Annotated in this window: 54 protein-coding genes, 2 tRNA genes and 1 pseudogene (1 of these 57 running past the window's edge); 21 read left to right on the top strand and 36 right to left on the bottom strand. The window is 70.5% G+C overall.

Features of this window, described 5'->3' with window-relative positions; all coding sequences use genetic code 11:
• The 4 genes from bcp to O3W51_RS29610 all read left to right on the top strand — a co-directional run.
• Positions 1 to 191, top strand: partial view of a thioredoxin-dependent thiol peroxidase gene (gene bcp / locus O3W51_RS29625; protein ID WP_138356613.1) — the 3' end only. The gene continues 277 nt to the left of window position 1, outside the view; only the last 191 of its 468 coding nucleotides appear in the window; the start codon falls outside the window, past its left edge; it ends in the stop codon at positions 189 to 191.
• A gap of 348 nt (positions 192 to 539) precedes the next feature.
• A complete protein-coding gene (locus tag O3W51_RS29620; RefSeq protein WP_138356612.1) occupies positions 540 to 1,166 on the top strand; it encodes an HNH endonuclease signature motif containing protein in 627 nt (208 codons plus the stop codon).
• The gene (locus O3W51_RS29615) at positions 1,163 to 2,017 is read left to right on the top strand and encodes an HNH endonuclease signature motif containing protein (RefSeq protein ID WP_138356611.1); all 855 of its coding nucleotides are present in this window, start codon (positions 1,163 to 1,165) and stop codon (positions 2,015 to 2,017) included. Before O3W51_RS29620 ends, O3W51_RS29615 begins: the two co-directional genes overlap by 4 nt.
• 26 nt (positions 2,018 to 2,043) lie before the next feature.
• Positions 2,044 to 2,117 (top strand) — tRNA-Leu (locus O3W51_RS29610).
• Between the two features lie 49 nt (positions 2,118 to 2,166).
• Here O3W51_RS29610 and rdgB read toward each other — a convergent pair.
• The 4 genes from rdgB to O3W51_RS29590 all read right to left on the bottom strand — a co-directional run bounded on the left by rdgB (position 2,167) and on the right by O3W51_RS29590 (position 4,451).
• Positions 2,167 to 2,769 (bottom strand): RdgB/HAM1 family non-canonical purine NTP pyrophosphatase, encoded by a 603-nt coding sequence (gene rdgB / locus O3W51_RS29605; RefSeq protein ID WP_138356610.1) that lies wholly within the window; start codon positions 2,767 to 2,769, stop codon positions 2,167 to 2,169.
• Positions 2,770 to 2,808: 39 nt separating this feature from the next.
• On the bottom strand, positions 2,809 to 3,198 hold the full coding sequence (locus O3W51_RS29600; protein WP_138356609.1) for a hypothetical protein: 390 nt from the start codon (positions 3,196 to 3,198) through the stop codon (positions 2,809 to 2,811).
• Between the two features lie 137 nt (positions 3,199 to 3,335).
• On the bottom strand, positions 3,336 to 4,058 hold the full coding sequence (rph, locus tag O3W51_RS29595) for a ribonuclease PH (protein ID WP_138356608.1): 723 nt from the start codon (positions 4,056 to 4,058) through the stop codon (positions 3,336 to 3,338).
• Between the two features lie 153 nt (positions 4,059 to 4,211).
• Entirely contained in the window at positions 4,212 to 4,451 is a 240-nt protein-coding gene (locus O3W51_RS29590; protein WP_138356607.1) for a glucose PTS transporter subunit EIIB, read from the bottom strand.
• A 237-nt stretch (positions 4,452 to 4,688) separates the two neighbouring features.
• Here O3W51_RS29590 and O3W51_RS29585 point away from each other — a divergent pair, with 237 nt between their 5' ends.
• The 4 genes from O3W51_RS29585 to O3W51_RS29570 all read left to right on the top strand — a co-directional run bounded on the left by O3W51_RS29585 (position 4,689) and on the right by O3W51_RS29570 (position 8,225).
• Positions 4,689 to 5,990 carry a PTS transporter subunit EIIC gene (locus O3W51_RS29585; RefSeq protein WP_138356606.1) on the top strand — a complete coding sequence of 434 codons (1,302 nt, stop codon included), beginning with the start codon at positions 4,689 to 4,691 and terminating at the stop codon, positions 5,988 to 5,990.
• 219 nt (positions 5,991 to 6,209) lie between these two features.
• Positions 6,210 to 7,460, top strand: coding sequence for a PTS transporter subunit EIIC (locus O3W51_RS29580; RefSeq protein ID WP_138356605.1), 1,251 nt, complete (start codon positions 6,210 to 6,212; stop codon positions 7,458 to 7,460).
• Positions 7,461 to 7,566: 106 nt separating this feature from the next.
• Entirely contained in the window at positions 7,567 to 7,833 is a 267-nt protein-coding gene (locus tag O3W51_RS29575) for a hypothetical protein (protein ID WP_138356604.1), read from the top strand.
• Positions 7,830 to 8,225, top strand: a complete 396-nt coding sequence (locus O3W51_RS29570) for a type II toxin-antitoxin system VapC family toxin (RefSeq protein WP_138356603.1) — start codon at positions 7,830 to 7,832, stop codon at positions 8,223 to 8,225. Before O3W51_RS29575 ends, O3W51_RS29570 begins: the two co-directional genes overlap by 4 nt.
• A gap of 6 nt (positions 8,226 to 8,231) precedes the next feature.
• On the opposite strand, the gene O3W51_RS29565 is transcribed toward O3W51_RS29570, so the two are convergent.
• Entirely contained in the window at positions 8,232 to 8,984 is a 753-nt protein-coding gene (locus O3W51_RS29565; protein ID WP_138356602.1) for an MBL fold metallo-hydrolase, read from the bottom strand.
• 225 nt (positions 8,985 to 9,209) lie between these two features.
• Between O3W51_RS29565 and O3W51_RS29560 the strand changes: the two genes are divergently transcribed.
• The gene (locus O3W51_RS29560) at positions 9,210 to 9,674 is read left to right on the top strand and encodes a type II toxin-antitoxin system PemK/MazF family toxin (protein WP_164295466.1); all 465 of its coding nucleotides are present in this window, start codon (positions 9,210 to 9,212) and stop codon (positions 9,672 to 9,674) included.
• A gap of 55 nt (positions 9,675 to 9,729) precedes the next feature.
• Here the strand turns inward: O3W51_RS29560 and O3W51_RS29555 are convergent, their stop codons facing one another.
• The 7 genes from O3W51_RS29555 to clpS all read right to left on the bottom strand — a co-directional run bounded on the left by O3W51_RS29555 (position 9,730) and on the right by clpS (position 14,407).
• On the bottom strand, positions 9,730 to 10,680 hold the full coding sequence (locus tag O3W51_RS29555; RefSeq protein WP_198357313.1) for a PLP-dependent cysteine synthase family protein: 951 nt from the start codon (positions 10,678 to 10,680) through the stop codon (positions 9,730 to 9,732).
• Entirely contained in the window at positions 10,680 to 10,985 is a 306-nt protein-coding gene (locus tag O3W51_RS29550) for a MoaD/ThiS family protein (RefSeq protein WP_138356599.1), read from the bottom strand. Before O3W51_RS29550 ends, O3W51_RS29555 begins: the two co-directional genes overlap by 1 nt.
• Positions 10,986 to 11,066: 81 nt before the next feature.
• Positions 11,067 to 11,171 (bottom strand): putative leader peptide, encoded by a 105-nt coding sequence (locus O3W51_RS48540; protein ID WP_331284098.1) that lies wholly within the window; start codon positions 11,169 to 11,171, stop codon positions 11,067 to 11,069.
• A gap of 58 nt (positions 11,172 to 11,229) precedes the next feature.
• Entirely contained in the window at positions 11,230 to 11,640 is a 411-nt protein-coding gene (locus tag O3W51_RS29545) for a Mov34/MPN/PAD-1 family protein (protein WP_138356598.1), read from the bottom strand.
• A 152-nt stretch (positions 11,641 to 11,792) separates the two neighbouring features.
• Positions 11,793 to 13,253 (bottom strand): amino acid permease, encoded by a 1,461-nt coding sequence (locus O3W51_RS29540; protein WP_138356597.1) that lies wholly within the window; start codon positions 13,251 to 13,253, stop codon positions 11,793 to 11,795.
• A 264-nt stretch (positions 13,254 to 13,517) separates the two neighbouring features.
• Positions 13,518 to 14,051, bottom strand: a complete 534-nt coding sequence (locus O3W51_RS29535; protein ID WP_198358589.1) for a DUF2017 domain-containing protein — start codon at positions 14,049 to 14,051, stop codon at positions 13,518 to 13,520.
• Entirely contained in the window at positions 14,051 to 14,407 is a 357-nt protein-coding gene (clpS, locus tag O3W51_RS29530) for an ATP-dependent Clp protease adapter ClpS (RefSeq protein WP_138356595.1), read from the bottom strand. Before clpS ends, O3W51_RS29535 begins: the two co-directional genes overlap by 1 nt.
• 102 nt (positions 14,408 to 14,509) lie before the next feature.
• On the opposite strand from clpS, the gene O3W51_RS29525 reads away from it, so the two are divergent.
• Together O3W51_RS29525 and O3W51_RS29520 are read left to right on the top strand one after the other, a co-directional pair.
• A complete protein-coding gene (locus O3W51_RS29525) occupies positions 14,510 to 15,838 on the top strand; it encodes a nicotinate phosphoribosyltransferase (protein ID WP_138356594.1) in 1,329 nt (442 codons plus the stop codon).
• A gap of 118 nt (positions 15,839 to 15,956) precedes the next feature.
• Complete coding sequence (locus O3W51_RS29520; protein WP_198358587.1) at positions 15,957 to 16,547, top strand: isochorismatase family protein; 591 nt, start codon at positions 15,957 to 15,959, stop codon at positions 16,545 to 16,547.
• Positions 16,548 to 16,628: 81 nt separating this feature from the next.
• Here O3W51_RS29520 and O3W51_RS29515 read toward each other — a convergent pair whose 3' ends face one another.
• Both O3W51_RS29515 and O3W51_RS29510 read right to left on the bottom strand, forming a co-directional pair.
• Positions 16,629 to 16,937 (bottom strand): hypothetical protein, encoded by a 309-nt coding sequence (locus tag O3W51_RS29515; protein ID WP_138356592.1) that lies wholly within the window; start codon positions 16,935 to 16,937, stop codon positions 16,629 to 16,631.
• 68 nt (positions 16,938 to 17,005) lie between these two features.
• Positions 17,006 to 19,378 (bottom strand): immune inhibitor A domain-containing protein, encoded by a 2,373-nt coding sequence (locus O3W51_RS29510; RefSeq protein WP_381585167.1) that lies wholly within the window; start codon positions 19,376 to 19,378, stop codon positions 17,006 to 17,008.
• Positions 19,379 to 19,718: 340 nt separating this feature from the next.
• On the opposite strand from O3W51_RS29510, the gene O3W51_RS29505 reads away from it, so the two are divergent.
• Positions 19,719 to 20,009 (top strand): hypothetical protein, encoded by a 291-nt coding sequence (locus O3W51_RS29505; protein WP_138356591.1) that lies wholly within the window; start codon positions 19,719 to 19,721, stop codon positions 20,007 to 20,009.
• Between the two features lie 104 nt (positions 20,010 to 20,113).
• Here O3W51_RS29505 and O3W51_RS29500 read toward each other — a convergent pair whose 3' ends face one another.
• Both O3W51_RS29500 and O3W51_RS29495 read right to left on the bottom strand, forming a co-directional pair.
• Entirely contained in the window at positions 20,114 to 20,863 is a 750-nt protein-coding gene (locus O3W51_RS29500; RefSeq protein WP_269287749.1) for an RDD family protein, read from the bottom strand.
• Between the two features lie 85 nt (positions 20,864 to 20,948).
• The gene (locus O3W51_RS29495; RefSeq protein ID WP_269287748.1) at positions 20,949 to 22,343 is read right to left on the bottom strand and encodes an RDD family protein; all 1,395 of its coding nucleotides are present in this window, start codon (positions 22,341 to 22,343) and stop codon (positions 20,949 to 20,951) included.
• Positions 22,344 to 22,611: 268 nt separating this feature from the next.
• Here O3W51_RS29495 and O3W51_RS29490 point away from each other — a divergent pair, with 268 nt between their 5' ends.
• Positions 22,612 to 23,085 (top strand): SsgA family sporulation/cell division regulator, encoded by a 474-nt coding sequence (locus O3W51_RS29490; RefSeq protein ID WP_187145292.1) that lies wholly within the window; start codon positions 22,612 to 22,614, stop codon positions 23,083 to 23,085.
• Between the two features lie 22 nt (positions 23,086 to 23,107).
• Here the strand turns inward: O3W51_RS29490 and O3W51_RS29485 are convergent, their stop codons facing one another.
• Both O3W51_RS29485 and hppD read right to left on the bottom strand, forming a co-directional pair.
• Positions 23,108 to 24,475, bottom strand: coding sequence for an FAD-binding oxidoreductase (locus O3W51_RS29485; protein ID WP_138356588.1), 1,368 nt, complete (start codon positions 24,473 to 24,475; stop codon positions 23,108 to 23,110).
• 77 nt (positions 24,476 to 24,552) lie between these two features.
• The gene (gene hppD, locus O3W51_RS29480) at positions 24,553 to 25,698 is read right to left on the bottom strand and encodes a 4-hydroxyphenylpyruvate dioxygenase (RefSeq protein WP_138356587.1); all 1,146 of its coding nucleotides are present in this window, start codon (positions 25,696 to 25,698) and stop codon (positions 24,553 to 24,555) included.
• Between the two features lie 123 nt (positions 25,699 to 25,821).
• On the opposite strand from hppD, the gene O3W51_RS29475 reads away from it, so the two are divergent.
• The 5 genes from O3W51_RS29475 (at position 25,822) to O3W51_RS29455 (ending at position 30,145) form a co-directional block, all read left to right on the top strand.
• Positions 25,822 to 26,295 (top strand): Lrp/AsnC family transcriptional regulator, encoded by a 474-nt coding sequence (locus O3W51_RS29475; protein ID WP_138356586.1) that lies wholly within the window; start codon positions 25,822 to 25,824, stop codon positions 26,293 to 26,295.
• 65 nt (positions 26,296 to 26,360) lie between these two features.
• Positions 26,361 to 27,008, top strand: a complete 648-nt coding sequence (locus O3W51_RS29470) for an ABC transporter permease (protein WP_138356585.1) — start codon at positions 26,361 to 26,363, stop codon at positions 27,006 to 27,008.
• Complete coding sequence (locus tag O3W51_RS29465) at positions 27,001 to 28,287, top strand: betaine/proline/choline family ABC transporter ATP-binding protein (protein ID WP_164299252.1); 1,287 nt, start codon at positions 27,001 to 27,003, stop codon at positions 28,285 to 28,287. The genes O3W51_RS29470 and O3W51_RS29465 overlap by 8 nt, the downstream gene beginning before the upstream one ends.
• Positions 28,284 to 29,168, top strand: coding sequence for an ABC transporter permease (locus tag O3W51_RS29460; RefSeq protein ID WP_138356583.1), 885 nt, complete (start codon positions 28,284 to 28,286; stop codon positions 29,166 to 29,168). The genes O3W51_RS29465 and O3W51_RS29460 overlap by 4 nt, the downstream gene beginning before the upstream one ends.
• Positions 29,165 to 30,145 (top strand): glycine betaine ABC transporter substrate-binding protein, encoded by a 981-nt coding sequence (locus O3W51_RS29455; RefSeq protein WP_269287747.1) that lies wholly within the window; start codon positions 29,165 to 29,167, stop codon positions 30,143 to 30,145. Before O3W51_RS29460 ends, O3W51_RS29455 begins: the two co-directional genes overlap by 4 nt.
• 36 nt (positions 30,146 to 30,181) lie before the next feature.
• On the opposite strand, the gene O3W51_RS29450 is transcribed toward O3W51_RS29455, so the two are convergent.
• The 4 genes from O3W51_RS29450 to O3W51_RS29435 all read right to left on the bottom strand — a co-directional run bounded on the left by O3W51_RS29450 (position 30,182) and on the right by O3W51_RS29435 (position 35,888).
• On the bottom strand, positions 30,182 to 30,970 hold the full coding sequence (locus tag O3W51_RS29450) for a S16 family serine protease (protein ID WP_138356581.1): 789 nt from the start codon (positions 30,968 to 30,970) through the stop codon (positions 30,182 to 30,184).
• A 78-nt stretch (positions 30,971 to 31,048) separates the two neighbouring features.
• A complete protein-coding gene (locus O3W51_RS29445) occupies positions 31,049 to 31,741 on the bottom strand; it encodes an IclR family transcriptional regulator (RefSeq protein WP_138356580.1) in 693 nt (230 codons plus the stop codon).
• A gap of 312 nt (positions 31,742 to 32,053) precedes the next feature.
• The gene (locus tag O3W51_RS29440) at positions 32,054 to 34,009 is read right to left on the bottom strand and encodes a hypothetical protein (RefSeq protein ID WP_198358583.1); all 1,956 of its coding nucleotides are present in this window, start codon (positions 34,007 to 34,009) and stop codon (positions 32,054 to 32,056) included.
• Between the two features lie 244 nt (positions 34,010 to 34,253).
• Positions 34,254 to 35,888 carry a hypothetical protein gene (locus tag O3W51_RS29435; RefSeq protein ID WP_269287744.1) on the bottom strand — a complete coding sequence of 545 codons (1,635 nt, stop codon included), beginning with the start codon at positions 35,886 to 35,888 and terminating at the stop codon, positions 34,254 to 34,256.
• Between the two features lie 448 nt (positions 35,889 to 36,336).
• Between O3W51_RS29435 and O3W51_RS29430 the strand changes: the two genes are divergently transcribed.
• On the top strand, positions 36,337 to 36,867 hold the full coding sequence (locus O3W51_RS29430) for a hypothetical protein (RefSeq protein ID WP_138356577.1): 531 nt from the start codon (positions 36,337 to 36,339) through the stop codon (positions 36,865 to 36,867).
• A gap of 65 nt (positions 36,868 to 36,932) precedes the next feature.
• Here the strand turns inward: O3W51_RS29430 and O3W51_RS29425 are convergent, their stop codons facing one another.
• The 4 genes and pseudogenes from O3W51_RS29425 to O3W51_RS29410 form a co-directional block, all read right to left on the bottom strand.
• Positions 36,933 to 38,723, bottom strand: coding sequence for a DEAD/DEAH box helicase (locus O3W51_RS29425; RefSeq protein WP_198358592.1), 1,791 nt, complete (start codon positions 38,721 to 38,723; stop codon positions 36,933 to 36,935).
• A gap of 146 nt (positions 38,724 to 38,869) precedes the next feature.
• Positions 38,870 to 39,241 (bottom strand): type II toxin-antitoxin system death-on-curing family toxin, encoded by a 372-nt coding sequence (locus O3W51_RS29420; RefSeq protein WP_138356576.1) that lies wholly within the window; start codon positions 39,239 to 39,241, stop codon positions 38,870 to 38,872.
• On the bottom strand, positions 39,238 to 39,435 hold the full coding sequence (locus O3W51_RS29415) for a hypothetical protein (RefSeq protein ID WP_138356575.1): 198 nt from the start codon (positions 39,433 to 39,435) through the stop codon (positions 39,238 to 39,240). The genes O3W51_RS29420 and O3W51_RS29415 overlap by 4 nt, the downstream gene beginning before the upstream one ends.
• A gap of 33 nt (positions 39,436 to 39,468) precedes the next feature.
• Positions 39,469 to 40,134, bottom strand: a pseudogene (locus O3W51_RS29410) (MFS transporter); the annotation flags it as partial.
• A 168-nt stretch (positions 40,135 to 40,302) separates the two neighbouring features.
• On the opposite strand from O3W51_RS29410, the gene O3W51_RS29405 reads away from it, so the two are divergent.
• Positions 40,303 to 40,374, top strand: a tRNA-Cys gene (locus O3W51_RS29405).
• Between the two features lie 89 nt (positions 40,375 to 40,463).
• Here O3W51_RS29405 and O3W51_RS29400 read toward each other — a convergent pair.
• From O3W51_RS29400 to O3W51_RS29375, 6 genes are all read right to left on the bottom strand, one after another.
• Complete coding sequence (locus tag O3W51_RS29400; protein ID WP_138356574.1) at positions 40,464 to 42,785, bottom strand: xanthine dehydrogenase family protein molybdopterin-binding subunit; 2,322 nt, start codon at positions 42,783 to 42,785, stop codon at positions 40,464 to 40,466.
• A gap of 94 nt (positions 42,786 to 42,879) precedes the next feature.
• The gene (locus tag O3W51_RS29395) at positions 42,880 to 44,250 is read right to left on the bottom strand and encodes a 2Fe-2S iron-sulfur cluster-binding protein (protein ID WP_138356573.1); all 1,371 of its coding nucleotides are present in this window, start codon (positions 44,248 to 44,250) and stop codon (positions 42,880 to 42,882) included.
• On the bottom strand, positions 44,247 to 45,140 hold the full coding sequence (locus tag O3W51_RS29390; RefSeq protein WP_138356572.1) for an FAD binding domain-containing protein: 894 nt from the start codon (positions 45,138 to 45,140) through the stop codon (positions 44,247 to 44,249). Before O3W51_RS29390 ends, O3W51_RS29395 begins: the two co-directional genes overlap by 4 nt.
• A 263-nt stretch (positions 45,141 to 45,403) precedes the next feature.
• The gene (locus tag O3W51_RS29385) at positions 45,404 to 47,032 is read right to left on the bottom strand and encodes a beta-N-acetylhexosaminidase (RefSeq protein WP_269287742.1); all 1,629 of its coding nucleotides are present in this window, start codon (positions 47,030 to 47,032) and stop codon (positions 45,404 to 45,406) included.
• Positions 47,033 to 47,093: 61 nt separating this feature from the next.
• On the bottom strand, positions 47,094 to 47,378 hold the full coding sequence (locus O3W51_RS29380; RefSeq protein ID WP_138356570.1) for a DUF3039 domain-containing protein: 285 nt from the start codon (positions 47,376 to 47,378) through the stop codon (positions 47,094 to 47,096).
• A gap of 11 nt (positions 47,379 to 47,389) precedes the next feature.
• Entirely contained in the window at positions 47,390 to 47,968 is a 579-nt protein-coding gene (locus O3W51_RS29375) for a YqgE/AlgH family protein (RefSeq protein WP_138356569.1), read from the bottom strand.
• Positions 47,969 to 48,245: 277 nt separating this feature from the next.
• Here O3W51_RS29375 and murA point away from each other — a divergent pair, with 277 nt between their 5' ends.
• On the top strand, positions 48,246 to 49,586 hold the full coding sequence (gene murA / locus O3W51_RS29370; protein WP_138356568.1) for a UDP-N-acetylglucosamine 1-carboxyvinyltransferase: 1,341 nt from the start codon (positions 48,246 to 48,248) through the stop codon (positions 49,584 to 49,586).
• Between the two features lie 101 nt (positions 49,587 to 49,687).
• On the opposite strand, the gene O3W51_RS29365 is transcribed toward murA, so the two are convergent.
• The 4 genes from O3W51_RS29365 to O3W51_RS29350 all read right to left on the bottom strand — a co-directional run.
• A complete protein-coding gene (locus O3W51_RS29365) occupies positions 49,688 to 49,969 on the bottom strand; it encodes an HU family DNA-binding protein (protein WP_007264399.1) in 282 nt (93 codons plus the stop codon).
• Between the two features lie 165 nt (positions 49,970 to 50,134).
• Entirely contained in the window at positions 50,135 to 51,568 is a 1,434-nt protein-coding gene (locus O3W51_RS29360) for an NAD-dependent malic enzyme (protein WP_138356567.1), read from the bottom strand.
• Positions 51,569 to 51,971: 403 nt separating this feature from the next.
• Positions 51,972 to 54,302, bottom strand: coding sequence for a HelD family protein (locus O3W51_RS29355; protein WP_138356566.1), 2,331 nt, complete (start codon positions 54,300 to 54,302; stop codon positions 51,972 to 51,974).
• A 220-nt stretch (positions 54,303 to 54,522) separates the two neighbouring features.
• Positions 54,523 to 54,734, bottom strand: a 212-nt coding sequence (locus O3W51_RS29350; protein ID WP_269287739.1) for a CGNR zinc finger domain-containing protein, incomplete at its 5' end; no start/stop codon positions are given.

Genomic DNA, 54,734 nt, shown 5'->3' with positions numbered 1-54,734 from the left:
TGGGCGATCCCGACAAGAAGGTCCTCGAGGCCTACGCCGCCTTCGGCGAGAAGAAGCTCTACGGCAAGACCGTCACCGGCGTCATCCGCTCCACCGTCATCGTCGGCGCCGACGGCAAGGTCGAACACGCCTTCTACAACGTCAAGGCCACCGGCCACGTCGCCAAGCTCATCAAGGACCTCAAGGTCTGAGCGGACCAGCGGCGGAGTGACCAAAGTCCGGAGAACGGGGGCTTTGGTCTACTCCCGCACCCATCGCGCAGAAGACCCCCTCGGACGAGAACCATCGAACGAGAGGACCCCCTGTGCGGACCCGCCCACCGACGCCGAAGCCGCAGAACTCTGCGCCGCCCGGTCCCCGTCCCCCCGCTTCTGACCCGCCCGGCGTGACCGTCACCCGAATGCCTCGTTAATACGTACGAGGCTGCGACACGCGGCCGCACCCAGGGCTCTGCAGCCACCACCGGTGAGCGAGGGATTCCCCCGGTCGCGGCTGCACGGAATCCCCCTCCCACCGACCCGATCCGGAGGGGGATCCCCATGTCCATCAGATACACCCGCGAACTCCTCACCGAAGCCGCCCGCGAAACGACGAACCTCGACGAGGCCGTCCGGTGGTGCGGAGGTGATCCGACCCCGGGTAGCCGAAGCTATCTCCGCACCAAGATGGCGGAAGCGGGCATCGACATCTCGCACTTCGCCACCGGGCGGGTGCGGCACACCGAACCGATCCTGCGCGAACTCGTCGCCTGCTCGCGCAGCGTCGCCGAGGTCGTCCGCCGCCTCGGGATCAACCCGGTCGGCGGCAACCAGGCCCACATCGGCCGCCGCATCACCGCGTTGGGCCTCGACACGTCGCACTTCTCGGCGCTCGGCAGGAGCCGTCCGAAACGGCCGACCGGCGACCGTCTCGTCCTGGGAACACCGGCGGACGGCAGGATTCCGGGCGAGCGCTTACGCCGCGAGCTGCTGCGCAGCGGGGTGCAGGAGACATGCGCGATGTGCGGCACCGGCACGGAATGGAATGCCAGACCCCTCCGCCTCGAGGTCGACCACATCAACGGCGACTGGTGGGACAACCGCCGGGAGAACCTGCGCCTGCTCTGCCCCAACTGCCATGCCGTGACAGACACTTATCGCGGCCGCAAGCGGAGGGCCACGGCATGAGCGGATCCGTCTCCTACCCCCGCGATCTCCTGGCCCGAACGGCAACCATCTCCACCAGCCTCGTGGACCTTCTGCGCAGGCTGGGCGCGCCGCTGGGAAGCGGTCCGTACAGGTACCTGCGTGACCGTCTGCGGCACTACGGCATCGACACGTCGCACTTCGTCGACGAGCCTCTTCCCGAGCGGGAGCGCCGGGCGTACCCGAGGGCTCTGCTCGAGGAGGCAGCTGCCTGCTCCCACAGCATCCGCGAGATGCTCGAGTTCATGGGCTACCCGCCGGACGACAGCCCGTACGGCCACATCAGAAAGAAGCTCGACCGCTTCGGCATCGACACCTCGCACTTCACCAGCGGGCGCAGATACGGCGGGAGTCCGCTACCTCTCGACCGACTGAGCGCCGCAGTTGCGGAGTCCAGGAGCCTTGCCGGAGTACTCAAGCACCTCGGCCTGGCCGACAACGGGGCAGCTCGCGCACACGTCAAGCGCAGCATCGGCGTGCACGGCCTGTCGTCCGCGCACTTCACAGGGCAGGGGCACCGCCGGGGTAGGCCGTCCCCGAACCGCCAGTCGGCGTCGGACATCCTGCGGCGTCTCGAATCCGGTTCCGCACGCGCCAAGACCGTCATGTTGCGGCGCGCACTCGACGAGATCGGGGTTCCTCACACATGCGGAGCATGCGGCGTCGGGGACACCTGGCGGGGTAAGCGGCTCGTGTTGGAGATCGACCACATCAACGGCGACCGGCTGGACAACCGGTCGGAGAACCTGCGATACCTCTGTCCGTCCTGCCACAGTCAGACGGTGACGTTCGGCAGGCGAGATCCACGCGCGATGATCAGCTTGCCAGGCTGACCACTTAGTGATATACTTAAACCGTAGGGCCTGTACCCCAGTGGCTAGAGGGCGCCGGTTTAGGTCCGGTGTGTCGTGGGTTCGAATCCCACCGGGCCCACATGAATATGGCCATTCCCTTGCACAAGGGAATGGCCATATCGCTGTTCTCAGCCAAGAAGTTCGGCCACGATCGGTGCCAGCGCCCGGAACGCTTCCCCCCGGTGGCTGATCGCGTTCTTCTCCGACGGAGTCAGTTCCGCGCAAGTGCGGGTGTCACCGAGCGGTTGGAGGATCGGGTCGTAGCCGAAGCCGCCGGTTCCCGTAGGCGTGTGGCGGAGGGTGCCGGGGAGGCGGCCTTCCACGACGCGTTCGGTGCCGTCGGGGAGGGCGAGGGCTGCCGCGCAGGCGAAGTGCGCGGCGCGGTGGGTGTCGTCGATGTCGGAGAGCTGGGCGAGCAGGAGGGCGAGGTTGGCGGCGTCGTCGCCGTGGGTGCCGGCCCAGCGGGCGGAGAAGATGCCGGGGGCGCCGCCGAGGACGTCGACGCAGAGGCCGGAGTCGTCGGCGACGGCGGGCAGGCCGGTGGCCTGGGCCAGGGCGTGGGCCTTGAGGAGGGCGTTCTCGGCGAAGGTGACGCCGGTTTCCTTGACGTCGGGGATCTCGGGGTAGGCGTCCGCGCCGACGAGGTCCACGGCGAGACCTGTGTCGGCGAGGATGGCGCGGAGTTCGGTGACTTTGTGGGCGTTTCGGGTCGCGAGGACAAGGCGCTGCATGGCGTCGATTATCTCCTGGCGGGAAGCGCGGCCCGGCCGTCAGCCCGGGGTGCAGACCTTGGTGAGTTCGCCGGCCGCGTCCGCGACCGGCGTCACGTCCGGGGTGGTTCCGTTGTTGGCGGCTGTGCGGGCGTTCTTGACCGCGGTGTTGAGGTCGTTGACGGCCTTGCTGACGTCGGCGTTGCCGGTCTTGTTGCCGACGTCCTTGAGGTCGCGGGAGATCTGGTCGAGGGCGTTGACGGCGTCCTGCGGGCTGTTGCCGGCGTTGCTGACGGCGTTCTGCAGGTTCTGGACGTCGCCCGCGACCACGGCGGCCACGTGGGCGCAGTCGAGTGCCTTGTCGATGGCGCTGCAGCCGGCGGCGGCCGGGAGCGTCAGGGCGGCGGCCGCGGCGAGGGCGGCGACGGTGATGCGGCGGCGCGTGGCCATGGGTGGGTTCCTCCCCCGGGGATCTCCGTGTGAGATCTGTATCGGTAGACACGCGCCGCGTGGCGCCCCAGTTGCCTGGTTGCGCGAAAGTGACAGGTTTCGCGATGGGTATCAGCGGTCGGTATCAGCGGTGAGTACTAGCCCAGTACGGCGAGCTGAGCTGCTGTCAGTTCGGCGCAGCCGCCGACGGCGAGGTCGAGGAGGGCGTTGAGTTCGGTGCGGTCGAAGGGGGCGCCTTCCGCGGTGCCCTGGACCTCGATGAAGCGGCCGTCGCCGGTGCAGACGACGTTCATGTCGGTCTCGGCCTTGACGTCTTCCTCGTAGGCGAGGTCGAGGAGGGGTACGCCGTCGACGATGCCGACGCTGACGGCGGCGACGGTGCCGGTGAGGGGTTTGGCGGTGGCGCGGATGAGCTTCTTCTGCTGCATCCAGGTGACGGCGTCGGCGAGGGCGACGTAGGCGCCGGTGATGGCGGCGGTGCGGGTGCCGCCGTCGGCCTGGAGGACGTCGCAGTCGAGGACGATGGTGTTCTCGCCGAGGGCCTTGTAGTCGATGACGGCGCGCAGTGAGCGGCCGATGAGGCGGGAGATCTCGTGGGTGCGGCCGCCGATCTTGCCGCGGACGGATTCGCGGTCGCCGCGGGTGTTGGTGGCGCGCGGGAGCATGGAGTATTCGGCGGTGACCCAGCCTTCGCCGCTGCCCTTGCGCCAGCGGGGTACGCCTTGGGTGGCGCTGGCGGTGCAGAGGACTTTGGTGTCGCCGAAGGAGACGAGGACCGAGCCCTCGGCGTGCTTGCTCCATCCGCGCTGGATGGTGACGGGGCGGAGCTGTTCGGGGGTGCGGCCATCGAATCGAGACATGGTTCGACCCTATCGACAAACGGCGGGGGCCCGTTCCGGTCGGAACGGGCCCCCGCGGGTGTCGGTGGTGCGCTGAGGGGTGAGCTCAGTTGTGCGGTGAGCTCAGTTGTGCGGTCGGCTCAGTTGTGCGCTGGGCTCAGTTGTCCGGTGAGCTCAGTTGTCCATCATGTCTTCGATGTCGGCGGCGATGGGGTCGGCGTCGGTGCCGATGACGACCTGGATCGCGGTGCCCATCTTGACGACGCCGTGGGCGCCGGCCTTCTTGAGGGCGGCCTCGTCGACGAGGCCGGGGTCCTTCACCTCGGTGCGGAGGCGGGTGATGCAGCCCTCGACCTCTTCGATGTTGTCGAGTCCGCCGAGTCCGGCGACGATCTGCTCAGCCTTGGTGGCCATTGCTCACTCCTGAGTGTCTCGGCCCGGCGGCCCGGCCCGGTTTCAAACGGTAACGCACGTTTGGCCCATCTTCGCGGGCAGGGTTCCGGTTTGTGACGAAAGATAACGATCACTGGTGCCGTGCCCTCGGGGGCGTAGTGCCACCCACGTCGTAAATGGTCTACACCACTTTGGGCCAGGCGACAAAACAGAGGCGACACGACAGCCGCCTGACCGGCAGCCACCAGGAGGCCACCGATGAGTTCGGACAACGCCGCCGTCGGGCAGCAGCCCCGGAAGAAGTGGACCAGTGTCCTCTTCCAGGGGCTGCAGAAGATGGGCCGCAGCCTGCAGTTGCCGATCGCGGTGCTTCCGGCGGCGGGCATCCTGAACCGGCTCGGCCAGCCGGATGTCTTCGGCGCGGACGGGCTGGGCTGGGACAAGGTCGCCAAAGTCTTCAACGGCGCCGGAGGTGCGCTGCTGGACGGCTCGTTGGGCCTGCCGATGCTGTTCGCCGTGGGTGTGGCGATTGGCATGGCCAAGAAGGCGGACGGCTCGACCGCGCTGGCCGCGGTGGTGGGCTTCCTCGTCTACTTCAACGTGCTGCGCCAGTTCCCGGTGGACTGCGGCGGCGCCGCCAAGTTCTCCACCGGGGTCTGCCTGGAGGGTACGACGGTCACCGCGGCCGCCTTCCAGAACCCGGGGGTCTTCGGCGGCATCGTGATCGGCCTGGCGACGTCCTACTTCTGGATGCGCTATCACCGGACGAAGCTGGTGGACTGGCTCGGCTTCTTCAACGGGCGCCGGCTGGTCCCGATCATCATGGCCTTCGTGGCGATCGTCTTCGCGGTGATCTGCCTGTGGGTCTGGCCGCCGATCGGCGACGCGCTCACCAGCTTCAGCAAGTGGCTGGTCGACCTGGGCTCGGTCGGGTCCGGCATCTTCGGTGTGGCCAACCGCGCGCTGCTCGTCATCGGCCTGCACCAGTTCCTGAACGTGTTCGTGTTCTTCCAGTTCGGCGACTTCACCAAGCCGGACGGCGCGGTCGTGCACGGTGACATCCCCCGCTTCCTGGCGGGCGACCCGACGGCCGGCCAGTTCACCTCGGGCTTCTTCCCGATCATGATGTTCGCCCTGCCTGCCGCGGCGCTGGCGATGGCGCACTGCGCCAAGCCGCACCGCCGCAAGGAGATCACCGGCATGATGGTGTCGATCGGTCTGACGTCGCTGGTCACCGGTATCACCGAGCCGATCGAGTACTCGTTCCTCTTCATCGCACCGGTGCTGTACGCGATCCATGCGGTACTGACCGGTGTCTCGCTGGCCGTCACCTGGGGCCTCGGCGTGCATGACGGCTTCAGTTTCTCGGCGGGTCTGATCGACTACGGCCTCAACTGGGGGCTGGCCACCAAGCCCTGGTTGATCATTCCGATCGGGCTCGCCTTCGCGGTGGTGTACTACGCCCTCTTCCGCTTCGTGATCACCAAGTTCAACCTCGCGACGCCCGGCCGGGAGCCGGAGGACGTCGAGGAGGAACTGGTGCAGGAGAACATCAAGTAGCGCGATGGCCACCCGGAGAAATCCGGGCATGAAGTCCCGCCCCGAACGGCCCCCGAGTCCTTGGACCCGGGGGCCGTTCGGCATGTGGTTTAGACCACCGGAACTGGGGATTCCTTTATCCCGCCCCGACGTGTTAAAACTGGTCTACACCACTCAGTGGTATAGACCATAGCGGCGGGCCGTCCCCCTTGAAGTGCCCGCCTCACCAGGAGGAATCTGATGAGTACGGCCACCGCTACGGCGGCCCCCGCGAAGAAGCGGGGCTCCGGTCTCTTTTCCGGTCTGCAGAAGGTCGGTCGCAGCCTCCAGCTGCCGATCGCCGTTCTGCCGGCCGCGGGCATCCTGCTCCGCCTCGGCCAGGACGATGTCTTCGGCGACAAGGGCCTCGGCTGGCACAAGGTCGCGGCGGTCTTCGCGACCGCCGGCGGCGCGGTCTTCGACAACCTGCCGATGCTGTTCTGTATCGGTGTGGCGATCGGCTTCGCCAAGAAGGCCGACGGCTCGACCGCGCTCGCCGCGCTGGTCGGCTTCCTGGTCTACAGCAACGTCCTGAAGGCGTTCCCGGTCACCGACGCCGTCATCAAGGCGGGCAAGGACGACCCGGCGGTCTACAACAACCCCGGCGTCCTCGGCGGCATCATCATGGGTCTGCTCGCCGCGGTCCTGTGGCAGCGCTACCACCGCAAGCAGCTGGTCGACTGGCTCGGCTTCTTCAACGGCCGCCGCCTGGTGCCGATCATCATGGCCTTCGTCGGCACGCTCGTCGGTGTCGTATTCGGCCTCGGCTGGGAGCCGGTCGGCAAGGTCATCAGCAACTTCGGTGAGTGGATGACCGGTCTGGGCGCCGTGGGCGCCGGTCTGTTCGGCCTCATCAACCGCGCGCTGATCCCGGTCGGCATGCACCAGTTCGTGAACTCGGTCTCCTGGTTCCAGCTCGGTGACTTCAAGAACTCCGCGGGCGAGGTCGTGCACGGCGACCTGACCCGGTTCTTCGCCGGTGACCCCACCGCTGGACAGTTCATGTCGGGCTTCTTCCCGATCATGATGTTCGGCCTGCCGGCCGCCGCCATCGCCATCGCGCACTGCGCCCGCCCCGAGCGCCGCAAGGCCGTCATGGGCATGATGATCTCGCTCGCGCTGACCTCGTTCGTCACCGGCATCACCGAGCCGATCGAGTTCTCGTTCATGTTCATCGCCCCGGTGCTCTACGTGATCCACGCGCTGCTGACCGCCGTCTCGATGGCCGTCACCTGGGCGCTGGGCGTGCACGCCGGCTTCACCTTCTCGGCCGGCTTCATCGACTACTTCCTGAACTGGAACCTCGCCACCAAGCCGTGGCTGATCATCCCGATCGGGCTCTGCTTCGCGGTGATCTACTACGTGGTCTTCCGCTTCGCGATCACCAAGTTCAACCTCATCACCCCGGGCCGCGAGCCCGAGGAGGAGATCGAGGACCTCACCAAGGCGTGAGCCGGGTGAACCCCGCTCGTTGAGAACGGCGCGAGGCCCCCGGAACCGTACGGTTCCGGGGGCCTCGCGCATGCAAAGATGCATGCAACCGGTGTAGCCTGGAGTCATGGTCGCTCTCCAGATTCGTGACGTCCCCGACGAACTGCGCAACAAACTCGCCGCCATAGCGCAGGAACGCGGGCAGTCGCTGCAGAACTACCTGCTCGACGTCGTCAATGACGAAGTCAGGCGCCGGGACAACGTGGCCGAGCTGCAGCGTTTCTCCAGGCACTCCTACGGGACCCGGCTCACCCGGGACGACGTCCTCGGCACGCTGGGCGCCGAACGGACTGAGCGTGACACGACCATGGGCCTGCCCGGTGGCACCGGATGATCGTTGTCGATGCCTCGGTCTTCGCCTTCTCCCTGCTCGACGAGGGGCCGACGGGCGACCGCTGCCGAGCGGCACTCGCCGCCGACGACCGGTGGATCGCCCCTGAACACTGGATGGTCGAGGTGCTCTCGGTGGTGAGGGGCAACCTGCTGGGAGGGAAGATCAGCGCGCGACACGCGGCCGACGCTGTTGACGCGCTGGCCCGGATCGATCCGGTCGTGCCACTCACCAGGGTGTTACTGCCCCGGATGTGGGAACTCCGGGGCAACGTCACCGCCTATGACGCGGCGTATGTGGCGGCCGCCGAGGCGTACCGGTGCACCCTGGTGACCACGGATGGCCGCCTGGCGCGCGCTTCCGGCCTGCGCTGCACCGTCGACGTCATCGACTGACGCGGCTCAGATCTCGTACACCGCGCCCGACGTGGCGAGTTCCACCGGGCCGTCGAAGACGGCGCGGGCGTCGGTGAGGTTGCGGGCGGGGTCGGTCCACGGCGGGATGTGGGTGAGGACGAGGCGCCCGGCGCCGGCGCGGTCGGCGTGTTCGCCGGCCTGGCGACCGTTGAGGTGCAGCTCGGGGATGTCTTCCTTGCCGTGGGTGAAGGAGGCTTCGCACAGGAAGAGGTCGGTGCCGTCGGCGAGGCCGAGCAGCGCGTCGCAGGGGCCGGTGTCACCGGAGTACGTCAGGGTCCGGCCGTCGTGTTCGATGCGGAAGCCGAACGCTTCGACGGGGTGGCTGACCCGGTCGGTGGTGATGGTGAAGGGGCCGAGCGTGAAGCTGCCGGGTTCCAGGGTGCGGAAGTCGAAGACCTCGCTCATGCACTTCTCGTCGGGCATGTCGCCGTAGGCGGTGGAGAGCCGGCGCTCGGTGCCTTCGGGGCCGTAGACGGGGATGGCGTCGGCGGGGCCGCCGTCGTGGCGGTAGTAACGGGCCACGAAGTAGCCGCACATGTCGATGCAGTGATCGGCGTGCAGATGGCTGAGCAGGACCGCGTCCAGGTCGTAGAGGCCGCAGTGGCGCTGCAGTTCGCCCAGGGCTCCGTTGCCCATGTCGAGCAGCAGCCGGAAACCGTCGGCCTCGACGAGGTAGCTCGAGCAGGCCGATTCCGCGGACGGGAACGAACCCGAGCAGCCGACGACGGTGAGCTTCATGCCGTGAAACCTCCGTGGGCGCGCCACAGATCGCCCCCATACCGGTTGGAGTGGGGGGTTAGGCGGGTGCGGTCCGCCATGTGTTGACGAGAGTAAGGCGCGGGGCGGGCCGACGCGCCTCCTCCGTGCCCTGTTGTGGGCGGAATCACCAGTACGAGGGGCGGCCGGTACGGTCGGTTCCGATTGAGGATCTTCTTCGACAGATTTTCGACTGTGGGAGCCCATATGGACATGACCTGGTGGTTGGTGGCGGTCGCGGCCGTGGTCGTACTGGCTGTTTTCTCGGTGTGGACGCGGTCGGCGGCGCGGCGGCGGCCCGGTGGTCCGGTGCGGCCGCCGCGCGCGGCGGATCGTCCGGGGCCCGGGCGTGGCGGGCGGCGGGCGCCGGCCGCGGGGGAGATCTGGTGGGCGGACGTGCCGTTCGAGGACGGGTCGGGGGCGAAGGACCGGCCGTGTCTGGTGCTGTCCGTGAAGGGGGGCACGGTGCGCGTCGCGAAGATCACCAGCAAGTACCACGAGGAGCTGCCGGGGGTGATCGCCCTGCCGCCGGGAACCGTGGGCGACGCGCAGGGCCGTACGAGTTATCTGGAGACCGACGAGCTGCGGGAGGTGCGCTCCGCGGCGTTCCGCCGCCGGGCGGGTGTGCTGGACGCGGCGCTGTGGCAGCAGGTGCGGCGGATGGTGCGCTGACCGCGGCCGGCCGCCCGGGTGGGCCGGCCGGCGCCGCGTGGGTGCGCGGGGGTGGTCAGGCCCAGAGCTGGCCGTGCAGCTGTTGGACCGCGGCTTCGGTGCTGGGGGCGGTGTAGATGCCGGTGGAGAGGTACTTCCAGCCGCCGTCGGCGACGACGAAGACGATGTCGGCACGCTCCCCCGCCTTGTGGGCCTTGGCGGCGACGCCGAGTGCGGCGTGCAGGGCAGCGCCGGTGGAGACGCCGGCGAAGATGCCCTCCTGCTGGAGGAGCTCGCGGGTGCGGCGGACGGCGTCCTCGGATCCGACGGAGAAGCGGGTGGTGAGGACGGACTCGTCGTAGAGCTCGGGGACGAAGCCCTCGTCGAGGTTGCGCAGTCCGTAGACGATGTCGTCGTAGCGGGGCTCGGCGGCGACGATGGCGACTCCGGGGACCTTCTCGCGCAGGTAGCGGCCGACGCCCATCAGGGTGCCGGTGGTGCCCAGGCCGGCGACGAAGTGGGTGATGGTGGGGAGGTCCGTGAGGATCTCCGGGCCGGTGGTCGCGTAGTGGGCGCCCGCGTTGGCGGGGTTGCCGTACTGGTAGAGCATCACCCAGTCGGGGTGTTCGGCGGAGATCTCCTTGGCCATCCGGACGGCGGTGTTGGAGCCGCCCGCGGCCGGTGAGGAGATGATCTCGGCGCCCCACATCGCGAGCAGTTCGCGCCGCTCCGACGAGGTGTTCTCGGGCATGACGCAGACGATGCGGTAGCCCTTGAGGCGCGCGGCCATGGCCAGCGAGATGCCGGTGTTGCCCGAGGTGGGTTCGAGGATGGTGCAGCCGGGGGTGAGCCGGCCGTCCGCCTCGGCCTGCTCGATCATGTGGAGCGCGGGGCGGTCCTTGATCGAGCCGGTGGGGTTGCGGTCCTCCAGTTTGGCCCAGACGCTGACGGCGTCGGACGGGGACAGGCGCGGGAGGCGGACGAGCGGGGTGTTGCCCACCGCCGCCAGCGGGCTGTCGTAGCGCATCAGACAGCGTTCGTTTCGGTCGCCGCGGAGCCGGAGCCGCCGGCGACGGCCGGCAGGATCGTGACGCTGTCACCGTCGGTGAGCTTGGTGCTGATGCCGTCGAGGAAGCGGACGTCCTCGTCGTTGAGGTAGACGTTGACGAATCGGCGCAGGCCGCCGTCGACGACGATGCGCTCGCGGATTCCGGTGTGCCGGCTCTCGAGGTCCGAGAAGAGTTCGTCGAGCGTGCTGCCCGCACCGTCGACGGCCTTGGCGCCGTCGGTGTAGGTGCGGAGGATGGTCGGAATGCGGACCTCGATGGCCATGGGTGGGCTCCGTTACATGCGGGCGTCAGACGGGGGGACGTGCGGGCGTGCTGTGCGGCGTGCCGGGGGTGGCGGCAGTGCTCAGGCGCGCGGACAGGCGGCGCTGGCGACACGGCAGAGGTCGACGTGCAGCCGCGCGACGAGCAGCATGCCCGGCGGGTTGTTCTTCACGTCGTGGGGAACCATGGGCTCATCGTATCGATTCCCGGGCGCGGTCCGAGACAGGCGTCCCACGATTCGGACCTCAGGCGCCGGAGGCCACTACCCGCACGTCTTCTTCGGTCACGACCCCGTCCACAATGCGGAACGAGCGGAACTGGAACTCCTCCGCGGTCGAGACCAGGACGTAGTGCGCGCCAGGCTCGTTCGCGTAGGTGATGTCGGTACGGGACGGGTACGCCTCGGTGGCGGTGTGCGAGTGGTAGACGATCACCGGCTCCTCGTCGCGGTCGTCCAGGTCGCGGTAGAGCTTGAGCAGGTCGGTGGAGTCGAACTCGTAGAACGTGGGTGAGCGGGCCGCGTTCAGCATGGGGATGAAGCGCTCGGGGCGGCCGCTGCCCTCAGGTCCCGCGACGATGCCGCACGCCTCGTCGGGGTGGTCGGCGCGGGCGTGGGCGACGATCGCGTCGTGGATCTCCTGCGTGATGGTGAGCATTGGGAAAAAGTAACAGCGCGCGAAGCGCCCACTGCAAGGGTGGGGGTGGGCGACGGGCGGGAAAAGTAACAGCGCGCGAAGCGTACGAAGGCCCGCCCCAGGGGTGCGGGGGCGGGCCTTCGCGGCAGGTGGTGGCTTCGGCGCGCGGTGGTTCAGCTCGCGGCGTCGGCCAGTGCGGGTTCCGGGGCGACGTGCGGCTTGGGGGCGAACGCCTCCGGGTTCTTCCGCTTGAGCCAGGCGTACCCGATGCCGAGGATCGCGAACCACACGGGAGCGCTGTAGAGCGAAATCCGGGCGTCCTTGTCGATGCCGATCAGGACCATCACGCCGGCCAGGAAGATCAGCGCGATCCAGCTGGTGTACGGGGCGCCCGGCGCCTTGAACCAGGCTTCGGCGGCGCGGCCGGCCTTGACCGCCGCGCGGTAGCGCAGATGGGAGATGAGGATCATCGCCCAGGTCCAGACGCCGGCGACGGTGGCGAAGGCGGTGATGTAGGTGAAGGCGCCGTCCGGGTCGACGTAGTTGATCCAGACGCCGATGCCCATCAGGGCGACGGAGACGAGGATGCCGGTGGCCGGGGTCTGGCGTGAGTTGAGCTTGGCGAAGGCCCTGGGGCCCTGCCCGTTGACGGCCAGGTCGCGCAGCATGCGGCCGGTGGAGTACATGCCGGAGTTGCAGGACGACAGGGCGGCGGTGAGGACCACGAAGTTCACGATGGCCGCGCCGAACGGGATGCCGATCTTGGCGAAGGCGGCCACGAACGGGCTGACGCCCGGCTGGAACTCGGTCCAGGAGACGACGCCGAGGATCACGATGAGCGCGCCGACGTAGAAGACGCCGATCCGCCAGGGCAGCGTGTTGATGGCCTTGGGGAGCGTCTCGCGGGGGTTCTCGGCCTCACCGGCGGTGACGCCGACGAGTTCGACGGCGAGGTAGGCGAACATCACGATCTGCAGCGTCATGAGGGACTTGCCGACGCCGTTGGGGAAGACCCCGCCGTCACCCCACAGATGGCTGAGCGAGGCGGTGTCGCCGGCGGCGGAGAACCCGATGGTCAGAACGCCGATCCCGATGAGGATCATGCCGATGATCGCGGTGACCTTGATCATCGAGAACCAGAACTCGACCTCGCCGAAGACCTTCACCGAGATGAGGTTCACTCCGAAGAGCACCAGCAGGAAGATCAGGGCGGAGATCCACTGGGGGATGTCCTTCCACCAGTAGGTGATGTACACCGAGGCGGCGGTGACCTCGGCCATGCCGGTCACCACCCACATCAGCCAGTACGTCCAGCCGGTGACGAACCCCCAGAACGGGCCCAGGAACTCGCGGGCGTAGTCGGCGAAGGAGCCGGACACGGGGCGGTAGGTGAGCAGTTCGCCCAGGGCCCGCATGATGAAGAAGATGATGACGCCGGCGATGGCGTACATCATGATCAGGCTCGGTCCGGCCTGATGGATGGCCTTGCCGGCGCCCAGGAAGAGGCCGGTGCCGATGGCACCGCCGATGGCGATCATCTGGATCTGCCGGCTGCCGAGCCCTCGCTGGTAGCCCTCTTCGCTGACGGGCGCGGCGGCCGCGTCGTCGTGGTGCCCGGTGTGTTCCGTCGGCATGGTGGTGGTGCGCCTTTCTCCATATCCCCCCGGACAGTGGAGTTGCGAGCCGGCGATCGGCCGGCTCAGCGCCTGGCGGAACAGGGATGGCGTCCCGGCCAGTGGTCGGAATTAGTACCACGGGCTGAGACGCCGTCGGAAAAGGGGAATGTGACGCGGGCCACGGGAAAAACACCCCGAAGGTGAAGTGAAGCCGCATACCGGATGATCGCGGTGACATGATCGTTATCCGGATTTGAGCGTCCGCTGAGCGAATGCCGGACGTCACAGCGTCTCGATCAGCGTCTCCTGCAGACCGCCGAGCCACAGGTACGCCATCACCATCGGCTTGAGCGGATCGTCGTCCGGCAGCCGGTAGAGCTCGGTGTCCTCGTCGGTGACCTCCAGCCGGGTGCCGATGGTCAGCCGCAGGTCGTTGAGGGCGCCGAGCCAGCGGCGGGCGTCCTCGGGCGTGAGCAGCAGCTCAGGGGCGCCGGCGTCGAGCGCGCGGACCACGGCCAGCGCGTCCTCGCGCTTGCGGGTGCGCAGGTCGTTCTCGGTGAAGCGGCGGAACTCCGAGGACTGGGCGGTGTCCTCGTAGGCGTCGGGGAAGAGCCGGGCCAGCGCCGGGTCGGCCGGGGGCTTCGTCGGCCCGTCGGGCGGGAACAGCGCGGCCAGCGGGTCGTCGGAGACCGGCTCCTCCCCCGGGCCGATCATCTCCAGGAGCTGCACGGCGAGGCTGCGCAGGATGGAGATCTCGACGGTGTCGAGGGTGATGACGGCGCCGCCGCCCGGGGCGGGTTCGAAGTAGCCGGCCATCAGCGGTCCTGCTGCAGGGTCGCCCACAGGCCGTAGCCGTGCATCGCCTGCACGTCGCGCTCCATCTCTTCGCGGGTGCCGCTGGAGACGGCGGCGCGGCCCTTGTGGTGGACGTCCTTCATGAGTTTGACGGCCTTGTCCTTGGAGTACCCGAAGTAGGCCTGGAAGACGTACGTCACGTAGCTCATGAGATTGACGGGGTCGTTGTGCACCAGGGTCACCCAGGGGACGTCCGGGTCGGGTACTTCGAAGGTGGCCTCGGTCGACTCGGGCCGTGCGATCTCTGCGGGAGCGACAGAACAGCGCGCGGAGCGCGTCCTTGGAAGGGCGGGGGCGGGAGACGGGTGGGCACTCATCACTCCTCCAATGCTGCCGCTATGGCGGCGCTTCGCACAAATGGACGCGGAAGCGCAGAGAAATCGTCACTCTGACGAGTAGTCGGGGTACTATCCCGTTCCATGAGCGCTGCAGATCTGGGGCTGCCGGTGGCCGTACCGTCCACCGCGCTGTTCACCGACCGGTACGAGTTGACGATGTTGCAGGCCGCGCTGCGCAGCGGGGCGGCGCACCGGCACTCGGTGTTCGAGGTCTTCACCCGCCGGCTGCCGGAGGGCCGCCGGTACGGTGTCGTCTGCGGCACCGGCCGGGTGCTGGACGCGGTGGAGAACTTCCGCTTCGACGCCGATGTGCTGGACTTCCTCGCCCGCGAGAACGTGGTGGACGGGCCGACGTTGGAGTGGCTGGCCAAGTACCGCTTCACCGGCGACATCTGGGGTTACCCCGAGGGTGAGGTGTACTTCCCCGGCTCGCCGATCCTGCGGGTGGAGGGCAGTTTCGCCGAGGCGGTGATCCTGGAGACGGTGATCCTGTCGATCCTCAACCACGACTCCGCCATCGCGGCGGCCGCGTCCCGGATGGCGGTCGCGGCCGGCGGTCGTCCGCTGATGGAGATGGGCGCCCGGCGGGCGCACGAACTGGCGGCGGTCGCCGCCTCGCGGGCCGCGTACGTCGGCGGCTTCCTGTCCTCCTCGAACCTGGCGGCCGGCTTCCGCTACGGGCTGCCGACGATCGGCACGGCCGCGCACGCCTTCACGCTGCTGCACGACACCGAGCGGGACGCCTTCGTCGCCCAGGTCGAATCGCTCGGCCGGGGCACGACGCTGCTGGTGGACACCTACGACCTGATGTCGGCGGTCCGTACCGCCGTGGAGGTCGCCGGGCCCGAGCTGGGCGCCGTCCGCATCGACTCCGGCGACCTGCTGCTCCTCGCCCACCGGGTGCGGCAGCAGCTGGACGACCTCGGCGCCAAGGACACCCGGATCGTGGTGACCTCCGACCTCGACGAGTACGCCATCGCCTCGCTGGCGGCGGCGCCGGTGGACGCGTACGGGGTCGGCACCTCGCTGGTGACCGGCAGCGGCCACCCGACCTGCTCCATGGTCTACAAGCTGGTCTCCCGGGCCTCGTCGAACGAGCCGGACGCGCCGATGGTGGCCGTCGCCAAGAAGTCGATGGGCGCCAAGAGCAGCGTCGGCGGCCGTAAGTGGGCGGCCCGGCGGCTGGACGACGACGGGGTCGCGGAGGCGGAGGTGGTCGGCACCGGGCCCGTGCCGCCGGAGCTCGAGGACCGGCAGCTGCTGGTTCCGCTGGTCCGCGGCGGGGAGATCACCGGCCGTGAGCCGCTGGAGGCGGCCCGCACCCGGCACATCGAGGCGCGCGCGGGGCTGCCGCTGTCCGCTTCGCAGCTCTCCCGCGGCGAGCCGGTGCTCCCCACGGAGCAGGTGTGACGCGGCGGCCGCCGGGGTCGGCGGGGCCGGGACTGTCGCGGATCGCGGCGCGAGTCCCTACGCTCGACGCGTGCCGCCTGTCCCCGCACGGCGGTCAGCCGACCGAAGAGGACCGCGAATGCACCGCGCACTGATCGTCGTGGACGTCCAGAACGATTTCTGCGAGGGCGGCAGCCTCGCGGTCGCCGGCGGCTCGGACGTGGCCGCCGCGATCACCGATCTCGTCGGGCAGGCCACTGCCTGCTACCGCCATGTGGTGGCCACCCGTGACCACCACGTCGACCCGGGGGACCACTTCTCGGACCGGCCGGACTTCGTGACGTCCTGGCCCGTGCACTGTGTGGCGGGCACCGAGGGCGTCGGGTTCCATCCGAACTTCGCGCCGGCGGTCGCCTCCGGCGCCGTGGACGCGGTCTTCGACAAGGGCGCGTACTCGGCCGCCTACAGCGGCTTCGAGGGCCTGGACGAGAACGGCATGGGGCTCACCGAGTGGCTGCGGGAGCGGGCCGTCACCGAGGTGGACGTGGTCGGGATCGCCACCGACCACTGCGTGCGCGCCACGGCCCTGGACGCGGCCCGGGAGGGCTTCGTCACGCAGGTGCTGCTGGACCTGACGGCGGGTGTCGCCCCGGCGACCACGGAGAGCGCGCTGGCCGAGCTGCTGGCCGCGGGCGTCCTGCTGACGGGCAAGCCGGCGGTCGGGGCCTGAGGGCGGTGCAGAGGGGCCCGGACGGCTCTGAGCGGCCCTGAGCGGGTCGGGAGGCCGGAGAAGCCGGGACCGCCCGCCCGCTCAGCCCGCGCGGCGGTGGGTGGCCCGGAAGGGCTGCCAGAGCTCTTCCGAGCCGGACGCGGAGTGCCGCCAGACGAGGCCGTCCGGGTGGTGCAGGACGGCGGTGACCTCGTCGGGCGTCGGCGGTTCGGTGTTGCCGCTGAGCCGGGCCGCCCGGAAGCCGAGATTCCGGAGCCGGGTGAGCGCCCGCTGGCGGTTCTGGGCGTGCACGATGACGCGGACGCTGTCCTCCGCGCCGCCCGGGTGGGGCAGCTTGAGAGCGACGACGACGTTGCCGTTGGGAAGCTTGGTGAATCCACCGACTGCCATGCCCACATAATCCGGTGATCGGCCCCCGCCCACCAGAGGGCGTGGGCCGAACACTGGATCAACGCAGGTCAGCGACCCGCAGGGCTGACCGCGACGATCGTGTTCTGTCCGTTCGGGGAGTCGAACAGGATCGAAATGCGGGTATTCGTGTTCGGCACCTGGACACTCGCGTACGGGTTGGTGTCGTACCAGTACGTGCCGTGACGGTCGTCGAAGACCGGGACGCCCGGCTTGGACTTGATCGTCGTGGCGACACCGTTCTTGTGCGCGGTGAGGGCGTCGGTCGGGTACCAGCCGAAGGTGGAGTCCGCGGACTGGATCTTGTTGCGGAACAGCGCGCCGTCGGACCAGGCGTCGGGCTTGGCGTGGGCGTCGATCGGCAGGATCTGGCCGTGGCCGGGGTGCTCGCCGACGTTGTTGTCCAGCTGCGAGGTGTCCCAGAGCCAGATCAGCAGGCCGTTCTGGTACGCGTAGTGCTCGACCTTCTTCGGGGCGGCGGCGCCGAACCCGAAGTTGTAAGGACCGGTCTTCAGGACCTTGTCGTAGCTGACGTACTCGCGGTTCTCCGCGATGTAGTACTGCGGGTACGACTTGGTGAAGGACGCCTCGGAGCGGCTGAAGCCGTTCGCGGTCCAGCCGTTGTCGTCACCCTCGGCACCGTCGGTGAAGACGGCGGCGCCGTCGGCGGTGATCGTCAGGTTGTCGGCCGCGAAGCCCTTCTGCGCGACGCCACCGTCGGTGCGGTAGCGGAAGCGCAGCTCGATCTGCTGGCCGGCGAAGGCGTCGAGCGGGTAGTTCATGTCCTTGTAGCCACCCGTGGTGCCGGTCATGGCCGGACGGCCGCTGCCGTTGCGGGTGATGGGCTGGCCGTCGATGGTGCCGTCGATCGGGGCCCAGTTGACGCCGCCGTTGGTGGACACCTCGGTGTAGAGGTAGTCGTAGCCGTCCTCGGCGTCGTACCAGCCCTTGAAGGACAGGGCCGCGGACGTCTTGCCGGTGAGGTCGACGTGGCGGGTCAGGGTGTTGCGCAGGTCGTTGCCGGCGCCGCTCCACCACTGCTTGGTGCCCGCGAAGGGCGTGGTGATCGCCGTGGTGACGCTCTTCGACGGCAGCGTCACGACCAGACCCTGCGGGTCCTTGGTGTTGTACTCGGCGACGCCGAGCTTGTGCGTCGAGAGCTTGGCGGCCTTGGCGGTGTCGTACTTCAGCCAGCCGAGCTGCATCTTGTCCCAGGCGTCCATGTCACCGGGCAGCGAGCCGATGTCGGTGGTGCCGTTGGAGAGCCAGGAGCCGGACGACATCAGCGACCAGAAGGCGGTGCCGTTCTCGCCGATGTACGTGGTGTCGTACAGGTCGGGCAGGCCGAGGTCGTGGCCGTACTCGTGGGCGTAGACGCCCAGGCCGCCGTTCTCCGGCTGCATCGTGTAGTCGCCGACCCAGATGCCGGTGTCGCCGATCGGGGTGCCGCCGAGCTGGTTGCCGGCCGGGCCGGTGAAGCCCTCGTCACCCTGGTAGGCGTAACCGCGGTGGGCCCACAGCGCGTCGGTGCCCTGGACGCCGCCGCCCGCGGACTCGTCCTCGCCCGCGTGCACGATCTGGAAGTGGTCGATGTAACCGTCGGGCTCGTTGAAGTTGCCGTCGTGGTCGAAGTCGTAACGGTCCCACTGGTCGTACTGGGCGAGGTCCGTCTTGATCTGCGCGGCGGTGCGGCCCTTGGCCTTCTGGTCCGCGGCCCACTGCGCGGTGCCGTCGCGGACCAGGTCCTCGACGGTGGCGCAGTTGGTGGCGCCGCACTTGTTGTTGCCGTAACGGGCCTCGTTGTAGTCGACCTTGACCCAGTCGGAGACCTCGCCGTTGACCGAGTAGCGGCCGGAGGACTGCTTCTCGTAGTACTTCGCCACCGACTCCTTCTTGGGGTCGTGGGAGAAGTAGAGGTCCTGGAAGGACTGCGCGTTGTAGTCCTTCCGCCAGGCGGTGCTGTTGTCCGTGGAACGGTCGGGTTCCGCTATCTGGTTGTGCAGCGGTCCGACGGTGCCGCCGTACTGCGGGTCGACCTTGTCGCCGAACTCGGCGAGGATCACGAAGATCTTGTCGGTCTTCTCGCGGCTCAGCTCGACGTACTTGCCCGCGCTGAGTTTGGCGACCTTGGAGCGGCCACTGTCCTGGACCGTGAGGTCCCCCGCGATCACCTTCTGCAGGGCGTCCTGCCGGCGTACCGCCTGCTCGCGCCCGAGCGGGCCGAGACGGTCGTCGTCGACCTTGGCCTTGGTGCCGGCCGGCGCCTTGCCGGTCGGCGCCTGCATCGGATCGTGGCTCGCCTGCGCCTCGTTGCCCGCCGCGGGAGCGGCTGCGGCCAAGGTCGCGGGCATCGCCATCGCACCGAGTGCGATGAGCGCCACCGCGAGGGTGGCGGGTCTGATGTTGCTGCGAAGATTCTTCAAGATGTCTTGACCTCCCCTTGGGAGATGCCATTGCATCCAAGTGCCGGAAGAAAAGACAGGTCTTGACTTGCTCATGGCAGACCAGTACGTTGACCGGCTTTTTAGGTCCGGATAACGGACATCAACCCAGGTGGACCGTCTGCCAGTTGAGACGGGTGGACCGGGTCGAGATTCCGTGCGCCCCCCTGTGCTCCCCCACCGTGGGTTAGGTCACGCTTACCAACCGTTCCCATGGGGCATGCCGATCCGTAGAGTCAGTTGCCGGCGCCCACGCATGAAGATGTCCACCGCCCCTTCCGACACTGCGACTTAACCGACGTATTCGAGGACGGATCCCGCCATGCCGCGTCCTACCCCCGCGCAACTCGCATACGGTTCCGCGACCGTTGTCCTGTCCACTCTTGCGATGCTGCTGCTGTCCGAGGCTCATTCCGGACCCAGCGTCGTCATCATCGCGGCGGCCGGGCTGCTGCTCGGCGTGCTGGTCGCGGTGACGACCACGATCCCGCTGACCGCCCGCGCCAAGGCCCGCGGCCGTACGACCTTCCGTACCGCGCCCGCGACGGTCCCCCGCCCACGGGTGCACAGTTCCGGCCAGTCCCGCGTCAGCGAGCACTCGCTGCGGCGTTGAGCGGCGGGCGGCGGCCCCGGAGCGGTTGCTCCGGGGCCGCCGTCGTGTGCTGACGGCGGGACCGGTACGACGACGGGGCCGGCCGGGTCCGCCGGGGCGGACCGTCACGCGGTGACGACGACGGTTTTCGCCGCCTTGTCGTGCAGACCCTGGCGGTACGGCTTGTCGAGCAGCAGCAGGATCCCGATGAGCACGATCCACAGGCACGGGCAGCAGAACAGTGTCGGCAGCCAGAACACACAGGCGCGGATCAGCGCGGCCGACGACGTGGGGACGGTGCCGTTGTCCAGCATGGCGATGCGCACGCCCAGCCACTTCTTGCCCAGGGTCTGGCCGGTCGCCCTGGTCATCCACCACTCGTAGCCGATGTAGAGGACCGCGGCCACACAGGACCCCAGCAGCGACCGGCCGTAGTTGATGTCGTCCGTGTCGGTCTGGAAGGTGCCGAAGGCCCAGTCGAGCAGGCCGACCGGGATGGAGATGAGGATGAAGTCGATGATCCTCGCGAGCAGCCGCTTGCCGACGTCGCCGAGCGGCGGCATGCCGGCCAGTGGGTCGGGCGTGCCACCGCCGTAGGGGTCGCCGCCGTAGGGGTCGCCGCCGTAGGGGTCGCCGCCGTAGGGGTCGCCGCCGTAGGGCGGCGGTGCGCCGCCGCCGGGCGGGGGACCACCGGGCGGCGGATTGCCGTACGGGTTGCCGCTGTACGGGTCGTTGCCGCCCCCGTCCTGCGGCGGCGGGTAGGAAGGCGGCTGCTGACCGTAGGGCGAGCCGCCGGGCGTACCGGGGCCACTGTCCTGGGGGGGCTTGGCGAAAGGATCGTCAGGAGATCCGGGCGACGGCTGGTCGGTACTCATGAACCGAGTGAAACCCGTAGGAAGCGGACGCGCCTTCCGGCAAGATCCGTTCGGGGTACCCCGAACGGACCGTCAGCGCCGCCCGCTACTGCCGGGCGACGAACGTACGGGCCGCCTTGTCGTGCCAGCACTGCCGCCAGGGGCGGTCGACCATGCACCACACCAGGCCGACGACGCCGACGACGAGCGCGTCGAGGACGGTGTGCGTCAGCCAGCGGCGCAGCGAGGGTCCGAAGCCGGGGGCGAGCTGCGACTCGATGTCGACCACCCGCAGCCCGAACAGCTTCTTGCCCAGCGTCCGGCCCCACTTGGCGGTGGGCAGCACCTCGTACAGCAGCCCGGCGACGAGGGCGACGCCGAGCACGATGGCCAGCTGGACGCCGGTGGTGCCGTCGATCAGCCAGACCGTGACGGTCTCACCGGTCTGCCGCGCCTCGTCCACCTTGTCCTTGAGGTGGCGGTAGGCGGCCGTGCCGAGCGGTACCGCCGCCACACCGGTGACCGCGAGGACGACGATCGTGTCGAGCAGCCGGGCGGCGAGGCGCCGGCCGAGCCCGGCCGGGCGGCCCTGCTCCTGCACCATCGACGCGAACGGGTCGTTCACCGGCGGCCGCCACGGCACCACACCCGCCGGCTCACCCTGCTGGCCCGGCACGGCGACGACGCCGCCGGCCGTGCCACCGCCCGTCCCGGCACCGGGACCCGCGCCGGGACCCGCCCCGCCGGGGCCCTGCCGGGCGAGTTCGTGCACCTGCTGCGCCCAGGGCGCGGGCGCGGCCTGGGCGGGGGGCGCGGACCCGGCGCGCCGCCCGTCCGTGCCCTCGCCCGCGGCGGGCTGCGACTGCTGCGGGGTCTGCGGCTGTTGCGACTGTCGCGGCATGTGCGGCTGCGGCTGCGGATGCGGATGCGGATGTTCCGGTGTCTGCGGCTGCGGCTGCGGCTGCCGCGGCGGGGTGCCCCACGGGGTCCCGGCGGCGGGGGTACCGGTGGCCGGAGTGCCGGTCGCAGGAGTGCCGGCCGACGCGCCGCGCGTGGCGGGCAGGTTGGCGTCCGGGGCAGCCCGCTCGGGACGCGGTTGCGGCTCCGCGGCGCCCCAGGTGGTGCGGGGCGGCTCGACGGCCGGCGTCGCCGACCAGACGGGGGCGGCGGCCGCGCCACGCCCGTCGGACGCCGCCGGTTCCGCGGTCCGCACCGGGTCCTCGTCGAAGAACATGACGCCCGACTCCTCGACGGCGGGCATGCCCGTACCGCCGCCGGAGGCCGGCGCGGGGGCCGGCGGGCCGGGCGTTCCCCGGCCGCCGGCGTCCTGCCCCGGCGGCGGGGCGAGCTCCTCGCCGGGCCGCGGTGCGGGACGGCTGGTGCCCGGCACCCAGGCGGCTCCGTTCCAGTACCGGATGTAGCCCGGGATCGACGGATCCGGGTAGTACCCCGGAACGGGGGAACCGGAGGAACCGGAGGAGCCAGTGGAGGGTGAGCTCATGGTTCGTGAGGTCCGTATCTATTCGGCCAGGGGAGTGCAATGACCACATCTACCAGACAGGCGGACCCGCCGGGTCCGCGGTACCGCACACCACACACCCTTACCGGGTGGGAGGGACCCGCGCGGGGCCTTCCGTAATTTTCACCGCGATTCGGAGAAGTCGCGTAATGGTTGGGGTTGTATGCGCTCTCTCCTGGTGCGGGCCCCGCGCAGCACCCGCTGCGCAACACCGCAAGGGGCCGCCCGCCAAGGAAAGGACGACGACCTGATGCAGACCGTGGTGGAACGCGAACTGGAACTGAACCTGGTGCTGTCGCCGGAGCGCAGCATTCCGGTACCGGCCCGGCTGGCCTATCGCACAGATGATCCCTTTGCTGTGCACATCACCTTCCATGTGGGCTCGGACGCCCCGGTGAACTGGACGTTCGCCCGCGAACTGCTGGTGGAAGGGGTGTTCCGGCCGTGCGGGCACGGGGACGTGCGCATCTGGCCGACGAAGGTCAACGGGCGCAGCGTGATCTGTATGGCGCTGAGCTCCCCGGACGGCAACGCGCTGCTGGAGGCGCCGTCCTCGCCGGTGGCGTCCTGGCTGGAGCGCACCCTGCGCGCCGTGCCGCCGGGGACCGAGCACGAGCAGCTCGGCATGGACGACGGGCTGAACGAGCTGCTGGCCCCGACGACCCGGGACGAGTTGTGGCTGCGCGATCCATGGACGGTGACGGACGAGTCGCCCGAGGGGTGAGGGCGCGGGGGAACGCGGGGGTTCAGAAGAGCTTGCCCGGGTTGAGCAGGCCGAGCGGGTCGAAGACCTGTCGTACGCCGCGCTGCAACTCCACGCCCACCGGGCCGAGTTCCCGGGCCAGCCAGTCCTTCTTCAGCAGGCCGACACCGTGCTCGCCGGTGATCGTCCCGCCGAGGGCCAGGCCCAGCGCCATGATCTCGTCGAAGGACTCACGGGCGCGCGCCGATTCGTCCTCGTCCGCTCCGTCGAAGCAGACGATGGGGTGGGTGTTGCCGTCGCCCGCGTGCGCGCACAGGCCGATGGTCAGCTCGTACTTCTGTGCGATGGCGGCGACGCCCTCGATCATCGGTGCGAGCTTGGTGCGCGGCACGCACACGTCGTCGATCATCGTCGCCGTGCCGACCCGTTCCAGGGCGACGAGGGCCATCCGGCGGGCCTGCAGCAGCAGCTCGGACTCGGCGGCGTCCTCCGCCGGGACGACCTGCGTGGCGCCGGCGGCCGTGCAGAGCTCACCGACCGCCGCGAGGTCCGCGGCGGGGTCGGGAGTGTCGAACGCGGCCAGCAGCAGCGCTTCGGTGGTCTCCGGCAGCCCCATGTGGGCCAGGTCGTTGACCGCCCGGATGGTGGTGGTGTCCATCAGTTCCAGCAGCGAGGGGGCGTGGCCGCGGGCCATGATCTCGCAGACCGCGGCGCACGCTGCCGCCGCGGACGGGAATTCCGCCGCGAGGACGAGCTGCCGCGGCGGGGCGGGCCGCAGCGCGAGCACCGCCCGCACGACGATGCCCAGCGTGCCCTCGGCGCCGACGAAGAGCCGGGTCAGGTCGTAGCCCGCGACGCCCTTGGCGGTGCGGCGGCCGGTGTTCAGCAGACGGCCGTCGGCGAGCACGACCTCCAGTCCCAGCACGTACTCGGCGGTGACGCCGTACTTCACACAGCACAGCCCGCCGGCTCCGGTGCCGATGTTGCCGCCGATGGTGCACTGCTCCCAGCTCGACGGATCGGGCGGGTAGTACAGGCCCTGCTCGGCGACCGCGCGCGACAGCACGGCGTTGACGACACCGGGTTCCACGACGGCGACCCGGTCGACCGGGTCGATCTCCAGGATCCGGTCCATCTTGACCAGCGACAGCACGATGCAGCCGTCCGACGCGTTCGCCGCACCCGACAGACCGGTGCGCGCGCCCTGCGGGACCACAGGCACCCGCAGCGCGGTCGCGGTGCGCATCACGTGCTGCACCTGCTCGACGGTGCGGGGCAGCACCACCACCGCCGGAGTGCCCGCCTCGGAGAAGCTCGCCATGTCATGGGCGTACGAGGCGGTGACGTCCCGGTCCGTGAGGACCGCCTCCGCCGGCAGTCCCTCGTGCAGTCGTTCGATCAGTTCGCGCATGGTTCCAGACTGGCACCCGGGCCGTGGCCGGGGAAGCTCTGCCGCCCCGGCACGGCCCGTCGGCGTACCCGTATCGCTCAGAGGTTGCCGCGCAGCTCCTGCTCGCGCTCGATCGCCTCGAAGAGGGCCTTGAAGTTGCCCTTGCCGAAGCCCATGGAGCCGTGCCGCTCGATCATCTCGAAGAAGACGGTCGGCCGGTCCTGGACCGGCTTGGTGAAGATCTGCAGCAGGTAGCCGTCCTCGTCGCGGTCGACCAGGATCTTCAGCTCACGGAGGGTCTCGACGGGGACGCGGGTCTCGCCGGCCCACTCGCCGAGGGTGTCGTAGTACGAGTCCGGGGTGTTGAGGAACTCGACGCCGGCGGCGCGCATGGCCCGCACGGTCGCGACGATGTCGTTGGTGGCGAGGGCGATGTGCTGGACGCCGGGGCCGCCGTAGAACTCCAGGTACTCGTCGATCTGGGACTTCTTCTTGGCGATGGCCGGCTCGTTGAGCGGGAACTTCACCTTGCGGGTGCCGTCGGCGACGACCTTGGACATGAGCGCGGAGTACTCGGTGGCGATGTCGTCGCCCACGAACTCCTTCATGTTGGTGAAGCCCATGACGCGGTTGTAGAACGCCACCCACTCGTTCATCTTGCCGAGCTCGACGTTGCCGACGCAGTGGTCGATCGCCTGGAAGCGGCGGGTACCCGGCTCGACGATCGGGTCGGCGGCTGCGTAGCCCGGCAGGTACGGGCCGGTGTAGCCGGAGCGGTCGACGAGGGTGTGGCGGGTCTGGCCGTACGTGGCGATCGCGGCGAGGACGACGGTGCCGTGCTCGTCCGTCAGCTCGTGCGGCTCCTCCAGCCCTGTGGCGCCGTGCTCGACTGCGTAGGCGTAGGCGGCGCGGGCGTCCGGTACCTCGATGGCGAGGTCGATGACGCCGTCGCCGTGCTCGGCGACATGCGCCTCGAGGAACTTGCCGCGCTCGCTGGCGGTCCTGACGACCGAGGTGAAGACGAAGCGGGCGCCGCCGGACTCCAGCACGTACGACGCGGTCTCGCGGCTGCCGTTCTCCGGGCCGGAGTAGGCGACGCGCTTCATCCCGAAGGCGGTCGAGTAGTAGTGCGCGGCCTGCTTGGCGTTGCCCACGGCGAAGACGACGGCGTCCATGCCCTTCACCGGGAACAGGTCCTTCTGCTGGGCTTCGGCGGTCTGCTGCGTCTCAGTCGTCTCAGTCATGTCAAAAGCGTCGCCCTGCGGACCAGAGTGCGCAATAGTTGCCGATTTCACTGGACAATGAGCACAGTGAAGCGCCGGAATCACGGGTCAATCTGTGCAGTCTGACCATCGGAGGCGGTAGTCATGGGGATCGATGTGCTGGACGGGCAGCTGATCAAGCTGCTCGCCGATGAGCCGAGAATCGGGATGCTGGAGGCGTCCAGGCGGCTGGGTGTGGCCCGCGGGACGGCGCAGGCCCGGCTGGACCGGCTGCGGGCCAATGGGGTGATCCGGGGGTTCGGGCCGCAGGTGGATCCGGCCGCGCTCGGCTATCCGGTGACGGCTTTCGCGACGCTGGAGATCAAGCAGGGCCAAGGCGTGGACGTCCGCGCCCACTTGGCGGGCGTGCCCGAGGTGCTGGAGCTGCACACCACGACCGGCCAGGGCGACATGCTCTGCCGGCTGGTGGCCCGTTCGAACGCGGATCTTCAACGGGTGATCGACCGGGTTGTGGGCTTTGATGGCATCATGCGGGCCTCCACGGCGATCGTCATGGAAAATCCGGTGCCACTCCGGATCATCCCGCTGGTCGAACAGGCAGCGGAGGACCGCCCGTGACGTGACCGCCCGTGAGGTGACGGGACGGGCGGAACCCCGCGGTACGAGCAGGAGGGAGCCGGACGGTGAGTTTCTGGAGCTACCTCGGCAACCGGCACCAGCAGTTGCTGACCGACGCCTTCCAGCACGCCAGCGCCGTCTTCCAGTGCATGGTGCTGGCCACCGTCATCGGCGTCGTGCTCGGCGTCCTGACGTACCGCAGCGAGTGGGCGGGCAATCTGGCCGTCACCGCGACCTCGACCATCCTCACCATCCCGTCGCTGGCACTGATCGGTCTGCTGATCCCGGTGCTGGGCCTCGGCGTCCCGCCGACCGTCACCGCGCTGACGCTGTACGGGCTGCTGCCGATCGTGCGCAACGCCATCGTCGGGCTGCGCGGCGTCGACCCCACACTGGTGGACGCGGCAAAGGGCATCGGGATGTCGCGCTTCGCCCGGCTGGCCAAGGTGGAACTGCCGCTGGCCTGGCCGCCGATCCTGACCGGCATCCGCGTCTCCACGCAGATGCTGATGGGCATCGCGGCGATCGCCGCGTACGCGTCCGGCCCCGGGCTCGGCAACGAGATCTTCCGCGGTATCGCGTCACTGGGCAGTGCCAACGCCCTCAACCAGGTGCTCGCCGGCACGCTCGGCATCGTCGTCCTGGCGCTGCTCTTCGACGCCGCGTACATCGTCGTGGGCCGCATGACCATCCCGAGGGGGATCCGTGTCTGAACCGTCCGATCGGTCACCGGCGTCCGGCGCCTCGGTGGCTGGTGCCACCATCCAGCTGGAGAACCTGACCAAGCGCTATCCCGGCAGCGCCGAACCGGCGGTGGACAGCGTCAGCATGGAGATCAAGGCGGGCGAGACCGTCGTGTTCGTCGGCCCGTCCGGCTGCGGCAAGTCGACCACCCTGAAGATGATCAACCGGCTGATCGAGCCGACCTCGGGGCGGATCCGGATCGGCGACGAGGACGTCACCGACATGGACCCGGTCAAACTGCGCCGCAAGATCGGCTACGCGATCCAGTCCTCCGGGCTCTTCCCGCACATGACGGTCGCCGAGAACGTGGCGCTGGTCCCCAAGATGGTGGGCTGGTCGAAGTCCCGGGTGAAGGACCGCGTCGAGGAGATGCTCGACCTGGTGGGGCTGGACCCGCGCGAGTTCCACGGCCGCTACCCGCGCCAGCTGTCCGGCGGGCAGCAGCAGCGGGTCGGGGTCGCGCGCGCCCTGGCGGCCGATCCGCCGGTGCTGCTGATGGACGAGCCGTTCGGCGCCGTCGACCCGATCACCCGCGACCATCTGCAGGACGAACTGATCCGGCTGCAGCACGAACTGCACAAGACGATCGTCTTCGTCACCCATGACTTCGACGAGGCCATCAAGCTCGGCGACCGCATCGCGGTGCTGCGCGAGCACTCGCACATCGCCCAGTTCGACACCCCCGAGGCGATCCTCACCAACCCGACGGACGACTTCGTCTCCGGCTTCGTCGGCGCGGGCGCGGCCCTCAAGCGGCTGAACCTCACCCGGGTGCGGGACGTGGGAATCGCGGAGTTCCCCACCGTGACGGTCGACGACCCGCTGCAGGCCATCTTCGACCGGCTGCGTGACGCCACCACCAACGAACTGCTGCTGCTGGACAAGCGCGGCCGCCCGTACAAGTGGCTGCGGCGCGGCGACCTGATGCGCGCCAAGGGGTCCCTGGCGCGGGCCGGCACCCTCGTGCACGACACGGTGACGCGGGACGCGACGCTGCGCGACGCGCTGGAGGCGGTGCTCACCGACAGCGGCGGCCGGGTCGCGGTGACCGGCCGGCGCGGCGAGTTCATCGGCGTCGTGGACATGGAGACGCTGATGAACTCCGTCCACGAGATGCTGGAGGCCGACCGGCTCACCGCCATCGAGCACCGGCACGAGCTGGAGGAGCTGCGCAGGCAGCAGACGCGGCTGGAGCAGGAGGGTGCGGAGGCCGCTCCCCCGGAGGGACCGAAGAGGGCGGACGCATGAGCGCGCGCCGCCCCGAACGCCCGCCGGGCGAGCACGAGGTGCGCGGGCGGGCCTTCCGTGACGACCCGGAGGCGGCCGAGGACGACGGGGTGGCCGGGGCCGTCGGGACGGGCACCGGTCCGCTGCCGCACGAGGCGCCCGAGCGCCGGCTGCGCTGGCCCAAGCTGGTGATCACCCCGCTGGTGCTGGGCGCCGCGCTGGGCGCCACCTATCTGTGGATCAGCAACGCCGACCTCGACTCGATCGCGCACAACGCGCTGGCCGGCGACACCGTCCAGCTGCGGTTCTGGCAGAGCGTCAAGCTCACCGCGTACTCCACGTTCTGGGTGCTGATCATCGCCATCCCGGTCGGCATCGCGCTGACCCGGCGGCAGTTGCGCAAGGCCACCCCGTTCGTCACCGCGCTGGCCAACATCGGCCAGGCGACCCCGGCGATCGGTCTGCTGGCGCTGCTCGTCATCTGGCTGGGCATCGGTCCGCGCACCGCGATCATCGGCATGGTGGCCTACGCCGTGCTGCCGGTGCTGTCCAACACCATGGCCGGTCTGCGGAGCATCGACCCGACGCTCGTCGAGTCGGCGCGCGGCATCGGGATGTCGGCGGTCGGCGTCCTGTCCAAGGTGGAACTGCCGCTCGCCGTACCGCTGATCCTGGCCGGAGTGCGCACCGCGCTGGTCCTCAACGTCGGCACGTCCACGCTGGCCACCTTCGGCGGTGGTGGCGGCCTCGGCGACCTGATCACCACCGGCATCCAGACCCAGCGGATGCCGGTGCTGGTGCTCGGCTCCATCCTGACGGTGCTGCTGGCGCTGGCCGTGGACTGGATCGCCTCGGTCGCCGAACAGCTGATGCGGCCGCGCGGCCTGGAGGTGGGGTCATGAGGTACGGACGCACCCTGGCGACGGCGGGCTGCGGGCTGCTCGTCGCGACGGCCGCGCTCAGCGGTTGCGGCCTCAAGAGCGGCAGCCCCCTGGTGGACGACGTGGTCCCGGGTTCCATCGGCCAGGGACTGCCCCTCAAGGGCGCCTCGCTCATCGTCACCTCGAAGAACTTCAGCGAGCAGATCATCCTCGGCTCGATGATCGGCCTGGCCTTCAAGGCTGCGGGCGCCGAGGTGCTGGACCGCACCAACATCCAGGGGTCGATCGGTGCCCGCGAGGCCATCAAGTCCGGTGAGGCGGACGCGATGTACGAGTACACCGGCACCGCCTGGATCACCTATCTCGGCCACGACAAGCCGATCACCGACCCGCTGGCGCAGTGGCGGGCGGTGCGCGACGAGGACGTCAGGAACGGCGTCACCTGGCTGCCGCCGTCCTCCCTCGACAACACGTACACGCTCGCCATCAACCAGGCGAACAACGCCAAGTACCACCTCAAGACGCTCTCCGACGTTGCCGCCCTCTCGAACTCCGACCCCTCGGCGGTGACCGTGTGCGTGGAGAACGAGTTCGCCTCGCGGGACGACGGGCTGCTCGGCATGGAGAAGGCGTACGGGATGCACATCCCGGCCTCCAACATCCAGAAGATGGACGCCGGCATCGTCTACACCCAGGTGGCCAAGGGCACCTGCCTGCTCGGTGAGGCCTTCACCACCGACGGGCGGATCAAGGCCATGGACCTGGACACGATGGCGGACAACAAGCACTTCTTCCCGAACTACAACGCGGCGCCCGAGCTCAACAGCAAGACCTTCCACAAGTACCCGGCCGTCGCCGGACTGCTGGACCCCATCAGCAAGCGGCTGACGACACAGATCGCCCAGCAGCTGAACGCGCTGGTGGACGTGGACGGCCAGGACCCGCACGACGTCGCCAAGGACTGGATGATCCAGGAGGGCTTCATCAAGAAGGGCTGAGCGGCCCGACCCACGGATCCGTGGGTCAGCAGGAGGTCAGCAGCTGGGGACCCTGCCGCCGGTGTTGATCGCGGCCAGGGCCGCCAGGGCGCCTTCCAGGTCGGTGACCGGCACCAGCCGGAGCCCGGCGGGCAGTTCGGCGGCGGCGTCGGAGCACTCGCCCTTGGGGACCAGGAAGACGGTGGCGCCGTCGCGCTTGGCGGCCCGCTCCTTCAGCGGTACGCCGCCGACCGCGCCGACCTTGCCGTCGGCGGTGATGGTGCCGGTACCGGCGACGGTGCGGCCACCGGTCAGGTCACCACCGCGGCCGTTCCCGTCGATCTTGTCGATGATGCCGAGGCTGAACATCAGCCCGGCGCTCGGTCCGCCGACGTCCGCGAGGTGCAGCTCGACCTTGACCTTCGCGGGGGACAGCCCGAGGTGCCTGAGCGCCGCCCCGGTCGCCGCGTCCTGCGAGTCGGTCATCTCCTGTGCGTTGTGCTGCTCGATCTCCTGGACCGAGCCGCCGCCGGGATAGACCGCGCCGCGCGGCATCGCCGCCTGGTCGGTCGCGAACCAGGCCCTGAGCACATCGGGGAGGTGGACCGACGCGTCCGGCTGGGTCGCGGCGATCGTGGTCATCCGCAGCTGCCCGCTGGTGGTCCGGGTCGGAGTGCCGGTGACGGTGATCACCTGACGGCCCTTGTCCGCGCCGAGCACGTCCGCCGTCATCCCGGGCACCACGATCGACACCGGGAGCGGGGCGAGCGCCGCGACGGCCAGCAGCGCTGCCACCAGCATCGCGCAAAGGGCAAGGACTCGGGCACGGCGGGAGACTGCGGGCATGCAGAGAATGTAGTCCACCGCCGTGACGGGCGGGGCACCCCGGCCGGGTGCCCCGTCCGCCACGCGGCGGACCGTGGCCTAGCGCAGCGCGTCGGCGACCTCCGTGGCCGCCTCCACCACCCTGGGGCCGACCCGCTCGGGCACCGCCTCGGCGAGCATCACCACGCCCACGCTGCCCTCTATACCGGTCACCCCGATGAGCGGGGCGGCGGCGCCGCTGGCGCCGGCCTCCAGTTCGCCGTGGGTGAGGACGTAGCGGACCGGCTCGGTCCGCCCCTCCCCCGGCTCGGCGCCGTTCTGTTCCTGCCCGGGTGCGTGCGGCAGGACGCCGCGGCCGGCCAGGATGGCCCGGCCCGCCGCGCCCCGGTCCAGCGGATGCCGGAAACCGGTGCGGTAGGCGACGTGGTAGTCGGTCCAGGTCGGTTCGACCACCGCCACGGCCAGCGCCTCGCTGCCGTCGACGAGGGTCAGGTGCGCGGTGGCACCGATGTCCTCGGCGAGTGACCTCAGGGCCGGCAGTGCCGCCTCCCGCAGCAGCGGATGCACCTGGTGGGCGAGCCCCAGCACGCCGAGCCCGACGCGGGCCCGCCCGCCGAGGTCACGCCGTACCAGTGCGTGCTGCTCCAGGGTGGCCAGCAGGCGGTAGACGACGGTGCGGTTGACCCCCAGCTTGGTGGCGAGCTCGGTAACGGTGAGCCCGTGGTCGGTGTCGGCCAATAGCTTGAGGACCCGCAGTCCTCTGTCGAGCGTCTGAGATGTCTCCGCGGTCACGACGCCCCCTCCTCATATGAGTGGCGGCTCATCTCACGGCGGGACGCACTGCCGGTCCCGCGGCAGCGCGCGGAGAGGCCGCCGGTCGCGGTGGTACCGGCTGCGCTCCGCGGCTGCTCTGCCACGGCGCGTGCGTGACGGGCACGGTAGCGACCGAGTACCGCTGAGCGGAAGGGGTCGTCCACAATGCGGTCACACCGAGGAAAACTCCTGACCCGCTCTTTAAGCTCACGGGCCTATGACGAAGGCGGCGCGGTCCCGGTTCCGGGGCCGCGCCGCCTGCGGTTCTTCCGTTCCTCCGCACCCCTCCCGTCAGGTCACGGTGAAGGTGCGCTGCACGGTTCTGCCGTCGACGAGCACCTCACAGGCCTTGAGGGCGACGGTCGTCGGGTCGTGCACCGTGAAGTTGAGCGCGTAGCTGCCGTCCAGGCCGATGACGCGGAGGACGGAACCGTCGGACGTCTGCGAGCCGTCCGCCCGGCGTCCGGTCACCGCCACCGTGGCGACCGGCGCGAAGCCCTGGCCTGTGACCTGGACCACAGTGCCGAGCGGGCCGGAGTCCGGGGAGAGCGCGAAGCCGGCGGAGGGCGGCGGGATGCTGTCGTCGACGGTGAAGACGGCCATCGCGATCCGCGGATTGACCAGCACCTCCTTGACCTGGAGGGCGACCGTGGCGGCGTCCTTGACCGTGAAGGTCTGGGAGAACGCGCCGTCGAGGCCGACGACCTTGGTCCTGGGGATGTCGGAGGTCTGCGACCCGTTCGCCTTCAGCCCGGAGATCACCACCGTGCAGACCGGGGCGAAGCCCTGGCCGACGACGGTCACCTGGGTGCCCTTGGGGCCGCTGGAGGGGCTGAGGACGATGAAGTACTTCGCCACCGTCAGGGCCCCGGTCTGCGAGACCCCGCCCGCCTCGACCCTGAGCAGATAGGCGGCCGGGGCGACCGAGGACGCGACGGTGACCGTCCCGTGCAGGGTCCCGTCGGCGGCGATCGTCAGGGACTTCGCGGCGATGCGGCTCGCGGCGCAGCCGGTGCCGTCGGCGTTGCACAGCGAGGCGGTCGCGGCGGTGCCGGCCGGCCAGCCGGTTCCGGAGACGGTGACGGTCCCGCCGGGCTTGACCTTGCCGGTGCCCGTGCCGAGCGTGGCGGCGGCCGCCACGACGGTGAACGACCGGGTGAGCGTGGTGGCGGGGTCGCCGGCCTCGTCGGTCCGTACGGCGGCCAGCGCCGGGTCACTGACGGTGAAGTCCACCGAGAAGGTGCCGTCGGCGGTGGTCTGCACGTACACCGCGGTGTCGTCCAGGGTCTGCCCGTCGGCGTCGAGGCCGACGGTGTTGATCCACTGGTCCTGCCGGTAGTTGGTGCCGGAGACGGTGATGACGCTGCCGACCGGGCCCTGGCTCCGCGAGAGCGTGAACGCCCGTGGGCCGGTGGGCACGAAGGCCTTGACCGTCAGCGGCGCGGTGGCCTCCTTGGTCCCGTCGTTGACCTTGACGAGGTAATTGCCGTCCGGCACCGAGTTGGCGTCGGAGAGCGTCGCGGAGCCCGTCAGCTGCTTGTTGGCGCCGATCGCCAGGGTGCTGGAGGCGAACTTCGCCGGGTCGCAGCCGCCGCCCGCGGTGTCGCACAGCGACGCGACGGGGGTGCCGCCGGGCGTCCACAGGTCACCGGTGAGCGCCACCGGGGTGCTGGGGCGGACGGGCGTGGCGGGCGCGTGGAGGGTGGCCGGGACGCCGGCGGTGCCCTGGGCGGTCACCGTGCCGACGCTGCCGCCGTTCGCGGTGACGTCGCAGGGGGTCTGGTAGGTACCGCCGAGCACCTTGGTCTGGGTCAGGGTGCGGACCACGCTGAACGTGATCGGTCCGGCGGCGTTGACCGGGATGAGGAAGTCGCCCTCGTAGGGCGGGATCAGAATCGGCGTGTTGGCGGGGATGTCCATGGTGATCTCGGGGCCGCGGACGGTGACGGTGCCCGTGGCACCGCCGGACATGGCGAGGTCGATGCTGGGGGTGGTCGGCACATTGCTCAACGCGATACCGCTGGTCGCCGGGCTCCCGCCGAGGGTGACCTTGGCGTGCACGCTGCCGCCGGGGTCGACGACGGAGGGGGTGAGGTCGACGGTCATGGTCTGCGGGCCGGTCGCCTCACCCTGGCCGGCCGGCAGCGAACAGTGCACCGTGGGAGTGATCGTCCCGGCGTGGGCGGCCGGTGCGAGAGCCAGTCCGGCTCCGGTCAGAGCGAGGGCGAGTGCCGCAGATCCTGACATCAATCGATGTGCCAATGGTCCTGGTCGCAAGAACACGTGACTCCCATTCTTCGAAACAAGATCGGGGGATGTCATTCCGCTAATTCACGGCACATTGAGAGGGTGTGACCTTCATAAGTCAATAGGCGCCGGAGAAGTACCTGATGAGGCGTCAGATCTTGTTTCCTGAATAGACTTCCGGCCGGTACCCGAAGCTGCGGGTACCGGCCGGAAGTCCAGCGGAACGATCAATTCGGAGCTCGGTTCACAACAGCGTCAGCGTGAGCGTCGCGCTGTAGTCGCCCGGCCGGGCCGTCCCCGGGACCTGGAGCGTGAGAGCAGCGTCGGCGTCGAAGTTCCCGCCGGTGAACTGGCGGGACCCGTCGGGCGCGAGACCGCACAACGTCGCGGCCGCGCTGCCCAGCTGCGCGGGCGAGCCCGCCACCGGAGTGCCGACACTGCCCGGCTGCGCCGTGCACACCGGCACCCAGCCGACCGCGTCGGCCGGGATGGTGGCTCCGGAGCCGCTGGTGAAGGCGGTCATGGTGCCGGTCAGCGACCAGCCCGTGTTGACGCCGCGGGCGTCGTGCACCGTGACCTTGTTCAGCGCGCTGTTCAACGTGTGCGGGTCACCGTCGAGCTGGACCGACCCGAACTGGACGGTGTCGCCCGCCTGGGTCATCGACAGCAGGCCCGGCACCACCGCGGTCCGCAGTGTCTGACTGCCGGTGGTGGTGCCGCCTCCGCCGCCGGTGGTGACGGTGAACGGCTGCGTTCTGACGGTCGCCGGGTCGCCGCCCTCGTCCGCCTGGACCGCGACCAGGGTGGGGTCGCTGACGGTGAACTCGGTGGAGAACGTGCCGTCCGGAGTGCTCTGCGGATAGACGGCGGTGTCGTCCAGGGTCGCGCCGTCGGCGTTGAGGCCGACGATGTTGATCCACTGGTCCGGCCGGTAGTTCCGGCCGGTGATGGTGATGACGCTGCCGACCGGTCCGCTGCCGCTCGACAGCGTGAACTCCCGCTCGCCCGCCGCCACGGCCTTGACCGTCAGCGGCGCGGTGGCCTCCTTCGTGCCGTCGTTGACCTTGACCAGGTAGTCGCCGTCCGGGACGTCGGTGGCTGGGGCCAGGGTCGCCGTCCCGGCCAGCGCGCCGGTGGAACCGATGGTCAGCGTGTTCGCGGAGAACTTCGCCGGGTCGCAGCCGGTGCCGGCGGCGGAGCACAGCGAGGGGACGGCGGTGCCGCCCGGTGTCCAGTCGGAACCGGTCAGCGCGACCGGGGTGTTGGGCCGGACCGCCCCGGTCGGCGCGACAAGGCTGGCCGGCGTGCCGCCGGAGCCCTGCACGTCGACCGTGCCGATGCTGCCGCTGCCGCTGACCACGTCGCAGGGGGTCTCGTAGGTCCCGCCGAGCACCTTGGTCCTGGTCAGATTGCGCAGCGGGGTGAAGTCGACCGGGCCCGAGGCGTTCTGCGGGACGAAGAAGTCGCCCTCGAACGGCGGGATGACCGTGGGCTTTCCGGCCTCGACGTCCACCGGCACCTCGGGGCCAGTGACGGTGACGGTCCCGGTGGCGCCGCCGGACAGGGCCAGGTCGAGGTTGGGCGTGGTCGGCACCTGGGTGATGGAGATCGGGCTGAGGGCGGGGCCCGGCCCGAGCGTGACCTTGGCGTGCACCTTGCCGCCCGGGAGCACGGTGGACGGGCTGAGTTCGACGGTCATGTCCTGCGGCCCGGTGGCCTCACCCTGACCGAGCGGCAGCACACAGTGCACCACCGGGCCGACCGTTCCCGAGGGCGAAACGATCAGGGCCTGGGCCGCTCCCCCGCCGGTCAGCACCAGGACGAGCCCGGCCGCGCCCGCGGCCAACCGGTGCGGTACGCATCTTCGGTGTCGGGACACCTGACTCCTCGTGACGGTGGCCACCGCCCCGGCCTCACCGGAGGCGGCACGGCATGACGCCGGGAGGAGCCGGAGTGGCAGGAGTGCGATGGCTCGGTCGAATGATTCAGGACATTGAGAGGTCCAGGACCGAAGAAGTCAAGAGAAGCAAAGGAAGGGATCTCCGCCAATCTCAGGAACAAGTCGAGAAGTACTCGAAGCGATCACCGGGAAACACTGCGGAAGCCTCCGCTTTACGCCACGGAAAAATTGTCCCGCATATGTGTTGACTGTTCTGGAGATCATGGTTTCACTACGACTCAGTATGCCGGGCCCGGCACCGCACGCCCCCGTCGATGGGGCGGCGGAACAGCGACGGACGTAATGCCCTGGCGATACTTCTTTGGTTGGGAAACCTTGAATTCGGCATGCGCCCGGCGCTCCATCCACCGAAAGGAGCACCAACCACATGGCACGTTCCAGACTGGTCGGCCTGGCCGTTCTCGGCACGGTCGGGGCGGTCACGGCGACCCTCGCCCTGTCCACCTCGTCGTTCGCCGTTGCCCCGGGCACCGCGACCGCCACCTACAACTGCGGTACGTGGGGCAGCGGACTGGGCACCCTGACAGCCACCGACACCGGCGGCGTCAAGAAGATCAAACTCACTTCCACCGCGATCACGATGCCGGTCGGCTCCAGCGCCAACCCGAACAGCATCACGACGACGCTGAAGGTCAACAAGACCGCCGGCGGCGTCACCAGTGAGGTGCAGTTCTCCGCGAAGCTCAACCCGGCGATGTCCGGCGGCAACCCGATCACCCTGGGCCCGCTGTCGCTGAGTTCGGGCACCATCGCGACCGGCAACACCACCGATTCGCTGGTGCTGACCGGGACTCCGAGCGCCACCAACTGGTCACTGAAGATCGTGACCTCGTCGCCCACCGTGGCGACGGTCTACTGCACGGCGACGACGGCCCAGTCGTCGGCCTTCACCTGGTGACAGCGGCCGGGTGAGCACAACGGTCCCCGGAAGGCGCGCCTTCCGGGGACCGTTCGCGGCGGCGCTCAGCGCATCTTCGTGGCCCACTCCCGGACCTTCTTGATCCGCTCGTTCAGCTGCCCGGCCGTCGCCTCGGCGCTCGGCGGGCCACCGCACACCCGGCGCAGCTCGTTGTGGATGACGCCGTGCGGCTTGCCGCTCTGGTGGGTGTACGCCGACACCAGCGTGTTCAGCGACTTGCGCAACTCCAGCAGCTGCTTGTGCGTGACGATGGGGCGCCGCTCGGCCGGCAGCTCGATGAGGTCGGCCTGGTCCGCGGGCTTCTGCCGGCTGTGCGCGATCTGCCGGGTCTGCCGCTTCTGCAGCAGCATCTGCACCTGGTCGGGCTCCAGCAGTCCCGGGATGCCGAGGTAGTCCTGCTCCTCCTCGCTCCCCGGGTGCGCCTGCATGCCGAACTCGGCGCCGTCGTACAGCACCCGGTCGAAGACGGCGTCGGACTCCAGCGCCTCGAAGGGCAGCTGCTCCTCGGTCTCCTCGTCCTCCAGCTTCTCGGCGTCGGCCAGCAGCTGATCCTCCTCGGCGAACGGATTCTCCTCGTCGCCGGCCTTCTTGGGCTTGTCCAGGACGTGGTCCCGCTCGACCTCCATCTCGTTGGCGAAGTCGAGCAGCATCGGGATGGTCGGCACGAAGACGGACGCGGTCTCGCCACGCCTGCGGGACCGGACGAAACGGCCCACCGCCTGCGCGAAGAACAGCGGCGTCGAGATCGTCGTCGCGTAGACGCCCACCGCGAGCCGCGGCACGTCCACGCCCTCGGACACCATGCGCACCGCGACCATCCAGCGGTCCTCGGAGTGCGTGAAGGCATCGATGCGCTTGGACGCGGCCTTCTCGTCGGAGAGCACGACGGTCACCTTGTGGCCGCTGATGTCCTTGAGGATCTTCGCGTAGGCGCGCGCGGACTCCTGGTCGGTGGCGATCACCAGCCCGCCCGCGTCCGGGATGCTCCTGCGCACCTCGGTGAGCCGCTGGTCGGCCGCCTTCAGCACGGCGGGGATCCACTCGCCGGTCGGCGCCAGCGCGGTGCGCCAGGCCTGGCCGATGGCGTCCTTGGTCATCGGCTCGCCGAGCCGCGCGGCGATCTCGTCGCCGGCCTTGGTGCGCCAGCGCATGTTGCCGCTGTAGGAGAGGAATATCACCGGGCGGACGACACCGTCCGCGAGCGCGTTCCCGTAGCCGTAGGTGTAGTCGGCCGAGCTGCGGCGGATCCCGTCGTTGCCCTCCTCATACGCCACGAACGGGATCGGGTTGGTGTCCGAGCGGAACGGCGTACCGGTCAGCGCGAGCCGCCGGGTCGCCGGGTCGAACGCCTCGGAGCACGCCTCGCCCCAGGACTTGGAGTCACCGGCGTGGTGGATCTCGTCCAGGATCACCAAGGTCTTGCGCTGCTCACAGCGGTTGCGGTGCAGCATCGGCCGCACCCCGACGCCCGCGTAGGTCACCGCGACGCCTTGGTACTCCTTGCTGACCGGGCCCGCGCTGTAGTCCGGATCGAGCCTGATCCCTATCCGCGCAGCCGCCTCCGCCCACTGCTTCTTGAGGTGCTCGGTCGGCGCGACCACCGTGATCTGCTGCACCAGGTGGTTGTGCAGCAGATACGAGGCGAGCGTCAGCGCGAACGTGGTCTTCCCGGCGCCGGGCGTCGCCACGGCCAGGAAGTCGCGCGGCTGCAGCCGCATGTACTCGTCGAGCGCCCCCTGCTGCCAGGCGCGCAGCTTTCCGGCGGTGCCCCAGGGGGCACGGCCCGGGAAGGCCGGTGAAAGGTGGTGGGAGGCACTGGCGGCGGTAGTAGTCACGGTCTCCGGGGCGGGGTCGGGAGCGGCGGCGGTCGACGTCAACAGCGTCAAGCGCATAAGCGTACCTGCGGCACGCCCGTCACCCCGGTTCTACGCCATCGCGCCGAGCGTCCCGCGACCGGGCTCGCCTCGCCGGGTGCCGGCTCTCATCCGGTGAAACGGGGAAGGATCTCGGCGGTCTTCGGCACGTCGAGCACCCCCTGACAGACGTTCAGCACGAAGGTCTCGGCCTCGTCCACGTCGAAGCCCGCTCGCAGCGTATGCCCGTTGATCTGCAGGAAGACCCAGGTCGCATACCAGGCGATCCGCTTGTTCCCGTCGACCAGTGCGCGGTTGCGAGCCAGTGACTCCATGAGGGCGGCAGCTTTGTGCCAGATGTCCGGATAGGCATCCTGGCCGAACACGGTCGCCCTCGGCCGGGCGAGCGCGGAATCCAGCAGCCCGTAGTCCCGCACCTCATCAGCACCGAGGCGCTTCGCCAGGTTCAGGATCTCGGGAAGCGTCAGGTAGTACGTCACGCGAGTCGCTGGTTGAGCTCTTCGCTCGCCTGGAGGACATGCGTGGCCGCCGCCTCGAAGAGGCGCGCCCGCTCACTGATCGCCCGCACCACCGCGTCATGCGCGATGACCTGCATGCTCGTCGACTCCGCCTCCGCGCGCTCGCGCAGGGCTTCCAGCTCATCGTCGGTGAAACGAACATTCAGTCCAGGCATGAGGCCATGGTACCACTCGGTACCACGACCGGATCAGACCGCCTTCGGCGTCAACCGGCCCGCCACGAGGACGCCCAGGAGGGCGACGCCCGCCATCGAGAGGAAGACGGCCACGAAGGCTCCGGAGTGGCCGGAGCCGCCGCCCAGGGCGGTGAACAGGACTCCTGAGGCGCCGACGAGGACGATGTTGCCGAGGGCGTCGGAGACCTGCAGGGAGGCGGAGTTGCTGCCGGCCTCGTCGGGGCGGGAGAGCTTGAGGAGCAGGACGCTGCCGCTGGAGATGACCAGGCCCATGCCGAAGCCGCCGACGATCCAGGAGACGGTGACGATCCAGGCGGGCACGGACGGGGCGAGCGCGAGGGCCGGTCCCGCGACGGCGGCGGCCATCAGGAGCATGCCGATCCTGATCAGCCGCTCGCGGTGCGGCTGCAGCCGCGGGCGGCTCTGCACATACGATCCCAGCGCCCAGGTCAGGCCGCCGCCGGTGAGCGAGAGCCCGGCCAGGGTGGCCGAATAGCCGCGCTCGGTGACCAGCATCAGCGGGATGAAGCTCTCCGCGCCGATGAACGATCCGGCGGCGACCCCGCGCAGCAGGATCACCGCGGGCAGTCCGCGGGCGGCCCGGAACGTCCCGCGCGGCAGCAGCCGCAGGACGCCGGGGACCAGGAGCGCGGCGCCCACGGCGGCGGGTACGCGTGCCGGGCGTCGTGGGCCAGGCGGGACTTTCGCAACACGCCCTAGGCGTGCCACCGTTCCCGGGCCCCCGCCTCGGTTCATGAACGGCGTATGGCAGTCCTGTTGCGGGCCCGCCGGGACCGTTGACCGACCCCGGGGGCGGCGCCCTATCGTCGGTGATGTCACCGACACGGCCGTATGCCCGAGTGGTTTAGGGACTCGCCTGCAAAGCGAGGCACGTGGGTTCGATTCCCGCTACGGCCTCCGTGAGGAAGACGAAGGGCCCGGCAGCGCATCGCTGCCGGGCCCTTCCGTTTGTCCGCTGTGGTGTCCGTTCTCCGGCGCCGTCCCGGTCAGGACTGCGGCTTGACGACCGCTGCCTGCGGGCGGATCGGCAGCCGGCTGACGGGGCGGCCGGTGGCGGCGCGCACGGCGGCGGCGACGGCGGCCGGCGAGACCACCACCGGGACCGCACTGACCGCCTTGGCGCCGAAGGGCGCCAGCACGTCGCGCTCCTCGACGAGTTTGACGATGCGCACGTCCGGGGCGTCGAGCGCGGTCGGCAGGGAGTAGCCGGTGAGGTTCGGCCGCTTGATGATGCCGCGGGGGGCCCGCAGGTCCTCCATGAGCGCGAGACCGACGCCCTGGGTGACGCCCGCCTCGATCCGGGCGGCGACCTGGCGCGGGTTCAGCACCCGGCCGACGTCCTGCGCGACGGCCATCTCCACGACCCGTACCGAGCCCAGTTCGATGTCCACGTCCACGACCGCGCGGACCGCGCAGAAGGCGAGGCCGACGAACGCGTCGCCCTGGCCGGTGTCGTCCAGCCGGTCGGTGGGGTGCGGGCGGCACTGCGCGGTGGCCCACAGCTCCTTGCCCTCCAGCGCCTCGCCGACGGTCGTGCTGAGCACCCCGTCGTACGAGGTGATCTTGCCGTCGGCGATGGTGAGCAGCTCGACGGACATCCCGAACTTGGCCGCGAGCGGCTGCAGCAGCTGCGTGCGCACCATCTTGGCGGCCCGTTCGACCGCGCCGCCCGACACCCAGGTGTGCCGGCCTCGGGCGGCCGCCCCGGACGGCGGCTGGTCGGTGTCGGCGGCCAGCACGCCGACGTCCTCGACGCCGAGCACGTCCTGGACGATCTGCCGGGCGAGCGTCGTGAAGCCCTGGCCGGTCTCGACGGCGGCGCAGATGACGGTGGCCCGGCCGTCGTGGATCCGTACGGTGGCGGTGGAGACCTCGTCGGTGCCCTCCGCGCCGAGCATGTGCACCATGCCGAGCGCGTAGCCGACCCCGCGCCGGACCGCGCCCGGCTCTCCGGCGCCCTCGGGGCCGCCGGGGAGCAGCCACTGCGACTCCTCCTCGTCGACGGGCAACGGCGGCAGGTCCGCGTCGCGGACCGCCTTGAGGAGCTCGCCGACGGGCGCCGGGCAGGTGACGGTCTGGCCGGTGGGCAGCAGGTCGCCGGTGGCCATGACGTTGCGCATCCGCAGCTCGGCCGGGTCCAGGCCCAGCTTCGCCGCGAGCTTGTCCATCTGGCCCTCGTACCCGGCGCAGACCTGGAGCGCGCCCTCGCCGCGGACGTGTCCCGACGGCGGGTTGTTGGTGCGGACGGCCCAGCCCTCGACGAAGACGTGCGGCACGACGTACGGGCCGGCGGCGAACGCCACGGCGGCGGCCAGCGCCTCCGACGAGTGGTCGGCGTACGCGCCCGCGTCGAGCAGCACCTGCGCCTCGACCTTGACGAGCCGGCCCTCGGCGTCGGCGTGGTGCCGGTAGCGCAGCAGGGTGGGGTGACGGTGGGAGTGGCCGAGGAAGGACTCCTCGCGGGTGGCCACGAACTTCACCGGGCAGCCGGTCTTCAGCGCGAGCAGCCCGAGCGGCAGCTGGATCCCGGAGTCCTCGCGGTCGCCCATCGCGCCGGGCACGCCGGTGACGACGACCTTGACCCGGTCGGCCTCCAGACCGAAGCAGGCGGCGGCCAGGTCCCGGTCGGTGTGCGGGTCGGTGGAGGCCACGTACAGCTCGACGCCGCCGTCCGGGCGGGGCACGGCGAGCCCGGCCTCGGCACCGATGGGCGCCGGGTCCTGCCGGCCGATCCGGTACAGGCCCTCGACGATGACGTCGCCGATGACGTCGGGGTCGCCGAAGCGCAGCGGGATGTGGCGGATCAGGTTGCCGTCGGGGTGCAGCGGCTCGGCGGCGAACGCCTTCTCCGGGTCGGTGACCGGCTCCAGCACCTCGTACTCGACGAGGATCGCCGCGGCGGCCAGCCGCGCGGTGTCGGGGTGGTCGGCGGCGACGGCGGCGATCGGCTCGCCGTGGTGCCGGACGATGTCCTTGGCGAAGACCGGCCGGTCCGCGACGCGGCGGCCGTGCATGGCGTCACCCGGCACGTCCTCGTGCGTGACGACGGCCCGGACGCCGGGCATCGAGGTGGCTTCCGACGTGTCGATGCGGACGATGCGCGCGTGCGGGTACGGGGAGCGCAGCACCGAGGCCCACAGCAATCCCTCGGCCCACAGGTCGGCCGCGTACGGGAACGTCCCCTGCGCCTTCGCGAGGGTGTCCACGGGCCGCACGGAGACGCCCAGTCCGTGGAGCACCGGTTCGGGCGCCGCGGGCGTCCGGGTGGCCTGGGCGGGCACCGCCGTGGCCGCGTCGGATCCAGTCATGCCGCTGCCCTCTCGCTGCTGCCGGTGGGTTCGCCCGTGCCGGCCGGGCGCGTGTGCCGCGGCTCCGGCCGTCGGCCCGGGATCGTACGGCGGGTCACGCGGTGCCTCCCGGGTGGCTGCCGTGCGGCCCGCCCTGGTGCGGGATCCGCGCCCCGTCGGCAGTGTGGTCCGAGTGCTCGGCGGCGGTGGCCTCGCGGGACGCCACGACGTCCTGGACGGCGTCCAGCACACCCCGGTAGCCGGTGCACCGGCAGAGGTTGCCGCAGATGGCCTGGCGGGTCTCCAGCTCGGTGGGCTTGTGGTTGCCCTCCAGCAGGTCGTGAACGGTCATCGCGAGGCCGGGAACGCAGAAGCCGCACTGCACGGCGCCGCACTCGGCGAGCGCGCGCTGCACGTCGGACGGCTGCCCGTCGTCGGACAGCCCCTCGACGGTGCGGACCTCGCTGCCCGCCGCGGTCGCGGCCGGCACCAGGCACGAGGCGACGAGCCGGCCGTCGACCTGTACGGAACAGGCTCCGCACTCGCCCTGCTCACAGCCGTCCTTCGCGCCGGCCAGGCCGAGCCGCTCCCGCAGGACGTACAGCAGGGACTCACCGAGCCAGGCGTCGGTCACCGGCCGGTCGGCGCCGTTGACGCGCAGCACGTAGGAGGCGAGCGGGTGTTCGCTGTGCGCCTCTTCGGGCGCCGGCTCCTCGTCGTCCGCCGCCGCTTCGGTCTGCTCCGGGTGCTCCGCGTGCTCCGCGTGCTCGACGGGCCCGTCGGAGGGGCTCTCCGCCGCCTCCTGGTCGTCCTCGGTCACCACGACGGACTCGGCTCCGGGGACCGCCCCCATGGCGCCCACGGGGTACTCGCCGGACTCGTCCGCCGCGTCCTCCGCGACGAACGGCAGGCTCCAGTGCCCGGCCCCGTCGGCGGGCGGCATCGCGCCGGCGGTGGCGGACGGCGGGTGCTCGGCGAAGTACGGGTGCCGGGCCGCCGGGTCCTGTGCGTCCAGCGGCCGCGCGTCCTCGCCGGGCCCGTGGCCGGCCGGCGGGTACGGTCCGGCCGGCTCGCCGCCGTGCTCGGCGACGGCCTGCGCGCTGAGGTCGTGCCCGGCGTTACCGGCCGGCGGCCGGGCCGCGGTCGCCGCCGCGCCCTGGCCGAACTGCCCGGCGCTGAACGGCCGCGGGGCGGGCGCGTCGGGCCGGGAGTGCGTCTCGTCGGGGTGCCGGCCGGCCCACGGCGCGGTGAAGCCGTCCGTGACGGCGCCCAGGGAGTACTCGCCGGACTCCTCCACCGGGTCGGCCGCGACGAGCGGGATCGACCACTGGGTCGCCGCGTCGCCCGCGTCGGCCACCGGCGGCAGCATCGCCGCGAAGGAGACGTGCATGGTCTGGTCGGGGTCGTAGTCCCCGCCGCCCGGCACGGGCTGCCAGGTGCCCGGGGTGAGCGGGGTGCCCGGCTGCGGCTGCGGCTGGTCGGTCATGCCAGTGCCCTCCCGAGCGCTCGGCGGGCCAGCGCCGCCACGGTGCGGCGCAGTTGTACGGCGGCGGGCGGCAGCTCGACGGCCTCGGCCCCGTCCGGCCCCGGCACGGGGTCCGGGATGCACGCTCCGGCGACGTACTCGCCGAAGGCCGTGCACGCCTCGGGGGCGAGCAGCCGGCCGCCGTCCCAGTCGATCAGTCCCGCGACCCACCGCTCGGCCTCCAGCGGCCGCAGCGGTACGGGCGCCACCGCGCCCACCGCGCAGCGCACCCCGCGCCGGGCGGGGTCCAGGACGACGGCGACCGAGGCCAGCGCCCGGCCGGGGCCGGTGCGGCCGGTGGCCTTGAGGAACGTCTGCGGCGCGTGCAGCAGCGGTACGCGCACGAAAGCGAGGAGCTCGCCGGGGCGCAGCGGGTCCATCCCGGTCAGCAGATGGCTGACCGGCAGTTCCCGGTTGCCCCCGGGGCCGGCCAGGATGACGCTCGCCTCCAGCGCGGCCAGCACCGGCAGTGCGTCGCCGGTGGGCGCGGCCGTGGCGATGTTGCCGCCGAGGGTGCCCGCGTTGCGGATCTGCGGTGGTCCGGCCGCGCGGGCGGCGGCGGCGAGCGCCGGGATGAGCGCGGCGAAGTCGGGGCGGCCCATCCGGGCGTGGGTGAGGCCCGCGCCGAGCAGGGCGTGGCCGTCGGCGTACTGCCAGCCGCGGATCTCGCTGATCCGGCCCAGACCGACGAGCCCGGCCGGCCGCAGCAGCCCGGAGTTGACGGCCGCCATCAGGTCGGTGCCGCCGGCCACGGGCACGGCGCTGGGCGCGGCGGCGAGCGCCGCCACCGCCTCGTCGAGCGAGGACGGCAACGTGACGTTGCGTGCCGTCTGCTGTGCATTCGTGCTCACGCAGCTGCCCCTTCCCGGCTCTCCGCCGTGCGGTAGCCGTACCGTACGTGCTGACAGCCCGGACGTGGCAACTCTGGCACATGTTCCGCGATGGTCAACGCGAGGGTCCGCGAAGTGCGGGCCTGCCCTCCACGGGAGGGGATGCCCCGTTCTGTCGGGTATCACCCCAGTGTCGGGATTAAAGCTCTTCGAGGGTGTTGCGAAGATACGCCAATCCACCGTGCCAGGCCCGCCCTTGCGGGGGACAGATGTTGCGGTATTGCTCACACGATCGGGGGTGGTCCGTCGATCGGGCGTCCGAGTACACCCGGGCGCCGCTGCCACGGCAGCGGACCACCGGGCGGGCGGTACTCCACACCGAGCGCGTCAAGTCGTGCGTAGTGGACTTCCATTCGGCGCTCGAAGTCCGGCCAGTCCCGCTCGGCGGGCGCGGGCAGCTCCGACCAGGCCACCTCGGCGACCGCCGCCAGCCGCGGGAACACCATGTAGTCGACGACCCGCGGTGAGTCCATCACCTCGGTCCAGGCGTTGGCCTGGGTCCCGATGACGTGCGCGGCCTGCTCCTCGGTGAGCTCCGCGGGCACCGGCTCGAACCGGTAGACGTCCTCCAGGGTGCGCACCCGCGCGATCGGCACCGGCTCGTCGGCCCGGTCCGACTGCCGCCAGTCCAGATAGACATGCGACTCGGGGCACATCACGACGTCGTGCCCGGCCCGCGCGGCGGCGATCCCGCCCTCGTAGCCCCGCCAGGAGGAGACGGCCGCACCAGGAGCCAGGCCGCCTTCGAGGATCTCGTCCCAGCCGATCAGCCGGCGGCCGCGCTCGGCGAGCCAGCCGTCGAAGTGCCGGATGATCCAGCTCTGCAGCTCGTCCTCACCGGCCAACCCCAGCTCCTTGATCCGCGCCTGCGCGGCCGCGGAGGCGCGCCACTGCTCCTTGGGGCACTCGTCACCGCCGATGTGGAAGAACTCGGACGGGAACAGGTCGAGCAGCTCGGTGAAGACGCCCTCGTAGAAGCGCAGGGTGCTGTCGGCGGGGGCCAGCACATTGGGGTTGACGCCCCAACTGGTCAGCACGGAGAGCGTGCCGGTGTCGACGACGTCGGTGTTGCCCAGTTCGGGATAGGCGGCGATGGCGGCCTGCGAGTGCCCGGGGATGTCGATCTCGGGCACCACGGTGATGTGCCGCTGTGCCGCGTAGGCGACGATCTCGCGGATGTCGTCCTGGGTGTAGTAGCCGCCGTGCGGCCGCTCGTCCCACAGCTCGGACTCCCGCAGCCCCACCTTGGTGCGCTCGCGCCAGGCCCCCACCTCGGTGAGCAGCGGGTAGCGCTTGATCTCCACGCGCCAGCCCTGGTCGTCGGTGAGGTGCAGATGCAGCACGTTGAGCTTGTGCGCGGCCATCAGGTCGAGATAGCGCAGCACCGCGTCCTTGGGCATGAAGTGCCGGGCCACGTCGAGCATGAAGCCGCGCCAGCCGAAGCGCGGTGAGTCCTCGATGTGGCAGAACGGGATCCGCCACTCGCGGCCTTCGAGCGGTGCGCGCCGGAAGGCGTCCGGGCCCAGCAGCTGACGCAGCGTCTGCGCGCCCCAGAAGACGCCCGCCGGGCCGCCGCCGTAGAGATGGACACCGGTCGGCGACACCATGATCCGGTAGCCCTCGGGGCCGAGATCGTCGGTGACCATCTCGGCGACCGTGATCCTGATGGCGTCGGTCTCCGAGCCGTTGCCCGGCGCGAGGCGGTGACCGGTGGCCGCTCCGAGTTCGGAGCGCAGCCATCTCTCCGCCCGCTCCGTGCCCGGCCCGGCGGCCAGCACCGTGTCAGGTCCGAGGACGAAGAACTCGTCCCCCGAGTCGTCGGACACCTGGCGCGGGGCGGGGATCAGATCCATGACCGACATCCTGCCCCGCCGGCACCGAATTGGCATAGACCAATCAGGCGTAGACCTGCGGTCAGTTCTTGCCGCTCTTGTCCTTGTCGCCGCCACCGAGGGGCATCGTCTCGAAGATCTCTTTGCACATCGGGCAGACCGGGTACTTCTTCGGGTCCCGTCCCGGCACCCAGACCTTCCCGCACAGCGCTACCACCGGAGATCCGGAGAGCGCACTCTCCATGATCTTGTCCTTCTGGACATAGTGTGCGAAGCGCTCGTGGTCGCCATCGCCGTGCGACACCTGCGGGGTCGGCTCGACGAGGGTGCCAGTACCGGCCCCGCGTTCGGGCTCAAGAGTGCTCATAACCGTCAAGCCTAATTGAGCGACGGGTCGTCCGGGTACGTGGCCACCATCGCCAATTCATTGCGTTGCCGCCTGAGCACGGAGCGCCACAGCCGTTCCGGGTCCGGTGAGGACACATCACCCGGTTCCGACTCCACGACGTACCAGGCGCCGTCGACCAGTTCCGCCTCCAGCTGACCCGGCCCCCATCCGGAGTAGCCGGCGAAGATCCGCAGGGATCCCAGCTCCGCCGCGAGCAGTTCCGGCGGGGCCTCCAGGTCCACCAGGCCGATCGCGCCGTGCACCCGCCGCCAGCCCAGCGGGGCGTCGTCCCCGTCGTCCCAGGACTCACCGGGGACCACGGCCAGCCCCAGGGCGGAGTCCAGCGAGACGGGGCCGCCCTGGAACACCACCGGAGGTGACCCGGCGAGCACCGCCCACGGCTGGAGCACATCGCCCACTCCGACCGGGGTCGGTCGGTTCAGCACGACGCCGAGCGACCCCGCCTCGTCGTGGTCGAGAAGGAGTACCACCGCACGGTCGAAATTCGGGTCCGCCAGAGCCGGCGTCGCCACGAGCAGCCTGCCGGTGAGCGAAGTGACCTCCGTCATGGTCAACATGATCCCGCATCCCGGGCCGTCGCGGGGTGCCAACGACCGGCCCCGGCGTAATCGCGCAGCGTGCGGGCAGTCGAGCGGTGGGCCCCGCCGGCCCGGGGCGCCCTGTACCGGCTGGTAACCAGACGGGCCGGAGCGGCTGTAGCGAAGTCATGACACAGCTGGCGCCTCCTGGGCTTACAGGAGTTCCCTGTAGGCGCATTACCATTTCTTCTTGGTGCCTGCGGGGACCCCGCCCATTTTTATGACTGTCTCCAGGAACGCGAGATCCATGACCGACGCTTCCGACGTACTGCTTGTCCATGGCGGAACCCCGCTCCGGGGCGAGATCCGTGTCCGCGGCGCGAAGAACCTCGTGCCGAAGGCCATGGTCGCCGCCCTCCTCGGCAGCGAGCCGAGCCGACTGCGCAACGTGCCCGACATCCGCGATGTCCGCGTCGTGCGCGGGCTGCTCCAGCTGCACGGCGTAACGGTCCAGGCCGGTGAGGAACCGGGCGAGCTGGTGCTCGACCCCTCGCACGTCGAGAGCGCCAACGTGGCCGACATCGACGCGCACGCCGGATCCTCCCGGATCCCGATCCTGTTCTGCGGCCCGCTGCTGCACCGCCTCGGGCATGCCTTCATCCCGGGCCTGGGCGGCTGCGACATCGGCGGCCGGCCGATCGACTTCCACTTCGACGTGCTGCGGCAGTTCGGCGCGACCATCGAGAAGCGGCCCGGCGGCCAGTACCTGGAAGCCCCGCAGCGGCTGCGCGGCTGCAAGATCACGCTGCCGTACCCGTCGGTCGGCTCGACCGAGCAGGTGCTGCTGACGGCCGTGCTGGCCGAGGGCGTCACCGAACTGTCGAACGCGGCGGTCGAGCCGGAGATCGAGGACCTGATCTGCGTTCTGCAGAAAATGGGCGCGATCATCTCGATGGACACCGACCGGACGATCCGGATCACCGGCGTCGACAAGCTCGGCGGCTACAACCACCGCGCGCTCCCGGACCGCCTGGAGGCGGCCTCCTGGGCGAGCGCGGCGCTGGCCACCGAGGGCAACATCTACGTCCGCGGGGCCCAACAGCGGTCGATGATGACGTTCCTGAACACCTTCCGCCGGGTCGGCGGCGCCTTCGAGATCGACGACGAGGGCATCCGCTTCTGGCACCCGGGCGGCCCGCTCAACGCCATCGCGCTGGAGACGGACGTCCACCCCGGCTTCCAGACCGACTGGCAGCAGCCGCTCGTGGTGGCGCTGACGCAGGCGTCCGGCCTGTCGATCGTCCACGAGACGGTCTACGAGTCCCGGCTGGGCTTCACCTCGGCGCTCAACCAGATGGGTGCGCACATCCAGCTGTACCGCGAGTGCCTGGGCGGCTCCGCCTGCCGGTTCGGCCAGCGCAACTTCCTGCACTCGGCGGTCGTCTCCGGCCCCACGAAGCTGCAGGGCGCCGATCTGGTCATCCCCGACCTCCGCGGCGGCTTCTCGTACCTGATCGCCGCCCTGGCGGCCCAGGGCACCTCCCGGGTGCACGGCATCGACCTCATCAACCGCGGCTACGAGAACTTCATGGCGAAGCTCGCGGAGCTGGGGGCCAACGTCGAGCTGCCGAACCCCGTGAGCGTCTAGCACTCCCCCGGACGGGCCCGCGGGCCCGTCCGGAGCCCGGACACAGCAAGGGCGGCCATCCCCCCGGGGGGATGGCCGCCCTCTGCCTTGCCAGTCGGGAACTACTTGCCCTTGGCGGCTTCCTTGAGCTTGGAGCCCGCGGAGACCTTCACGCTGTAGCCGGCCGGGATCTGGATCGGGTCGCCGGTCTGCGGGTTGCGCGCGGTGCGAGCGGCACGGTGGGTGCGCTCGAAGGTCAGGAAGCCGGGAATGGTGACCTTCTCGTCGCCCTTGGCGACGATCTCGCCGACGGTCTCGGCGAGAGCGGCCAGTACGGCGTCGGCGTCCTTACGGGTCACCTCGGCGCGCTCGGACAGAGCGGCCACCAGCTCACTGCGGTTCATATCTTTACTCCCGTGTTCTTTCTGCCAGGGGGGCGCGAGCTTGAAGCTGATGCTGCCTCACTGCCCGAGTTGCATCCTGCCCCCATATAGGGGGGGAAAGCCAATCCGGCACCCGAGCGAGTCGCTGAAAAAGCGGCTCGGATGCGTTGCGATGACCCAGTGTCGTCACACAGTGGCCGTCGAGTCGGTTGCCGCGCCCATCGCCTTTGCCGCCTTCTGAACGGCTCCCGCGACGGCGCCCGCCACCTTGTCGTTGAAAACGCTGGGAATGATGTAGTTCGCGTTCAGCTCGTCCTCGCCGACGACATCGGCGAGAGCGTGCGCGGCGGCCAGCATCATCTCGGTGTTCACCGTACGGCTCTGAGCGTCCAACAGGCCGCGGAAGACACCGGGGAAGACCAGGACGTTGTTGATCTGGTTGGGGAAGTCGCTGCGGCCGGTGGCGACCACCGCGGCGGTCTGCCGGGCCACCGCCGGTTCCACCTCGGGGTCGGGGTTGGCGAGGGCGAAGACGATCGCGCCCTGGGCCATCGCGGCGACATCGTCGCCGGTCAGGACGTTGGGGGCGGAGACGCCGATGAAGACGTCGGCGCCGCGCACGGCCTCCTTGAGGGTGCCCGTGATGCCCTCAGGATTGGTGTTGTCGGCGATCCAGCGCAGCGGCGACTCGGGGTCGGCGTCGACGAGGTCGGGGCGTCCCGCGTGCACGACACCGTGGATGTCGGCGGAGACCGCGTGCTTCACGCCGGCGGCGATGAGCAGCTTGAGAATGGCCGTACCGGCCGCGCCCGCACCCGACATGACGACCCGTACGTCGCCGATGTCCTTGCCGACGACACGCAGCGCGTTGGTGAGTGCGGCAAGCACCACAATGGCGGTGCCGTGCTGGTCGTCGTGGAAGACCGGGATGTCCAGCATCTCCCGCAGCCGGGCCTCGATCTCGAAGCAGCGCGGCGCGGAGATGTCCTCCAGGTTGATGCCCGCGAAGCCCGGCGCGATGGCCTTCACGATCGCCACGATCTCGTCGGGGTCCTGGGTGTCGAGGCAGATCGGCCACGCGTCGATGCCGGCGAAGCGCTTGAAGAGCGCCGCCTTGCCCTCCATGACCGGCAGGGCGGCCATCGGGCCGATGTTGCCCAGGCCGAGCACCGCGGAGCCGTCGGTGACGACGGCGACGCTGTTGCGCTTGATGGTGAGGCGGCGGGCGTCCTCGGGGTTCTCGGCGATGGCCATGCACACGCGGGCGACGCCCGGGGTGTAGATCATCGAGAGATCGTCACGGTTGCGGATGGGGTGCTTCGACTGCATCTCGATCTTGCCGCCGAGGTGCATCAGGAACGTACGGTCGGAGACCTTGCCGAGGACGACGCCCTCGATGCCGCGCAGCTTCTCGACGATCTCGTCGCCGTGCGCGGTGGACGTGGCCGCGATGGTCACGTCGATCCGGAGCTTCTCGTGGCCGGAGGCGGTCACGTCAAGACCGGTCACCGACCCTCCCGACGACTCCACCGCGGTGGTGAGCTGGCTGACCGCGGTCCCGCTCGCCGGGACCTCCAGCCGTACCGTGATCGAGTACGAGACGCTTGGCGCCGTTGCCATCCTGACGACCTTCTTCCGCTGCCTGCTGGTTCAAACGCTCTGCCGCTCGATCGTTGCACCTACTGGCCGGTACGCGTAACCGTGACCTTGGCAACGGAAAGATACTTCCACCATGCGAGAAACAGGCTGAATTTTCAAGCCCGGACTGTGACCTTGAGCAAATTCCGGGTTGTCGGCAGATGCGGGAAGCAACCCACGGGACGGTTTGTTAGCCTGGGTACGGCACCGGCTCGATCCAAGCCCCCGGGCCCAACCTTAGGCGCTTCGAGCGCCCACTTGCCGCGAGGCGAGCATGGCGGGTCGGTGTCACCAACGTCCGACGGGCGCCCCTCTGAGAGGGGCGCCCGTCGTCGTTCCACCAGCACCGTCCGGGACCCGCTCAGGTCCCGGACGGCGGCTGCCGTCAGTCCCGCAGCAGGTCCGGGACACCGGACCCGTCCGGGCTGTCGCGCTCACCTGAGAGCACCGTGAGCCGCTGGGTGGCGCGGGTCAGCGCCACGTAGAGCACCCGCAGTCCGGCCGGCGACTCGTCGGCGATCTCCGCCGGGGAGACCACGATCGTCGCGTCGTACTCCAGGCCCTTGGCCTCCAGGCTGCCCAGCGCCACCACCCGTTCGCCGAGCCCCGCCAGCCACTTGCGGGCCTGCCCGCGGCGGCCCATGGCCACCACGACGCCGACCGTGCCGTCCACGTCGGCCAGCAGCAACTCGGCCTCCGCGCGCACCGCCGCGCCCAGATCGGCGCCGGCCACCGCGAAGCGCGGCACCAGGCCGGTGGAGCGCACCGCGCGCGGCGACTCCATGCCGGGCATCGCCAGCTGCAGCACCTTCGCCGCCAGATCGGCGATCTCCGACGGGTTGCGGTAGTTGACCGTCAGCGTGAAGCGGCGGCGCGGCCGGCTGCCGAGCGCCTCCTCGCGCGCCTGGGCGGCCTCGTCGGGATCCGTCCAGGAACTCTGCGCCGGGTCACCGACGATCGTCCAGGTCGCGGTCCTGCCGCGGCGGCCGACCATCCGCCACTGCATCGGCGTCAGGTCCTGCGCCTCGTCGACGATGACGTGCGCGTACTCGGTCCGCTCCTCGTCGAGCCGGTCCGCCCGGTTGCGGCGGCCGCCGCCCATCCGGTCGGCCGAGGTGGTGACCTCGTCGAGACCGGTCAGCATGTCCAGCGGGTCCGCGTCGCGCTTCTTCGGGCGCGGCGGCGGGCCCAGCAGCGTCTCCAACTCGTCGAGCAGCGCCACGTCGTGCACGGTCACACCGTCGCGGCGCAGCGAACGCGCCACCCGGCGCACCTCGGGCGGGGTGAGCACCCGGCGCGCCCAACGGCCGAGCCGCTTCTCGTCGGCCAGCGCCGCCAGCACCCCGCGCGGGGTGAGGATCGGCCAGTAGGCCTGCAGGAAGTCCAGGAACTCCGGCTCCGTCGAGATGTCCTCGTCGAAGCCCTGGCGCTCCTCGGCCGCCAGCTCCTGGTCGTCGAAGCGGCGTCCGGCCTTCCGCCACAGCGCGTCCAGCAGCAGCCTGCGGGCGCGCGGGCGCAGCAGGTTCACGGGGGCGGTGCCGCCCAGCACGTTGTGCCGGATCGACGACAGCTCCTGCTCGCCCAGCTCCAGCCGCCGCCCGAAGGCGACGACGCGCAGCGTGGTGCGGGAGACACGCTGCTCGGCCCCGTTCTCCTCCTCGTCGTCCTCGAAGAGCGCGGCCTGCTGCTGCGGCCTGCCCGCCTGCGGGGCCTCCAGCGCGCCGCGCGCGGCGTTGCGCAGCACCTTCAGCATCCGCAGCGAGCCCTTGATGCGGGCGACCGCGGGCTCGTCGTACGTATCGGCCTCCACGCCGTCGACGAGCGAGCCGACGGCGCGGATCGCGACCTGGCCCTCCTCGCCGAGCGACGGCAGGACGCCCTCGGTGTACGCCACGAGCAGCGGCGTCGGGCTGACCACCAGGATGCCGCCCGCGTACCGCCGGCGGTCCTGGTAGAGCAGATACGCGGCGCGGTGCAGCGCGACCGCCGTCTTACCGGTGCCGGGGCCCCCGGTGACCTCCGTGACGGACGCGGCGGGCGCCCTGATCACCATGTCCTGCTCGGCCTGGATGCTCGCCACGATGTCGCGCATCGTGTGGCTGCGGGCCTGCCCCAGGGCGGCCATCAGCGCACCGTCACCGACCACCGGCAGCCCGGTCTCCAGCTCCGGGCGCAGCAGGTCGTCCTCCACCCCCAGCACCCTGCGGCCCTTGGACCGGATGACGCGGCGGCGCACCACCCGTCCGGGGGCGACCGGTGTCGAGCGGTAGAACGGCGCGGCCGCGGGCGCCCGCCAGTCGATCACCAGCGGCGCGTAGTCGGCGTCCAGGACGCCGATGCGGCCGATGTGCAGCACTTCCGCGATCTTCGCGGCGTCGTTGACGACGGCGTCGTCCGCGGGTTCGAGCGAGGTGAACGCGCCGTCGGCGCCACGCTTTCCGTCCTTGCCCTGCAGCAGGTCGATGCGTCCGAAGAGGAAGTCCTCGAACTCCGCGTTGAGCCGGTTGAGGTGCAACCCGGCGCGGAACACCTGCGCGTCGCGCTCCGCGAGCGCGCCGGGTGTTCCCACCTGACCGCGTTTGGCGGCGTCATCCATAAGGAACTCGGCTTCGTGGATCTTCTCCTCGAGCCGGCGGTACACCCGGTCCAGGTGCGCCTGTTCGACGGCGATCTCCACGTCCCGGACCCCCCCGGGCGCTGCGGTTTGCGCGGCCACGCAAGACCCCCTTCTCCTGTGCGTTGAGAGCGCTCCGTGCGGGTTCGGCTACACGCACGGGGCAGCCTGCAACCGTACGCGACCCGCACCCCCCTGCGCACCACTCCGCCTGCGACGGGCTTGCGATTCCCCACCCCGGCCGATGGCGCGGCCGATCGTCGGCCGATCCGGACGGGCCGAGGGTGGGTGGACGGTGGGTGGGCGATGGACCGTCGCGCGGTCAGGCCTGGGCGGCCACCGCGCGGCGGCGGTGGCGGGCGACGCGTTCCCGGTTGCCGCAGATCTCGCTGCTGCACCAGCGGCGCCGCCGTCCGCGCGACGCGTCGAGGTAGACCAGGGAGCAGCTCTCCCCCTCGCACTGCCGCAGCTGGGCCCGTGCGGCGGGGTCCGTGAGCAGCTCGACGGCGTCGCGGGCGACGGCCGCGAGCAGGG

The organism is Streptomyces sp. H39-C1 (assembly GCF_027158125.1).
GTDB classification, from domain to species: domain Bacteria; phylum Actinomycetota; class Actinomycetes; order Streptomycetales; family Streptomycetaceae; genus Actinacidiphila; species Actinacidiphila fildesensis.
The sequence above is the reverse complement of the archived record's forward strand: the minus strand, read 5'-3'. Positions and strand labels throughout refer to the sequence as shown.

What these genes read in the sequence shown, in the direction of transcription:
- O3W51_RS29620 (WP_138356612.1), top strand. Translation starts at nt 540, where the DNA reads ATGTCCATCAGATACACCCGCGAACTCCTCACCGAAGCCGCCCGCGAA.
- O3W51_RS29615 (WP_138356611.1), top strand. Translation starts at nt 1,163, where the DNA reads ATGAGCGGATCCGTCTCCTACCCCCGCGATCTCCTGGCCCGAACGGCA.
- rdgB (WP_138356610.1), bottom strand. Translation starts at nt 2,769, where the DNA reads ATGCAGCGCCTTGTCCTCGCGACCCGAAACGCCCACAAAGTCACCGAA.
- O3W51_RS29600 (WP_138356609.1), bottom strand. Translation starts at nt 3,198, where the DNA reads ATGGCCACGCGCCGCCGCATCACCGTCGCCGCCCTCGCCGCGGCCGCC.
- rph (WP_138356608.1), bottom strand. Translation starts at nt 4,058, where the DNA reads ATGTCTCGATTCGATGGCCGCACCCCCGAACAGCTCCGCCCCGTCACC.
- O3W51_RS29590 (WP_138356607.1), bottom strand. Translation starts at nt 4,451, where the DNA reads ATGGCCACCAAGGCTGAGCAGATCGTCGCCGGACTCGGCGGACTCGAC.
- O3W51_RS29585 (WP_138356606.1), top strand. Translation starts at nt 4,689, where the DNA reads ATGAGTTCGGACAACGCCGCCGTCGGGCAGCAGCCCCGGAAGAAGTGG.
- O3W51_RS29580 (WP_138356605.1), top strand. Translation starts at nt 6,210, where the DNA reads ATGAGTACGGCCACCGCTACGGCGGCCCCCGCGAAGAAGCGGGGCTCC.
- O3W51_RS29575 (WP_138356604.1), top strand. Translation starts at nt 7,567, where the DNA reads ATGGTCGCTCTCCAGATTCGTGACGTCCCCGACGAACTGCGCAACAAA.
- O3W51_RS29570 (WP_138356603.1), top strand. Translation starts at nt 7,830, where the DNA reads ATGATCGTTGTCGATGCCTCGGTCTTCGCCTTCTCCCTGCTCGACGAG.
- O3W51_RS29565 (WP_138356602.1), bottom strand. Translation starts at nt 8,984, where the DNA reads ATGAAGCTCACCGTCGTCGGCTGCTCGGGTTCGTTCCCGTCCGCGGAA.
- O3W51_RS29560 (WP_164295466.1), top strand. Translation starts at nt 9,210, where the DNA reads ATGGACATGACCTGGTGGTTGGTGGCGGTCGCGGCCGTGGTCGTACTG.
- O3W51_RS29555 (WP_198357313.1), bottom strand. Translation starts at nt 10,680, where the DNA reads ATGCGCTACGACAGCCCGCTGGCGGCGGTGGGCAACACCCCGCTCGTC.
- O3W51_RS29550 (WP_138356599.1), bottom strand. Translation starts at nt 10,985, where the DNA reads ATGGCCATCGAGGTCCGCATTCCGACCATCCTCCGCACCTACACCGAC.
- O3W51_RS48540 (WP_331284098.1), bottom strand. Translation starts at nt 11,171, where the DNA reads ATGGTTCCCCACGACGTGAAGAACAACCCGCCGGGCATGCTGCTCGTC.
- O3W51_RS29545 (WP_138356598.1), bottom strand. Translation starts at nt 11,640, where the DNA reads ATGCTCACCATCACGCAGGAGATCCACGACGCGATCGTCGCCCACGCC.
- O3W51_RS29540 (WP_138356597.1), bottom strand. Translation starts at nt 13,253, where the DNA reads ATGCCGACGGAACACACCGGGCACCACGACGACGCGGCCGCCGCGCCC.
- O3W51_RS29535 (WP_198358589.1), bottom strand. Translation starts at nt 14,051, where the DNA reads ATGGCCGGCTACTTCGAACCCGCCCCGGGCGGCGGCGCCGTCATCACC.
- clpS (WP_138356595.1), bottom strand. Translation starts at nt 14,407, where the DNA reads ATGAGTGCCCACCCGTCTCCCGCCCCCGCCCTTCCAAGGACGCGCTCC.
- O3W51_RS29525 (WP_138356594.1), top strand. Translation starts at nt 14,510, where the DNA reads ATGAGCGCTGCAGATCTGGGGCTGCCGGTGGCCGTACCGTCCACCGCG.
- O3W51_RS29520 (WP_198358587.1), top strand. Translation starts at nt 15,957, where the DNA reads ATGCACCGCGCACTGATCGTCGTGGACGTCCAGAACGATTTCTGCGAG.
- O3W51_RS29515 (WP_138356592.1), bottom strand. Translation starts at nt 16,937, where the DNA reads ATGGCAGTCGGTGGATTCACCAAGCTTCCCAACGGCAACGTCGTCGTC.
- O3W51_RS29505 (WP_138356591.1), top strand. Translation starts at nt 19,719, where the DNA reads ATGCCGCGTCCTACCCCCGCGCAACTCGCATACGGTTCCGCGACCGTT.
- O3W51_RS29500 (WP_269287749.1), bottom strand. Translation starts at nt 20,863, where the DNA reads ATGAGTACCGACCAGCCGTCGCCCGGATCTCCTGACGATCCTTTCGCC.
- O3W51_RS29495 (WP_269287748.1), bottom strand. Translation starts at nt 22,343, where the DNA reads ATGAGCTCACCCTCCACTGGCTCCTCCGGTTCCTCCGGTTCCCCCGTT.
- O3W51_RS29490 (WP_187145292.1), top strand. Translation starts at nt 22,612, where the DNA reads ATGCAGACCGTGGTGGAACGCGAACTGGAACTGAACCTGGTGCTGTCG.
- O3W51_RS29485 (WP_138356588.1), bottom strand. Translation starts at nt 24,475, where the DNA reads ATGCGCGAACTGATCGAACGACTGCACGAGGGACTGCCGGCGGAGGCG.
- hppD (WP_138356587.1), bottom strand. Translation starts at nt 25,698, where the DNA reads ATGACTGAGACGACTGAGACGCAGCAGACCGCCGAAGCCCAGCAGAAG.
- O3W51_RS29475 (WP_138356586.1), top strand. Translation starts at nt 25,822, where the DNA reads ATGGGGATCGATGTGCTGGACGGGCAGCTGATCAAGCTGCTCGCCGAT.
- O3W51_RS29460 (WP_138356583.1), top strand. Translation starts at nt 28,284, where the DNA reads ATGAGCGCGCGCCGCCCCGAACGCCCGCCGGGCGAGCACGAGGTGCGC.
- O3W51_RS29455 (WP_269287747.1), top strand. Translation starts at nt 29,165, where the DNA reads ATGAGGTACGGACGCACCCTGGCGACGGCGGGCTGCGGGCTGCTCGTC.
- O3W51_RS29450 (WP_138356581.1), bottom strand. Translation starts at nt 30,970, where the DNA reads ATGCCCGCAGTCTCCCGCCGTGCCCGAGTCCTTGCCCTTTGCGCGATG.
- O3W51_RS29440 (WP_198358583.1), bottom strand. Translation starts at nt 34,009, where the DNA reads ATGTCAGGATCTGCGGCACTCGCCCTCGCTCTGACCGGAGCCGGACTG.
- O3W51_RS29430 (WP_138356577.1), top strand. Translation starts at nt 36,337, where the DNA reads ATGGCACGTTCCAGACTGGTCGGCCTGGCCGTTCTCGGCACGGTCGGG.
- O3W51_RS29415 (WP_138356575.1), bottom strand. Translation starts at nt 39,435, where the DNA reads ATGCCTGGACTGAATGTTCGTTTCACCGACGATGAGCTGGAAGCCCTG.
- O3W51_RS29400 (WP_138356574.1), bottom strand. Translation starts at nt 42,785, where the DNA reads ATGACTGGATCCGACGCGGCCACGGCGGTGCCCGCCCAGGCCACCCGG.
- O3W51_RS29395 (WP_138356573.1), bottom strand. Translation starts at nt 44,250, where the DNA reads ATGACCGACCAGCCGCAGCCGCAGCCGGGCACCCCGCTCACCCCGGGC.
- O3W51_RS29385 (WP_269287742.1), bottom strand. Translation starts at nt 47,032, where the DNA reads ATGGATCTGATCCCCGCCCCGCGCCAGGTGTCCGACGACTCGGGGGAC.
- O3W51_RS29380 (WP_138356570.1), bottom strand. Translation starts at nt 47,378, where the DNA reads ATGAGCACTCTTGAGCCCGAACGCGGGGCCGGTACTGGCACCCTCGTC.
- O3W51_RS29375 (WP_138356569.1), bottom strand. Translation starts at nt 47,968, where the DNA reads ATGACGGAGGTCACTTCGCTCACCGGCAGGCTGCTCGTGGCGACGCCG.
- murA (WP_138356568.1), top strand. Translation starts at nt 48,246, where the DNA reads ATGACCGACGCTTCCGACGTACTGCTTGTCCATGGCGGAACCCCGCTC.
- O3W51_RS29365 (WP_007264399.1), bottom strand. Translation starts at nt 49,969, where the DNA reads ATGAACCGCAGTGAGCTGGTGGCCGCTCTGTCCGAGCGCGCCGAGGTG.
- O3W51_RS29360 (WP_138356567.1), bottom strand. Translation starts at nt 51,568, where the DNA reads ATGGCAACGGCGCCAAGCGTCTCGTACTCGATCACGGTACGGCTGGAG.